Origin of the sequence: Streptococcus pseudopneumoniae (genome assembly GCF_001074565.1) — a bacterium.
In the GTDB taxonomy this organism is placed as follows: domain Bacteria; phylum Bacillota; class Bacilli; order Lactobacillales; family Streptococcaceae; genus Streptococcus; species Streptococcus pseudopneumoniae_J.
Genome location: NZ_JUQX01000001.1, coordinates 57,672 through 107,626, shown reverse-complemented (window position 1 = coordinate 107,626; position 49,955 = coordinate 57,672). Strand labels below are relative to the sequence as shown.

53 protein-coding genes, 1 pseudogene and 1 other annotated feature (1 of these 55 only partly in view) are annotated in these 49,955 nt (G+C 41.6%); of the genes and pseudogenes, 51 read left to right on the top strand and 3 right to left on the bottom strand.

Features of this window, described 5'->3' with window-relative positions:
- Positions 1-96 precede the first annotated feature (96 nt).
- The 9 genes from yabA to ADI74_RS00480 all read left to right on the top strand — a co-directional run bounded on the left by yabA (position 97) and on the right by ADI74_RS00480 (position 7,051).
- Entirely contained in the window at positions 97-414 is a 318-nt protein-coding gene (gene yabA, locus ADI74_RS00520) for a DNA replication initiation control protein YabA (protein WP_049536330.1), read from the top strand.
- A gap of 2 nt (positions 415-416) precedes the next feature.
- Positions 417-1,286 carry a 16S rRNA (cytidine(1402)-2'-O)-methyltransferase gene (rsmI, locus tag ADI74_RS00515; protein ID WP_049536328.1) on the top strand — a complete coding sequence of 290 codons (870 nt, stop codon included), beginning with the start codon at positions 417-419 and terminating at the stop codon, positions 1,284-1,286.
- A gap of 234 nt (positions 1,287-1,520) precedes the next feature.
- The gene (gene trmFO, locus ADI74_RS00510) at positions 1,521-2,855 is read left to right on the top strand and encodes a methylenetetrahydrofolate--tRNA-(uracil(54)-C(5))-methyltransferase (FADH(2)-oxidizing) TrmFO (protein WP_049536326.1); all 1,335 of its coding nucleotides are present in this window, start codon (positions 1,521-1,523) and stop codon (positions 2,853-2,855) included.
- Between the two features lie 83 nt (positions 2,856-2,938).
- A complete protein-coding gene (pyrH, locus tag ADI74_RS00505; protein ID WP_000002996.1) occupies positions 2,939-3,676 on the top strand; it encodes a UMP kinase in 738 nt (245 codons plus the stop codon).
- A gap of 7 nt (positions 3,677-3,683) precedes the next feature.
- Positions 3,684-4,241 carry a ribosome recycling factor gene (frr, locus tag ADI74_RS00500; protein WP_001262233.1) on the top strand — a complete coding sequence of 186 codons (558 nt, stop codon included), beginning with the start codon at positions 3,684-3,686 and terminating at the stop codon, positions 4,239-4,241.
- A gap of 59 nt (positions 4,242-4,300) precedes the next feature.
- Complete coding sequence (gene cvfB, locus ADI74_RS00495) at positions 4,301-5,155, top strand: RNA-binding virulence regulatory protein CvfB (protein ID WP_049536323.1); 855 nt, start codon at positions 4,301-4,303, stop codon at positions 5,153-5,155.
- Between the two features lie 11 nt (positions 5,156-5,166).
- On the top strand, positions 5,167-5,757 hold the full coding sequence (locus ADI74_RS00490; RefSeq protein WP_049536320.1) for a GrpB family protein: 591 nt from the start codon (positions 5,167-5,169) through the stop codon (positions 5,755-5,757).
- 12 nt (positions 5,758-5,769) lie between these two features.
- The gene (locus ADI74_RS00485) at positions 5,770-5,985 is read left to right on the top strand and encodes a YozE family protein (protein WP_001232084.1); all 216 of its coding nucleotides are present in this window, start codon (positions 5,770-5,772) and stop codon (positions 5,983-5,985) included.
- Positions 5,986-6,064: 79 nt separating this feature from the next.
- Positions 6,065-7,051: a PhoH family protein gene (locus ADI74_RS00480; protein ID WP_049536318.1), complete on the top strand. Its 987-nt coding sequence runs from the start codon at positions 6,065-6,067 to the stop codon at positions 7,049-7,051.
- 50 nt (positions 7,052-7,101) lie between these two features.
- On the opposite strand, the gene ald is transcribed toward ADI74_RS00480, so the two are convergent.
- On the bottom strand, positions 7,102-8,214 hold the full coding sequence (ald, locus tag ADI74_RS00475; RefSeq protein WP_049536316.1) for an alanine dehydrogenase: 1,113 nt from the start codon (positions 8,212-8,214) through the stop codon (positions 7,102-7,104).
- Between the two features lie 179 nt (positions 8,215-8,393).
- Between ald and ADI74_RS00470 the strand changes: the two genes are divergently transcribed.
- The 26 genes and pseudogenes from ADI74_RS00470 to ADI74_RS00345 all read left to right on the top strand — a co-directional run bounded on the left by ADI74_RS00470 (position 8,394) and on the right by ADI74_RS00345 (position 33,686).
- Complete coding sequence (locus tag ADI74_RS00470; RefSeq protein ID WP_049536314.1) at positions 8,394-8,963, top strand: GNAT family N-acetyltransferase; 570 nt, start codon at positions 8,394-8,396, stop codon at positions 8,961-8,963.
- Positions 8,964-9,029: 66 nt separating this feature from the next.
- On the top strand, positions 9,030-9,689 hold the full coding sequence (locus tag ADI74_RS00465; protein ID WP_049536312.1) for a helix-hairpin-helix domain-containing protein: 660 nt from the start codon (positions 9,030-9,032) through the stop codon (positions 9,687-9,689).
- Positions 9,673-11,913: a DNA internalization-related competence protein ComEC/Rec2 gene (locus ADI74_RS00460; RefSeq protein ID WP_049536310.1), complete on the top strand. Its 2,241-nt coding sequence runs from the start codon at positions 9,673-9,675 to the stop codon at positions 11,911-11,913. Before ADI74_RS00465 ends, ADI74_RS00460 begins: the two co-directional genes overlap by 17 nt.
- Before the next feature lie 113 nt (positions 11,914-12,026).
- Positions 12,027-12,275, top strand: a complete 249-nt coding sequence (locus tag ADI74_RS00455) for a hypothetical protein (RefSeq protein ID WP_049536309.1) — start codon at positions 12,027-12,029, stop codon at positions 12,273-12,275.
- Positions 12,276-12,322: 47 nt separating this feature from the next.
- Entirely contained in the window at positions 12,323-12,916 is a 594-nt protein-coding gene (locus ADI74_RS00450) for an ATP-binding cassette domain-containing protein (RefSeq protein WP_049536308.1), read from the top strand.
- On the top strand, positions 12,913-14,097 hold the full coding sequence (locus ADI74_RS00445; protein WP_049536307.1) for a hypothetical protein: 1,185 nt from the start codon (positions 12,913-12,915) through the stop codon (positions 14,095-14,097). The genes ADI74_RS00450 and ADI74_RS00445 overlap by 4 nt, the downstream gene beginning before the upstream one ends.
- A 157-nt stretch (positions 14,098-14,254) precedes the next feature.
- Positions 14,255-14,386 (top strand) — a sequence feature (ribosomal protein L20 leader region).
- A 15-nt stretch (positions 14,387-14,401) separates the two neighbouring features.
- Positions 14,402-14,932, top strand: a complete 531-nt coding sequence (gene infC / locus ADI74_RS00440) for a translation initiation factor IF-3 (protein ID WP_007521573.1) — start codon at positions 14,402-14,404, stop codon at positions 14,930-14,932.
- Positions 14,933-14,964: 32 nt separating this feature from the next.
- The gene (rpmI, locus tag ADI74_RS00435) at positions 14,965-15,165 is read left to right on the top strand and encodes a 50S ribosomal protein L35 (RefSeq protein WP_001125942.1); all 201 of its coding nucleotides are present in this window, start codon (positions 14,965-14,967) and stop codon (positions 15,163-15,165) included.
- A 51-nt stretch (positions 15,166-15,216) separates the two neighbouring features.
- Positions 15,217-15,576: a 50S ribosomal protein L20 gene (rplT, locus tag ADI74_RS00430; RefSeq protein WP_000124834.1), complete on the top strand. Its 360-nt coding sequence runs from the start codon at positions 15,217-15,219 to the stop codon at positions 15,574-15,576.
- A 173-nt stretch (positions 15,577-15,749) separates the two neighbouring features.
- Entirely contained in the window at positions 15,750-17,414 is a 1,665-nt protein-coding gene (locus ADI74_RS00425; RefSeq protein WP_049536304.1) for a molecular chaperone HscC, read from the top strand.
- Positions 17,415-17,427: 13 nt separating this feature from the next.
- The gene (locus ADI74_RS00420; protein WP_049536303.1) at positions 17,428-20,040 is read left to right on the top strand and encodes a J domain-containing protein; all 2,613 of its coding nucleotides are present in this window, start codon (positions 17,428-17,430) and stop codon (positions 20,038-20,040) included.
- A 97-nt stretch (positions 20,041-20,137) separates the two neighbouring features.
- Positions 20,138-20,518 (top strand): VOC family protein, encoded by a 381-nt coding sequence (locus ADI74_RS00415; RefSeq protein ID WP_007521580.1) that lies wholly within the window; start codon positions 20,138-20,140, stop codon positions 20,516-20,518.
- Positions 20,519-20,764: 246 nt separating this feature from the next.
- Positions 20,765-21,565 (top strand): dihydroorotate dehydrogenase electron transfer subunit, encoded by an 801-nt coding sequence (locus ADI74_RS00410; RefSeq protein WP_007521582.1) that lies wholly within the window; start codon positions 20,765-20,767, stop codon positions 21,563-21,565.
- Positions 21,528-22,514, top strand: coding sequence for a dihydroorotate dehydrogenase (locus tag ADI74_RS00405; RefSeq protein ID WP_192833021.1), 987 nt, complete (start codon positions 21,528-21,530; stop codon positions 22,512-22,514). Before ADI74_RS00410 ends, ADI74_RS00405 begins: the two co-directional genes overlap by 38 nt.
- 110 nt (positions 22,515-22,624) lie before the next feature.
- Positions 22,625-24,877: a glucosaminidase domain-containing protein gene (locus ADI74_RS00400; protein WP_080980317.1), complete on the top strand. Its 2,253-nt coding sequence runs from the start codon at positions 22,625-22,627 to the stop codon at positions 24,875-24,877.
- A gap of 140 nt (positions 24,878-25,017) precedes the next feature.
- Complete coding sequence (locus ADI74_RS00395; protein WP_000665422.1) at positions 25,018-25,338, top strand: PadR family transcriptional regulator; 321 nt, start codon at positions 25,018-25,020, stop codon at positions 25,336-25,338.
- A 3-nt stretch (positions 25,339-25,341) separates the two neighbouring features.
- Positions 25,342-26,157, top strand: coding sequence for a hypothetical protein (locus ADI74_RS00390; protein ID WP_049536297.1), 816 nt, complete (start codon positions 25,342-25,344; stop codon positions 26,155-26,157).
- A 69-nt stretch (positions 26,158-26,226) separates the two neighbouring features.
- Positions 26,227-26,463 carry a DUF2829 domain-containing protein gene (locus ADI74_RS00385; RefSeq protein WP_000141913.1) on the top strand — a complete coding sequence of 79 codons (237 nt, stop codon included), beginning with the start codon at positions 26,227-26,229 and terminating at the stop codon, positions 26,461-26,463.
- Positions 26,456-27,154: a 3-oxoacyl-ACP reductase gene (locus ADI74_RS00380; protein ID WP_049536295.1), complete on the top strand. Its 699-nt coding sequence runs from the start codon at positions 26,456-26,458 to the stop codon at positions 27,152-27,154. The genes ADI74_RS00385 and ADI74_RS00380 overlap by 8 nt, the downstream gene beginning before the upstream one ends.
- A 10-nt stretch (positions 27,155-27,164) precedes the next feature.
- A pseudogene (locus tag ADI74_RS00375) lies at positions 27,165-27,407 on the top strand (NUDIX domain-containing protein); the annotation flags it as partial.
- 1 nt (position 27,408) lies between these two features.
- Positions 27,409-27,945 carry a GNAT family N-acetyltransferase gene (locus ADI74_RS00370; RefSeq protein ID WP_414717539.1) on the top strand — a complete coding sequence of 179 codons (537 nt, stop codon included), beginning with the start codon at positions 27,409-27,411 and terminating at the stop codon, positions 27,943-27,945.
- Positions 27,946-27,972: 27 nt separating this feature from the next.
- On the top strand, positions 27,973-28,470 hold the full coding sequence (locus tag ADI74_RS00365) for an NUDIX hydrolase (protein ID WP_049536292.1): 498 nt from the start codon (positions 27,973-27,975) through the stop codon (positions 28,468-28,470).
- Positions 28,467-28,907, top strand: coding sequence for an ASCH domain-containing protein (locus ADI74_RS00360; RefSeq protein ID WP_049536291.1), 441 nt, complete (start codon positions 28,467-28,469; stop codon positions 28,905-28,907). The genes ADI74_RS00365 and ADI74_RS00360 overlap by 4 nt, the downstream gene beginning before the upstream one ends.
- Positions 28,908-29,027: 120 nt before the next feature.
- The gene (locus ADI74_RS00355) at positions 29,028-31,574 is read left to right on the top strand and encodes a M1 family metallopeptidase (RefSeq protein WP_049536289.1); all 2,547 of its coding nucleotides are present in this window, start codon (positions 29,028-29,030) and stop codon (positions 31,572-31,574) included.
- Between the two features lie 110 nt (positions 31,575-31,684).
- The gene (gene ciaR, locus ADI74_RS00350; RefSeq protein ID WP_000590635.1) at positions 31,685-32,359 is read left to right on the top strand and encodes a two-component system response regulator CiaR; all 675 of its coding nucleotides are present in this window, start codon (positions 31,685-31,687) and stop codon (positions 32,357-32,359) included.
- A complete protein-coding gene (locus tag ADI74_RS00345) occupies positions 32,349-33,686 on the top strand; it encodes a sensor histidine kinase (RefSeq protein WP_049536288.1) in 1,338 nt (445 codons plus the stop codon). Before ciaR ends, ADI74_RS00345 begins: the two co-directional genes overlap by 11 nt.
- 64 nt (positions 33,687-33,750) lie before the next feature.
- Here ADI74_RS00345 and ADI74_RS00340 read toward each other — a convergent pair whose 3' ends face one another.
- The gene (locus ADI74_RS00340) at positions 33,751-34,035 is read right to left on the bottom strand and encodes a DUF3270 domain-containing protein (RefSeq protein ID WP_049536286.1); all 285 of its coding nucleotides are present in this window, start codon (positions 34,033-34,035) and stop codon (positions 33,751-33,753) included.
- A 383-nt stretch (positions 34,036-34,418) separates the two neighbouring features.
- On the opposite strand from ADI74_RS00340, the gene ADI74_RS00335 reads away from it, so the two are divergent.
- The 10 genes from ADI74_RS00335 (at position 34,419) to ADI74_RS00290 (ending at position 43,778) form a co-directional block, all read left to right on the top strand.
- Complete coding sequence (locus ADI74_RS00335; protein ID WP_049536284.1) at positions 34,419-35,474, top strand: ABC transporter permease; 1,056 nt, start codon at positions 34,419-34,421, stop codon at positions 35,472-35,474.
- 13 nt (positions 35,475-35,487) lie between these two features.
- Complete coding sequence (locus ADI74_RS00330; RefSeq protein WP_000125743.1) at positions 35,488-36,168, top strand: ABC transporter ATP-binding protein; 681 nt, start codon at positions 35,488-35,490, stop codon at positions 36,166-36,168.
- 124 nt (positions 36,169-36,292) lie between these two features.
- Entirely contained in the window at positions 36,293-37,222 is a 930-nt protein-coding gene (locus tag ADI74_RS00325; RefSeq protein WP_049536283.1) for a peptidase U32 family protein, read from the top strand.
- A gap of 105 nt (positions 37,223-37,327) precedes the next feature.
- Positions 37,328-38,011, top strand: a complete 684-nt coding sequence (gene rpiA / locus ADI74_RS00320) for a ribose-5-phosphate isomerase RpiA (protein WP_049536281.1) — start codon at positions 37,328-37,330, stop codon at positions 38,009-38,011.
- A 23-nt stretch (positions 38,012-38,034) separates the two neighbouring features.
- Complete coding sequence (locus ADI74_RS00315; RefSeq protein ID WP_049536280.1) at positions 38,035-39,246, top strand: phosphopentomutase; 1,212 nt, start codon at positions 38,035-38,037, stop codon at positions 39,244-39,246.
- 1 nt (position 39,247) lies between these two features.
- Positions 39,248-39,808 (top strand): DUF1697 domain-containing protein, encoded by a 561-nt coding sequence (locus ADI74_RS00310; protein WP_049536278.1) that lies wholly within the window; start codon positions 39,248-39,250, stop codon positions 39,806-39,808.
- Positions 39,805-40,614, top strand: a complete 810-nt coding sequence (locus ADI74_RS00305) for a purine-nucleoside phosphorylase (RefSeq protein ID WP_049536277.1) — start codon at positions 39,805-39,807, stop codon at positions 40,612-40,614. Before ADI74_RS00310 ends, ADI74_RS00305 begins: the two co-directional genes overlap by 4 nt.
- A 2-nt stretch (positions 40,615-40,616) precedes the next feature.
- The gene (locus ADI74_RS00300; RefSeq protein ID WP_049536276.1) at positions 40,617-41,900 is read left to right on the top strand and encodes a chloride channel protein; all 1,284 of its coding nucleotides are present in this window, start codon (positions 40,617-40,619) and stop codon (positions 41,898-41,900) included.
- 291 nt (positions 41,901-42,191) lie between these two features.
- Positions 42,192-42,902, top strand: a complete 711-nt coding sequence (gene deoD / locus ADI74_RS00295) for a purine-nucleoside phosphorylase (RefSeq protein ID WP_000022080.1) — start codon at positions 42,192-42,194, stop codon at positions 42,900-42,902.
- Between the two features lie 144 nt (positions 42,903-43,046).
- Entirely contained in the window at positions 43,047-43,778 is a 732-nt protein-coding gene (locus tag ADI74_RS00290; RefSeq protein ID WP_049536275.1) for an NAD-dependent protein deacylase, read from the top strand.
- Between the two features lie 199 nt (positions 43,779-43,977).
- On the opposite strand, the gene pavA is transcribed toward ADI74_RS00290, so the two are convergent.
- Positions 43,978-45,633, bottom strand: coding sequence for an Rqc2 family fibronectin-binding protein PavA (pavA, locus tag ADI74_RS00285; protein ID WP_049536273.1), 1,656 nt, complete (start codon positions 45,631-45,633; stop codon positions 43,978-43,980).
- 104 nt (positions 45,634-45,737) lie between these two features.
- On the opposite strand from pavA, the gene ybeY reads away from it, so the two are divergent.
- The 6 genes in view from ybeY to ADI74_RS00255 are tightly spaced (at most 48 nt apart) and all read left to right on the top strand, a layout consistent with a single transcriptional unit that may run on beyond the window.
- Positions 45,738-46,235, top strand: a complete 498-nt coding sequence (gene ybeY, locus ADI74_RS00280; RefSeq protein WP_000275172.1) for an rRNA maturation RNase YbeY — start codon at positions 45,738-45,740, stop codon at positions 46,233-46,235.
- A complete protein-coding gene (locus ADI74_RS00275) occupies positions 46,216-46,611 on the top strand; it encodes a diacylglycerol kinase family protein (RefSeq protein WP_049536271.1) in 396 nt (131 codons plus the stop codon). The genes ybeY and ADI74_RS00275 overlap by 20 nt, the downstream gene beginning before the upstream one ends.
- A gap of 16 nt (positions 46,612-46,627) precedes the next feature.
- Positions 46,628-47,527 carry a GTPase Era gene (era, locus tag ADI74_RS00270; RefSeq protein WP_049536269.1) on the top strand — a complete coding sequence of 300 codons (900 nt, stop codon included), beginning with the start codon at positions 46,628-46,630 and terminating at the stop codon, positions 47,525-47,527.
- A gap of 48 nt (positions 47,528-47,575) precedes the next feature.
- Positions 47,576-48,400: a DNA-formamidopyrimidine glycosylase gene (mutM, locus tag ADI74_RS00265; protein ID WP_049536267.1), complete on the top strand. Its 825-nt coding sequence runs from the start codon at positions 47,576-47,578 to the stop codon at positions 48,398-48,400.
- Positions 48,400-49,005 (top strand): dephospho-CoA kinase, encoded by a 606-nt coding sequence (coaE, locus tag ADI74_RS00260; protein ID WP_049536264.1) that lies wholly within the window; start codon positions 48,400-48,402, stop codon positions 49,003-49,005. Before mutM ends, coaE begins: the two co-directional genes overlap by 1 nt.
- Positions 48,992-49,955, top strand: partial view of a multidrug efflux MFS transporter gene (locus ADI74_RS00255; protein WP_049536263.1) — the 5' portion only. Its footprint extends 245 nt past the window's final position; only the first 964 of its 1,209 coding nucleotides appear in the window; it begins with the start codon at positions 48,992-48,994; its stop codon lies beyond the right edge, outside the window. Before coaE ends, ADI74_RS00255 begins: the two co-directional genes overlap by 14 nt.

Below are 49,955 nucleotides of genomic sequence, written 5' to 3'. Positions count from 1 at the left end.
CGTACTCAAGTACAGCCTGCGGCTAGTTTCCTAGTTTGCTCTTTGATTTTCATTGAGTATTAAAAATGAACGATATAGAAAGGAAAGGGCTGGTTTATGGATAAAAAAGAATTATTTGATGCGCTGGACGATTTTTCCCAACAGTTATTGATGACCTTGGCCGATGTGGAAGCCATCAAGAAAAATCTCAAGAGCCTGGTAGAGGAAAATACAGCTCTTCGCTTGGAAAATAGTAAGTTGCGCGAACGCTTGGGCGAGGTGGAAGCAGATGCTCCCGTCAAAGCCAAGCATGTTCGTGAAAGCGTCCGTCGAATCTATAAGGACGGTTTTCACGTATGTAATGATTTTTATGGACAACGCCGCGAGCAGGATGAGGAATGTATGTTCTGTGACGAGTTGTTATACAGGGAGTAGGCATGCAGATTCAAAAAAGTTTTAAGGGGCAAACTCCCTATGGCAAGCTTTACTTAGTAGCAACACCGATTGGCAATCTAGATGACATGACCTTTCGTGCCATCCAGACCTTGAAAGAGGTGGACTGGATTGCTGCTGAGGACACGCGCAATACAGGGCTTTTGCTCAAGCATTTTGACATTTCGACCAAACAGATCAGTTTTCATGAGCACAATGCCAAGGAAAAGATTCCTGATTTGATTGGTTTTCTGAAAGCAGGAAAAAGTATTGCTCAGGTCTCCGATGCGGGTCTGCCTAGCATCTCGGACCCTGGTCATGATTTAGTCAAGGCAGCGATCGAGGAAGAGATTGCAGTTGTCACAGTTCCAGGAGCCTCTGCAGGGATTTCTGCCTTGATTGCCAGTGGTTTGGCGCCACAGCCACATATCTTTTATGGCTTTTTACCAAGAAAATCAGGCCAGCAAAAGCAATTTTTCGACTCAAAAAAAGACTATCCAGAAACTCAGATTTTCTATGAATCGCCCCATCGTGTGGCAGATACATTGGAAAATATGCTAGAAGTCTACGGCGACCGCTCGGTGGTCTTGGTTAGAGAATTAACCAAAATCTATGAAGAATACCAACGAGGAAAGATCTCTGAATTGCTAGAAAGCACCGCTGGAACACCGCTCAAGGGCGAATGCCTTCTCATCGTTGAGGGTGCCAGTCTGGATGTGGAGGAAAAGGACGAGGAGGACTTGTTTTCAGAAATCCAAGCTCGTATCCAGCAAGGAATGAAGAAAAATCAAGCCATTAAGGAAGTTGCGAAACTCTACCAGTGGAATAAAAGCCAACTCTACAGTGCCTACCACGACTGGGAAGAAAATGACTAAACAGGGAAGTTTGCCTTCTTCCCTTTTTTTGTTATACTAGTAAAAGAAAAATTAGAAAGATTTGTGGGAGTGAAAAAGTCCGAGGGACTTTTTCAGCCTGAACCAAGAAATTCAAGAGCGAAGTAAGTCCTGTGGACTTTTTCAGTCTGAGCCTAGAAACTCGTAATCTCGTAAGTTTAGTTGGCTTTTTCAATGTGAATCTTGTCTTCACACTCCCAAAGAGGTATTAGTGTCGTGTCTCAATCTTATATCAATGTTATCGGAGCAGGTTTAGCGGGGTCTGAAGCTGCCTACCAAATCGCAGAACGTGGTATTCCAGTTAAACTCTATGAAATGCGTGGTGTCAAGTCAACACCTCAGCACAAAACAGACAATTTTGCGGAGTTGGTTTGTTCCAATTCTCTTCGTGGCGATGCTCTGACAAATGCAGTAGGTCTCCTCAAGGAAGAAATGCGTCGCTTGGGTTCGGTCATCTTGGAATCTGCCGAGGCTACACGTGTTCCAGCAGGTGGAGCGCTTGCGGTGGACCGAGATGGTTTCTCTCAGATGGTGACTGAGAAAGTAGCCAACCATCCCTTGATTGAGGTGGTGCGTGATGAGATTACAGAATTGCCGACAGATGCTATTACAGTTGTAGCGACTGGTCCTTTGACCAGCGACGCCCTAGCTGAAAAGATTCATGCCCTCAATGACGGTGCTGGTTTCTATTTCTATGACGCGGCAGCGCCTATTATTGATGTCAACACCATCGATATGAGCAAGGTCTATCTCAAATCTCGTTATGACAAGGGAGAGGCGGCCTACCTCAATGCCCCTATGACCAAGCAAGAGTTTATGGATTTCCATGAAGCCTTGGTCAATGCGGAAGAAGCTCCTCTCAATTCCTTTGAAAAAGAAAAGTACTTTGAAGGTTGTATGCCGATTGAAGTCATAGCAAAACGTGGCATTAAAACCATGCTTTATGGTCCTATGAAACCAGTTGGTCTGGAGTATCCAGATGACTACACAGGCCCTCGTGATGGAGAATTTAGAACACCTTATGCGGTTGTCCAGCTCCGTCAGGATAATGCGGCTGGTAGCCTCTACAATATCGTCGGTTTCCAAACCCACCTCAAATGGGGAGAACAAAAGCGTGTCTTCCAAATGATTCCGGGTCTTGAAAATGCTGAGTTTGTCCGTTATGGGGTCATGCACCGCAATTCTTATATGGATTCACCAAATCTTCTTGAACAGACTTACCGTTCTAAGAAACAACCAAACCTTTTCTTTGCTGGTCAGATGACGGGTGTGGAAGGTTATGTTGAGTCAGCAGCGTCAGGCTTAGTTGCTGGAATAAATGCCGCTCGTCTCTTCGAAGGAGAAAGCGAGGCTATTTTCCCAGAGACAACAGCGATTGGCAGTCTAGCTCATTACATCACCCATGCGGACAGCAAACATTTCCAACCAATGAACGTCAATTTCGGGATTATCAAGGAGTTAGAAGGCGAGCGTATCCGTGATAAGAAGGCTCGTTATGAAAAAATTGCAGAGCATGCTCTTGCTGACTTAGAAGAATTTTTAACTGTCTAATTTTTTTGAAAGAATTGCTCATGATACTATAAAAATCTTAGAAATTGTGATAAAATAGGTAGGATAAAAAAAGGAGAGTAAAAATGGCGAATCCCAAGTATAAACGTATTTTAATCAAGTTATCAGGTGAAGCCCTTGCCGGTGAACGTGGCGTAGGGATTGATATCCAAACAGTTCAAACAATCGCAAAAGAGATTCAAGAAGTTCATAGCTTAGGTATCGAAATTGCCCTTGTTATTGGTGGAGGAAATCTCTGGCGTGGAGAACCTGCTGCAGAAGCAGGAATGGACCGTGTTCAGGCAGATTACACTGGAATGCTTGGGACTGTTATGAATGCTCTTGTGATGGCAGATTCATTGCAGCAAGTTGGCGTAGATACGCGTGTGCAAACTGCCATTGCTATGCAACAAGTGGCAGAACCTTATGTACGTGGACGTGCCCTTCGCCACCTTGAAAAAGGTCGTATCGTTATCTTTGGTGCCGGAATTGGTTCACCTTACTTCTCAACAGATACAACAGCGGCTCTTCGTGCAGCTGAAATCGAAGCAGATGCCATTCTGATGGCTAAAAATGGCGTAGATGGTGTTTACAATGCCGATCCTAAGAAAGATAAGACAGCCGTTAAGTTTGAAGAATTGACTCACCGTGATGTTATCAACAAAGGTCTTCGTATCATGGACTCAACTGCTTCAACCCTCTCAATGGATAACGACATTGACTTGGTCGTCTTCAATATGAACCAACCAGGCAACATCAAACGTGTCGTATTTGGTGAAAATATCGGAACAACAGTTTCAAACAATATCGAAGAAAAGGAATAAGAAAATTATGGCTAACGCAATTGTAGAAAAAGCTAAAGAGAGAATGACCCAGTCTCACCAATCACTTGCTCGTGAATTTGGTGGTATCCGTGCAGGTCGTGCTAACGCAAGCCTGCTAGACCGTATCCACGTAGAATACTATGGAGTCGAAACTCCTCTTAACCAAATCGCTTCAATCACTATTCCCGAAGCGCGTGTTTTGTTGGTAACGCCATTTGACAAGTCTTCATTGAAAGACATCGAACGTGCCTTGAACGCTTCTGATCTTGGTATTACACCAGCTAATGACGGCTCTGTGATCCGTTTGGTTATCCCAGCTCTTACAGAGGAAACTCGTCGTGACCTTGCTAAAGAAGTGAAGAAGGTCGGTGAGAATGCTAAAGTGGCTATTCGTAACATCCGTCGTGATGCTATGGACGAAGCTAAGAAACAAGAAAAAGCAAAAGAAATCACTGAAGACGAATTGAAGACTCTTGAAAAAGATATTCAAAAAGTAACAGACGATGCTGTCAAACACATCGACGATATGACTGCCAATAAAGAAAAAGAAATCTTGGAAGTCTAAAAATAAACAGAAAAACTCAGTTGGCATTGCTGGCTGAGTTTTATTCGAAAGAAGGAAATATGAATACAAATCTTGCAAGTTTTATTGTTGGACTCATCATCGATGAAAATGACCATTTTTACTTTGTGCAAAAGGATGGTCAGACCTATGCACTTGCCAAGGAAGAAGGTCAACATACAGTAGGGGATACAGTCAAAGGTTTTGCCTACACGGATATGAAGCAAAAACTACGTCTGACAACCTTAGAAGTGACTGCCACTCAGGACCAATTTGGTTGGGGAACCGTAACAGAAGTTCGTAAAGACCTGGGTGTCTTTGTGGATACAGGTCTACCCGATAAGGAAGTCGTAGTATCGCTTGATACTCTTCCTGAGCTCAAGGAACTCTGGCCTAAGAAGGGCGACAAACTCTACATCCGTCTTGAAGTGGACAAGAAAGATCGAATCTGGGGACTCTTGGCTTATCAGGAAGACTTCCAACGTCTGGCTCGTCCTGCTTACAACAACATGCAGAACCAAAACTGGCCAGCCATTGTTTACCGTCTCAAGCTGTCAGGAACCTTTGTCTATCTGCCAGAGAATAACATGCTTGGTTTTATCCATCCTAGTGAGCGCTATGCAGAGCCCCGTTTGGGGCAAGTTTTAGATGCGCGTGTCATTGGTTTCCGTGAAGTGGACCGCACCTTGAACCTCTCCCTCAAACCACGTTCTTTTGAGATGTTGGAAAATGATGCCCAGATGATTTTGACATACTTGGAAAGCAATGGTGGCTTCATGACCTTGAATGACAAGTCGTCCCCTGAGGACATCAAGGCAACCTTTGGCATTTCTAAAGGTCAGTTCAAGAAAGCACTCGGAGGCTTGATGAAAGCTGGCAAAATCAAGCAGGACCAGTTTGGGACAGAGTTGATTTAGGTCTTATAGACATGATAAAGAAACTTGAAGAAATGAGTTTAGAGGAACTCTGGCAACTTTTTCCTATTTTTCTAGTAGAGCACAAGTCAGAGTGGAAAGACTGGTATGAATCGGAAAAATCAAATCTGAAAAAAATATTGGGTGCAAATGTTATTAAAAGAATAGAACATATCGGTAGCACTGCTATCCCTAATATTTGGGCCAAAAATATCGTTGATATTCTGCTAGAAGTAGGTAGAATAGAGGATTTAGCAAGAATCAGGGATTTATTGGTGAAGAATGGTTGGCTAGTGATGTCGGAGAGTCCTAACAGGATTTCGCTAAATAAAGGCTATACAGAGCAGGGATTTGCTGAGAAAGTTTTTCATTTACATTTGCGAATGACGGGAGATCATGACGAGATTTATTTTAGAGATTATCTCTGCCAGCATCCAGATATTGCCCAAGCGTATCAGGAATTAAAACTCAGTTTGTGGAAACAATTTGAACACAATCGAGACGCCTATACTGATGCGAAAACGGATTTTATAAACCACTACGTTTCAGAGGCTAAGTCCAGTAATTTTCAAGAATCAGAAAAGTGTCATCAAAAAAAGTCTTGATAGGAGAAAGAATTGAGAAAATCATTTTACACTTGGCTCATGACCGAGCGCAATCCTAAAAGTAACAGTCCCAAAGCCATCTTGGCAGACCTCGCTTTTGAAGAGTCAGCCTTCCCAAAACACACGGATGATTTTGATGAGGTGAGTCGCTTTTTGGAGGAACATGCCAGTTTCTCTTTCAACCTAGGAGACTTTGACGCCATCTGGCAAGAATACTTAGAACACTAGAGATAATGAGATTTGGCTAGTATTTTATTGTTCTCTTTGCTATAATAAAAAGAAAAAAAGGATTAGAGAGGTTCTTTATTTGAAGGAACATTCAATAGACATTCAACTGAGTCATCCAGATGACCTGTTTCATCTTTTTGGATCCAATGAGCGCCATCTTCGTTTGATGGAAGAAGAGCTTGATGTTGTGATTCATGCTCGTACGGAGATTGTGCAGGTTTTGGGAGAAGAAGCTGCATGTGAAGAAACCCGTCAGGTTATCCAAGCCTTGATGGTTTTGGTGAATCGTGGAATGACGGTTGGGACGCCAGATGTGGTGACTGCGATTAGCATGGTCAAAAACGATGAAATCGACAAGTTTGTCGCCCTTTACGAAGAAGAAATTATCAAGGACAATACTGGGAAACCTATCCGTGTCAAAACCTTGGGTCAAAAACTTTATGTGGACAGTGTCAAACAGCATGATGTGACCTTTGGAATCGGACCTGCAGGGACTGGGAAGACCTTTCTTGCAGTGACCTTGGCAGTGACAGCCCTTAAACGTGGGCAGGTCAAGCGGATTATCCTGACTCGTCCCGCAGTGGAAGCTGGTGAGAGTCTTGGATTTCTTCCGGGTGATCTCAAGGAGAAGGTGGATCCTTATCTTCGACCTGTTTACGATGCCTTGTATCAGATTCTGGGGAAAGACCAAACGACTCGTCTCATGGAGCGTGAAATTATCGAAATCGCGCCCCTCGCCTACATGCGTGGACGGACCTTGGATGATGCCTTTGTCATTTTAGATGAGGCACAAAATACGACTATCATGCAGATGAAGATGTTCTTGACGCGTTTAGGTTTTAATTCTAAGATGATTGTCAATGGAGATATCAGTCAGATTGACCTACCACGTAATGTCAAGTCCGGTTTGATTGATGCCCAAGAAAAGCTTAAGAACATTCACCAAATTGACTTTATTCATTTTTCAGCCAAGGATGTGGTTCGTCATCCTGTTGTTGCTCAGATTATCCGAGCTTATGAACCAGCTCCAGTTAAGGTTGAAGAAAAGAACCAAGAAACAGAATAGAAAAAAAGCAGTTCAGATGTGAACTGCTCTTTTTTAATGAGTGTCTAGCTTTAAACAAGTTCGTCGATAGACGTATAATCTTTATCGAGTCCTTGAGCAACTGGTAGGCTAGTTAAGTAACCTTGATAAGTGGTCACACCTTGACGCAAGCCCTCATCTTCAGAGATTGCTTGTGCGAATCCTTTGCCGGCCAAAGCTTCGATATAAGGAAGAGTGACATTGGTTAGGGCGATAGTAGAGGTACGAGCAACTGCACCAGGGATATTGGCAACGGCATAGTGGAGAACACCGTGTTTTTCATAGACGGGTTCATCGTGCGTTGTCACACGGTCAGCTGTCTCGATAACGCCACCTTGGTCAACGGCTACGTCAACGATGACAGAGCCTGGACGCATTTGCTTGACCATCTCATCTGTCACCAATTTCGGTGCTTTAGCACCAGGGATAAGAACCGCTCCAATTACCACATCAGCATCTCTCACACTTGCTTCAATGTTGAAAGAATTTGACATAAGAGTTTGGATTTGATTCCCAAAGACTTCTTCTAGAACTGAGAGTCGTTTGGCACTGATATCTAAAATAGTCACTTGAGCACCGAGTCCAAGAGCGATGCGGGCAGCATGTGTACCGACGACACCACCACCGATGATGGTTACTTTTCCTTTTGGAACACCCGGCACACCACCTAGTAGGACACCAGAGCCACCAGCTTGTTTGGTAAGGAAGTGAGCTCCGATTTGAACCGCCATACGACCTGCAACCTCACTCATAGGAACGAGGAGTGGTAGTTGTCCTTGATTATCACGAACAGTTTCATAGGCAATTCCTGTTGTTTTTGCTGCTAACATAGCATCTGCTAATTCTGGAGCAGCGGCCATGTGCAAGTAGGTGAAGAGGAGAAGGTCGTCGCGCAAATAACCGTATTCAGAAGCTAGTGGTTCTTTTACTTTCACGACTAATTCGGCAGCCCAGGCTTCAGCAGCAGTAGCGACAATCTCAGCTCCTTGCTTTTGATAGTCAGCATCAGTAAATCCTGAACCGAGACCAGCATTTGTTTCGATGAGGACACGATGTCCACGAGAAACTAAGCTATGGACACCAGCAGGTGTGAGGGCGACACGGTTTTCGTTATTTTTAATTTCTTTTGGAATTCCGATTAACATAAAGGTTGTCTCCTTATTCTATATCTGGATTCTAATCATAACAATCACAGAGAGAACCAGATTATTTATTGTGATGTACTAATTTTATATAAAAGATGGATAAAAATCAAGAAAAACCGATTTCTAGGGCCTTTATTTTTTGCTAAAATGGTTGAAAAACCTTTCTAAGGAGGGAAAGTATGGAATCAATCTTTTTAAAACTAGCCCAATATCCAATAGTGGAAACAGAACGTTTAGTGCTTAGACCAGTAACCTTGGATGATGCGGAAGCTATGTTTGAGTATGCCTCAGACAGAGAAAATACGCGCTACACTTTTCCAACCAATCAAAGCTTAGAAGAAACTAAGAATAACATTGCTCAGTTTTACTTGGCCAATCCCTTGGGACGATGGGGGATAGAACTAAAAAGCAATGGTCAGTTTATCGGTACCATTGATTTGCACAAGATTGATACTGTTCTTAAGAAGGCAGCTATTGGTTACATTATCAATAAAAAGTATTGGAATCAAGGATTGACAACAGAAGCCAATCGAGCCGTGATTGAGCTAGCTTTTGAGAAGATTGGAATGAACAAGTTAGTTGCTTTACATGATAAGGATAATCCCGCGTCAGGAAAGGTCATGCAGAAATCAGGCATGCGTTTTTCCCATGCAGAACCATACGCTTGTATGGACCAGCATGAAAAAGGACGAATCGTTACAAGAGTTCATTATGTCTTGACCAAGGAAGACTATTTTGCAAATAAATAAGCAGTTGAAAAGATTTTTCAGCTGTTTTTTTCTTTCTCTTGCGAATAACTTAAGAGAGGAGAAAATATGGAAGCAATTATCGAGAAAATCAAAGAGTATAAAATCATTGTCATCTGTGCTGGTTTGGGTTTGGCCTTGGGCGCATTTTTCCTACTAAAGCCAACTTCACAAACATCTGTGAAAGAAACAAATTTGCAGGCTGAAGTTGCCGCTGTTTCAAAGGAGACATCTACCGAAAAAGAAGTGAAAAAGGAAGAAAAGGAAGAAAAGGAAGAGTCCCCTGAACAAGATCTAATAACAGTAGATGTCAAAGGTGCTGTCAAATCACCAGGGATTTATGACTTGCCAGTAGGAAGTCGGGTCCATGATGCCGTTCAAAAGGCTGGTGGCTTGACAGAGCAAGCAGATAGCAAGTCGCTCAATCTAGCTCAGAAAGTTAGTGACGAGGCTCTGGTCTACGTCCCGAGTAAGGGGGAAGAAGCAGCTAGTCAGCGGGCTGCCTCTGGAACGACTCCTTCGTCAAGTAAAGAAAAGAAGATCAACCTAAATAAAGCTAGTCTGGAAGAGCTCAAGCAGGTCAAGGGACTGGGTGGTAAACGAGCCCAGGATATTATCGACCATCGTGAGGCAAATGGTAAATTTAAGTCAGTAGATGAACTCAAGAAAGTCTCTGGTATTGGGGCTAAGACCATAGAAAAGCTAAAAGATTATGTCACAGTGGATTAAGAATTTCCCTATCCCCCTAATCTATCTGAGTTTTCTGTTACTCTGGCTTTACTATGCCATTTTTGGAGCGTCCTATCTCGCACTGCTAGGTTTTGTTTTTTTGCTCGTCTGTCTCTTTTTCCAATTTCCTTGGAAATCGGCTAGTAGAGTTCTAGCGATTTGTGGACTCTTTGGCTTTTGGTTTCTGTTTCAAAACTGGCACCAGAGTCAAGCTAGTCAAAATCTTGCGGATTCTGTTGAAAGGGTACGGATTCTGCCTGACACTATTAAGGTCAATGGAGATAGCCTGTCCTTTCGGGGCAAGGCCGAAGGACGCACCTTCCAAGTTTACTATAAACTCCAGTCCGAGGAGGAGAAAGAGCACTTTCAGGCCTTAACAGATCTTTATGAGATTGAACTAGAAGGAAAACTTTCCGAGCCAGAAGGTCAGAGGAATTTTGGTGGCTTTGACTACCAAGCCTATCTGAAAACTCAGGGGATTTACCAAACTTTGACTATCAAGAGCATCCAGTCAATGAAAAAGGTTAGCAGTTGGGATATAGGTGAAAACCTATCGAGTCTACGTAGAAAGGCTATTGTTTGGATCAAGACGCACTTTCCCGACCCTATGCGCAACTATATGACAGGGCTGTTGCTAGGACATTTGGATACTGACTTCGAGGAGATGAATGAGCTCTATTCCAGTCTTGGAATTATCCATCTCTTTGCCTTGTCGGGTATGCAGGTGGGCTTTTTCATGGATGCCTTTAAGAAACTCCTCTTACGATTGGGATTTACCCAAGAAAAGTTGAAGTGGTTGACCTATCCCTTTTCCCTTATCTATGCAGGTTTGACAGGATTCTCAGCTTCGGTCATTCGAAGTCTCTTACAAAAGTTACTATCCCAACATGGTGTTAAGGGCTTGGACAATTTTGCCTTGACTGTTCTTGTCCTCTTTATCATCATGCCTAACTTTTTCCTAACGGCAGGAGGTGTCTTGTCCTGCGCCTACGCCTTTATCTTGACCATGACTAGTAAAGAAGGCGAGGGGCTCAAGGCTGTTGCCAGAGAAAGTCTGGTCATTTCCTTGGGAATACTGCCCATTCTTTCCTTTTATTTTGCAGAATTTCAGCCTTGGTCTATCCTTTTAACCTTTGTCTTTTCCTTTCTTTTTGACTTGGTTTTCTTACCACTTTTGTCTATCTTATTCATTCTGTCTTTTGTTTATCCAATCACCCAGCTTAACCTTATTTTTGAGTGGTTGGAGGGCATCATTCGCTTGGTTTCGCAGATGGCAAGTAGGCCCTTGGTCTTTGGACAACCAAACGCATGGCTTTTGATTCTCCTCTTAGCTTCATTGGCCTTGGTCTATGATTTTAGGAAAAACATCAAAAGAGTAGCAGGGTTCAGCCTCTTTATCGTGGGACTCTTTTTCATAACCAAACACCCGCTGGAAAATGAAATCACCATGCTGGATGTTGGGCAGGGAGAAAGCATTTTTCTACGGGATATGACTGGTAAAACTATCTTGATAGATGTAGGAGGTAAGGCAGAATCCGACAAAAAAATCCAAGCTTGGCAGCAAAAGTCTACAACCAGCAATGCCCAGAGGACCTTGATTCCCTATCTTAAAAGTCGAGGAGTAGATAAGATTGATCAGCTGATTTTGACCAATACAGACAAGGAGCATGTTGGAGATTTGCTGGAGGTGACCAAGGCTTTCCATGTAGGGGAGATTTTAGTATCAAAAGGAAGTTTGACACAGAAAGAATTTGTGGCAGAATTAGAAGCGACTCAAACCAAGGTACGCAGTGTGACAGCAGGGGAGAATTTTCCGATTTTTGGCAGTTACTTAGAAGTCCTATCTCCAGGGAAGATTGGAGATGGGAATCGTGATGATTCTCTCCTTCTTTATGGAAAACTCATGGATAAGTACTTTCTCTTTACTGGAAACTTGAAGGAGAAGGGAGAAAAGGATCTTCTAAAGCAATACCCTACCTTAGAGGTGGATGTCTTAAAAGTCGGTCAACATGGTGCTAAAACCTCATCAAATCCAGCTTTTCTAGAAAAACTCAAACCAGAGATTACTCTCATTTCAGTGGGTAAGAACAATCGTGCAAAACTCCCCCATCAGGAAACCTTGACACGACTGGAAAGTATCAAGAGTAAGGTTTACCGAACTGACCAGAACGGAGCTACTCGCTTTAAAGGTTGGAAAAGTTGGCGAATTGAAAGCGTTCGATAGGAAGAAAAATGTTATATATTAATGAAATGGACTAAAAATCTGTTGCATAATACAGGGAAAAACGATATAATGAAAGCGTCTTCAATACTAATGATACAAATTCAATGATAACCATGAAAAAATCAGCAAAAGTTGTTTTATTAGCTAGTTTGTTATCTATTGGTCTTTTTCAGTCTAGTGTATCTGCTAAGACCGTTCTTAAAAATTATCGCTATGACTGGAATGCCTTCTATGAGTCTAGAATGAATTACCATGCATATAGATATAAGGTCATTCCGGAATGGTCTCGTTATTACAGCTATTCTGAGTATAAAGTTGGCGGAGGCTGGAACTACGCTCGTTATGAGGTCATTAACTACTAGACAGGAAACTATCAATCGTTAAAGAGTGAAAAAAAGGAGGGCTGTATATGATAACTCTTACTCATGTTACCTTAAAAACACGACAAGTCATCTTACAAGATGTTGATTTCACATTTGAAAAGGGCAGGATTTATGGCCTTCTTGCTATCAATGGCTCGGGAAAGACGACCCTGTTCCGAGCCATGAGCAAGCTACTTCCCCTTAGTAGTGGAAATATCGCAGTCCCTCCTTCTTTATTTTATTATGAGAGTATTGAATGGCTGGATGGAAACTTAAGTGGGATGGACTACCTTCGTCTCATAAAAAATATCTGGAAGTCAGACCTAAACTTGGGGGACGAAATCGCCTATTGGGAAATGTCTGACTATATCAACCTTCCTATTCGTAAGTATTCCTTAGGGATGAAGCAACGCTTGGTGATTGCTATGTATTTCCTCAGTCAGGCGAAATGCTGGCTCATGGATGAGATAACAAATGGCTTAGATGAGTATTATCGACAGAAGTTTTTTGATAGGCTGGCACAAATCGATAGAAAAGAACAGCTGGTTCTTTTGAGTTCCCACTACAAAGAGGAGTTAATGGAGATTTGCGATAGCATCGTAACTATTCGTCAGGGGCAGATAGAAGAGGTTCCGTTATGAAAGATATTAGCCTATTTTTATTAAAGAAAGTTTTCAAAAGTCGCTTAAACTGGATTATCTTAGCTTTATTTGCATCTGTTCTCGGTGTTACCTTTTATTTCAATAGTCGGACTGCAAACTCAGTCAGCTTTGAGAATCGGTTGGAAACTCGTATTGCAGCTAACGAGAGAGCTATCAATGAAAATGAAGAGAAACTCTCCCAAATGTCTGATACCAGCTCAGAGGAATACCAATTTGCTAAAGAAAATTTAGACATACAAAAAAATCTTTTGACGCAAAAGAAAGAAATTCTGACTTTATTAAAAGAAGGGCGCTGGAAAGAAGCCTACTATTTGCAGTGGCAAGCTGAAGAAAAGAGTTATGAAATTGTATCGAAGGAACCGACTTCTAGCTCTGACTTAAAAATGGCGGTTGACCGCGAACGAAAGATTTACCAAGCACTATATCCCTTGAACATAAAAGCCCACAATTTAGACTATCCGACCCACGGGATTGATCAGATTGTCTGGATTTTAGAGGTTATCATCCCAAGCTTGTTTGTGATTGGTATTATTTTTATGCTAACACAACTGTTCGCAGAAAGATATCAAAATAATCTCGATACAGCTCAGTTATATCCTTTTTCAAAAGCGACATTTGCCATGTCCTCTCTTGGAGTTGGGGTGAGTTATGTAACCGTGCTGTTTATCGGAATCTGTGGATTTTCTTTTCTAGTGGGAAGTCTGATAAGTGGTTTTGGACAGTTAGATTATCCCTACCCGTTCTATAGCTTAACGAATCAAGAGGTAACTATTGGGAAGATACAAGATGTGTTATTTCCTAGCTTGCTCTTAACTTTCTTAGCCTTTATCGTCATTGTGGAAATCGTGTACTTGATTGCATACTTTTTCAAGCAAAAAATGCCTGTCCTCTTTCTTTCCCTCATTGGGATTGTTGGCTTATTGTTTGGTATCCAAACGATCCAGCCTCTCCAAAAGATTGCACATCTGATTCCCTTTACTTACTTGCGTTCAGTGGAGATTTTATCTGGAAGATTACCTAAGCAAATTGATAATGTCAATCTAAATTGGAGCATGGGGATGGTCTTACTTCCTTGCCTGCTTATCCTTTTGTTAGTGGGGATTCTATTTATCGAAAGATGGGGAAGTTCACGTAAAAAGGAAGTTGTTAATAGGTCTTAGCATTCCTATACGGAAAGTGAGGAAAAAACTAACAGAGGGAGGGAACCAACTAGGTTCTCTCTTTTTGATGCGGATATCAAGAAGAAAACAGAAAGTTTTTTTAAAAAATAACTTTTTATCTTGACAAGGGATAGAAAACTTGGTATCATATAAAAGTTGAGAAAAGCAGAAGTGAGAGCTTCTCGCCTTGTGACATCAAGTTGCCTGGCCCTACGGATGAAAAGTTTCTAAGAAACGCTATCATAACGTGCGGGCTTGTATCATTACGAGTCCGCTATTGTTTTTCTCTAATAATAAAAAAGAGGTGAAAACCATAGCAAAGCAAGACTTATTCATCAATGATGAAATTCGTGTACGTGAAGTTCGCTTGATCGGTCTTGAGGGAGAACAGCTAGGTATCAAGCCACTCAGCGAAGCGCAAGCATTGGCTGATAGTGCAAATGTTGACTTAGTATTGATTCAACCCCAAGCAAAACCACCTGTTGCTAAAATTATGGACTACGGTAAGTTCAAATTTGAGTACCAGAAGAAACAAAAAGAGCAACGCAAAAAACAAAGCGTTGTGACCGTGAAAGAAGTTCGTTTGAGCCCAGTTATCGATAAGGGTGATTTCGAAACGAAACTTCGCAATGCTCGCAAGTTCCTTGAAAAAGGGAACAAAGTTAAGGTATCCATTCGCTTTAAAGGGCGTATGATCACCCATAAAGAGATTGGTGCAAAAGTTTTAGCCGAGTTTGCTGAAGCAACACAAGATATTGCAATCATCGAACAACGTGCTAAAATGGATGGACGCCAAATGTTCATGCAGTTGGCGCCAGCAACTGACAAAAAATAATTGTCAGAAAGTTAAATAAAGGAGAAAAAATCATGCCAAAACAAAAAACACACCGCGCATCAGCTAAACGTTTCAAACGTACAGGTTCTGGTGGACTTAAACGTTTCCGTGCTTACACTTCTCACCGTTTCCACGGAAAAACTAAGAAACAACGTCGTCATCTTCGTAAAGCATCTATGGTGCATTCAGGAGATTTCAAACGTATCAAAGCAATGCTTACTCGCTTGAAATAATAGCCTAACAGTAAGTAAACAATTCTAGGAAATATTTGGAGGAAATAAAACATGGCACGTGTTAAAGGTGGCGTTGTATCACGCAAACGTCGTAAACGTATTCTTAAATTAGCAAAAGGTTACTATGGAGCTAAACACATCTTGTTCCGTACTGCAAAAGAACAAGTAATGAACTCTTACTACTATGCATACCGTGACCGTCGTCAAAAGAAACGTGACTTCCGCAAATTGTGGATCACTCGTATTAACGCGGCAGCTCGTATGAACGGACTTTCATACTCACAATTGATGCATGGTTTGAAATTGGCTGAGATCGAAGTAAACCGTAAAATGCTTGCTGACTTGGCTGTTAACGATGCAGCAGCTTTCACAGCTCTTGCAGATGCAGCAAAAGCAAAACTTGGTAAATAATAACAAACTGTTTCATTCTTACTCTCGTGGTTTTTACCGCTGGTGTAGGGTGAAACTTTTTTATTTACCTTAAATGATTTTCTATTTTAGAGAGTAAACCACAGATTTTTTCAAAGAAAATAGGATATTTCTTGTATAATAGGAATATCTAAAAGATTTGGAGTTAGAAGAAGATGATAGTAGGTATTGATTTAGGAACGACAAATTCTTTGGTAGGGGTTTATCAAGATGGTCAGGTTAAGCTGATTCCCAATGCTTTTGGTGAATATTTGACGCCTTCTGTTGTGGCTTTGGATGACAATGATGAGATTATAGTTGGAAAAATTGCCAAGGAACGCTTGGTGACCCACCCGGACAAGACGGTTTCACAGTTCAAGCGTTTTATGGGGACTAAACATGAGTTGTCCCTAGGAAATCGAGCATATAAGGCTGAAGAATTAAGCTCTTTTATCATTCGAAAGTTGGTAGACGATGCAGAGACCTATCTTGGAGAAAAGGTCGAGGAAGTGATTGTCAGTGTTCCAGCCTATTTCAACGACGCTCAACGCTATGCGACCAAACTAGCAGGGAAATTTGCAGGCGTTCAGATTGATCGGATTATCAATGAACCCTCCGCAGCAGCTCTTGCTAAAAGGTCTATGGTAAACCAAGAAGATCAATCTTTTATTGTAGTCGATTTTGGTGGTGGCACTCTGGATATTTCAGTTGTAGAGCTATTTGATAACATCGTTGAAATCGTGTCAATCGCAGGAGACAATCGCTTGGGAGGAGAAGATTTTACTGCAGCTATTGCTGAGGAATTTTTAGTCTCCAATCAATTAACCAAGGATACGATTTCCCGAGAATTTTATAGCAAAATTCTGGTACAGGCTGAAAAGACAAAGCTAGAACTCAATGATAAAGAAGAAGTGAAGATGACAGTGATGGACCAAGATCAGGAATACTCTTTAGACTTGAGCTACCAGCGTTTTTATGAGCTTTGTCAACCGCTGCTGGCTCGTGTTAAGGCTGTTTTGGACCGTGCCTTGATGGATGCACGCTATAGCTATGTATCATCAGATAACTTTGTTCTTGTTGGTGGGACTTCAAAACTCCGCTTGGTTCAGGACTTTTTGTCCTACTGTATCAATCAAATGGTTCAGGTATCTGATGATCCTGATCGAATGATTGCGAGAGGTTGTGCCCTTCTAGCAGGAATAAAAGAACGCAAGGGTGAGATACGAGATTTGCTGCTGTCTGATATTTGTCCTTTTACACTGGGGATTGAGATAGTTGGAGACCGTTTTTCGCCGATTATCGAACGAAATTCCACCCTACCTGCTTCACGCATTGAGCAGTATTATACTGCTGAATTGGGACAGAGCCAAGTCAAGATAAAGGTCTATCAAGGTGAGATGATGAAGGCTTCACAAAACCTGTTCTTAGGTGAATTAGAAGTTCCCGTACCTGTGAATACTCGCGAAAAAGAAAGTTTAACAGTTCGTTTTACCTATGATTTAAATGGAATTTTGGATGTCGAAGTGAAAATTGATTCAACACAGGAAGTCTTTAGTCATGTTATTCTCCAAGATAGCATTACCCTGACAGAAAAGGAAATCAAGGTTAAGCAAGCAGAATTGTCTCGCTATAAGATTAATGCTCAAGAAACAGAGGTTTACCGATTCTTGATGGAGAAAGCAAATCGTCTTTACAGTATGCTTTTAGGAAGAAGAAGGGAAGAATTGATGGCATCAACTAGACAATTTGAAGAAGAAGTGAACCAAGCTTCTATGTACCACTTACCTAAACTCTATCAATCATTTTCAAACTACCTAGAGTTCCTAGAGCGAGGACTGTAGAAAAGGAGACGATATGAATATATGGGAAACTTTAGGGATAGAGCCAACAACTGACGTCAAGCTTATTAGAAGACGTTATGCTGAACTGGTCCGGCTCTATCACCCAGAAGACCAACCAGAAATTTATCAAGAAATTGTTGAAGCTTACCAAAAAGCCTTGACTTATGCGAGGTCTAGAAAAACGAGTGACTCTCAAGAAGCTACTGAACTTGAAGAAGAGGCGAATGGAAAGCCTAACTCTAGTCTCAACTTTGAAAACTTGACTGAAGAAACGAGAATTGAGAACGAAGAATTTGAAACATCAAGTCTTGATTTCAGTGATTATCAGCAATCATCTGATAAAACCAGCGATTCCTTTAACTTTGAAACTTTTAAAGCAGAAGAGGATGAGCCAAAGTCCACCCTTGACTTTAGTAGTTATAATGAAGAAGCCTATTTAATTCGAAATGCGATTGAAAGTATTGTTGGGAATGATGACTATAACCTAGAGGAACAAGAACATCTATGGCGTCAGTTCTTTCATCAGTATCAGTTTGATATGGATATTGTTCAATCCGTTTTAGAGGAAATGGATGTTTATATTTTCAACAAATCGGAACAATTTTCTATCGTCATTCCTTTGCTGGAAGACTACATCACTGACTTTAAATACTGGGGATATTACTATAAACTGAAGTACTGGAAGGTCAAAAGAGATATAGCAGAAGAGGAAGGAAGTTCGCTTGAAAGCGCACAAGAAGCCACTGAGCAATTCTCTTATTCCTATCAACTTTGCCAAGAAATTCTTCAAGATTCTAACAAAGCAAATCAATTAAGTTCTTGGATAGAGTTTTTCAAGCACCCCTATTTGGCCTTTATAGTCTTGGATCAAGTAAATCAGTATCGTCAAATAATCAAAAGCGTTCCTGTTTTAACTTATATCCTTGAAAAAAACCGACAAGTCATGTATGAAGAGGATTATCCACTCTTGGATGACTTGGCTCATTACTTAGAGCAAGTAAAAGAGGAATTCGGGGAAAATGTTGACTTTAGTCACTACTCTCTAGATAATCCAGATGAAGTTGAGGCAGCCTTTTATGAGCTGATGCATGCTCGCTATCAAGACGAATACAAACTGTTACGTGATTGGCAATATCTTTTTGAAACAGTTAAAGATCATACTCTCCTACTTTATTTGTTAGAAAAAGTGGACGTCTATCCTTTAACCAATGCGAAAGTGTTAGCCCTTGTTTTCCAATTTGTGGAGCGTTACAGTGATGAGGAAACAAATCCATATCTGAAAAAGCTTCATTTCTGGAAGAGTGTCCAGTCTTATCCTTCAGTGGTAGAGGAGTACGCACTAGATAAAAAAGAAAATTTTGACTACTGGTACCATGAAGGTTATCTTTATATTGATAAGCTCACCAAGAGTGATGAAGATATCAATGATTGGGAGAAGTGGAGAAGCTACTTTAAAGGAAGATCACGCATTCTAACGGTTTTGCTTCAACAGATTTATAAGGAGTACCATCGATTCACAGATGGCGAGCTCCTGAGATATGTTTTAGCTCCTTTTCCGACTTCTAAAATGGCTCCCCAAATGATGACGGAAGAGACAGACCAGAAACTAGAAGAGATGACTGTCTATGCCTATGAACTTTGTCATCCAAAGGCTAAGTTATCTTATTCGGATTGGAAAAAAAGACAGGTCCTTAAAAATAAATTTCTTCAGGTTTTCTTTGGCCTCTTTACGATTGTAAGTTTGCTACTTAGTGTTCTAGAGCGACCGGGTTATAATTCATGGGTTCATGCGGGTATGTTTTCACTCTTTTACGTCTATATGCTAAAATTAAGGCAAACACCGATTGAGGAGGGAGTGACTGCTAGGGGGGAAAAACGGAAATTCTACTACAGCCCCCATCCATGGTTCCTATTAATCTTGTTATTGACCCTCGTCATTCCATCCTTACCGTTTGGTCTCATTGGTGCCCTTATGTTCATTACATTTTTCAGCTTCATCGATGGTTTCCAAGTGAGTCAGGGGCTGAAGTGGGATTATTCTTTGGATAAGCTGATTCCTATCGGTATCTTTCTTTCTGCTGGCTTTCTTTCTGCTTTGGTAAATCAAAGCCAGACTATTTCAGGAGTTGCCATAGCTTACTTCCATATTTTTGCAATCCTTGTGATTTGCTTATCTTTTACAAGATTTAGTCCTGGATTTCCACCATCTCTTAAGAAAATTTTCATACCAGCAATCTTGGGGCTCCTACTCTTTCAAACGTTGCCTTACATTCACAGCCGTTTAGATATCTTTGATCCAACTATTCTACGAAATGAAACTCTGGCTATAACTGTTATCCTCTTGTTAAATGGAGTTGCCTTGTCTTATTTTACAAAGGATCAAGGCTTCATGATTGGTGTGAAGAAGGTCTTTATGATTTATGGATTGCAGATCTTTATTTTCCTAAGAAGACTGTTCCGAATCCTATTCGCACCAAATTCAGTTTTCGGTAATAACTATCATTACAAAGACTTACTAATCATGAACAGCGAATTTGCTTTCTACTTCCTCGAGGGACTTTTTATCCTTATCATACTTTTCCTTATTGGCAATATACGCAAGGAAAATCGTAAAAGTGCTTCTTAGAATGAAAGCGTAGAGAAGAGGACTCTAGTTCAAGTTTCTAGTAAATTTTCCTGAATAAAGGTATAATAGAACTATTCAAATGAAAGAGGTAATGAAAATGGCTTCAAAAATGCTACACACTTGCTTACGAGTAGAAAACCTTGAAAAATCAATCGAATTCTATCAAGATGCTTTTGGTTTTAAAGAATTGCGTCGCAGAGATTTTCCAGACCATGCCTTCACGATTGTCTATCTAGGACTTGAGGGGGATGACTACGAGTTGGAGTTAACCTATAATTATGATCACGGTCCTTATGTGGTAGGAGATGGCTTCGCCCATATCGCCCTCAGTACACCTGACCTTGAGGCCTTACATCAAGAACATAGCGAGAAGGGCTATGAGGTGACAGCCCCTAATGGACTTCCAGGAACTCAACCAAACTATTACTTTGTCAAAGATCCTGACGGTTACAAGGTCGAAGTCATTCGTGAAAAATAATCCAGTAAGGTCAAGTAGAATGTTCGTTTTCTACTTGACTTTTTTTCTTTGAAAGAGTATACTAATACAAATTTAACCTTTAAGGGGAGTCCAGAGAGACTCACAAGGTGTCAGATAAAAGGGATAGGGGACTCTCTGTGGAGACTTTTTAAGTGTGCACATGAGTTCTGTCCTATCTCGACTGAGACCTTGCATTAGCAAGGTTTTTTCTTTATCTGATCCCCTTAAAATTTAAGGAGGAAAATCATGAATCCCACATGTAAGAAGCGTTTGGGTGCGATTCGTTTAGAAACCATGAAGGTGGTTGCACAGGAGGAAATTGCGCCAGCAATCTTTGAATTAGTCTTAGAAGGAGAAATGGTTGAAGCGATGCGAGCAGGCCAATTTCTACATTTGCGTGTGCCTGATGATGCCCATCTCTTGCGTCGTCCTATTTCAATTTCGTCTATCGATAAGGCAAACAAGCAGTGTCATCTCATTTATCGGATTGAGGGGGCTGGGACCACTATTTTTTCAACATTAAGTCAGGGAGATACTCTTGATGTGATGGGGCCTCAGGGAAATGGTTTTGACTTGTCTGATCTGGACGACCAGAACCAAGTTCTCCTCGTTGGTGGGGGGATTGGTGTTCCGCCCTTGCTCGAAGTAGCCAAGGAATTGCATGCGCGTGGGGTGAAAGTAGTAACAGTCCTCGGTTTTGCTAACAAGGATGCTGTTATCCTCGAAAAGGAATTGGCCCAATATGGTCAGGTCTTTGTTACGACAGATGATGGTTCGTATGGTATTAAGGGAAATGTGTCAGTTGTCATCAATGAATTAGAAAATCAGTTTGATGCTGTTTACTCATGTGGGGCTCCAGGAATGATGAAGTACATCAATCAAAGATTTTATGACCACCCAAGAGCCTATCTATCTCTAGAGTCTCGTATGGCTTGCGGGATGGGGGCCTGCTATGCCTGCGTTCTAAAAGTGCCAGATAGTGAGACGGTCAGCCAACGCGTCTGTGAAGATGGTCCTGTTTTCCGTACAGGAACAGTTGTATTATAAGGAGAAAGTCATGACTACAAATCGTTTACAAGTTTCTCTCCCGGGCTTGGACTTGAAAAATCCTATCATACCAGCATCTGGCTGTTTTGGTTTTGGACAGGAGTATGCCAAGTACTATGATTTAGACCTTTTAGGCTCCATTATGATCAAGGCGACGACACTAGAACCCCGTTTTGGAAATCCAACTCCCAGGGTGGCAGAAACACCTGCCGGTATGCTCAATGCAATCGGTCTGCAAAATCCTGGTTTAGAAGCTGTTTTAGCTGAGAAGTTGCCTTGGCTGGAAAGAGAGTATCCTACGCTTCCCATCATCGCAAATGTTGCAGGCTTTTCAAAACAAGAGTATGCAGCCGTTTCTCGTGGAATATCCAAGGCAGTCAATGTAAAAGCGATCGAGCTCAATATCTCTTGTCCGAATGTGGATCACGGCAATCATGGACTTTTGATTGGGCAAGATCCGGATCTAGCTTATGAAGTGGTAAAAGCAGCTGTGGAAGCCTCTGATGTACCAGTCTATGTCAAGTTAACCCCTAGTGTAACGGATGTTGTTACTATTGCTAAAGCCGCAGAAGATGCAGGAGCAAGTGGATTAACCATGATCAATACTCTTGTCGGTATGCGCTTTGACCTCAAAACTAGAAAACCAATCTTAGCCAATGGAACGGGTGGGATGTCAGGCCCAGCAGTTTTTCCAGTAGCCCTCAAACTCATACGCCAAGTCGCCCAAACAACTGACCTGCCCATCATTGGAATGGGGGGAGTGGATTCTGCTGACGCAGCGCTAGAAATGTATCTGGCTGGTGCCTCTGCCATTGGGGTTGGAACAGCCAACTTTACCAATCCTTACGCCTGTCCTGACATTATCGAAAATCTGCCAAAAGTCATGGACAAATATGGCATTAGCAGTTTGGAAGATATCCGTCAGGAAGTCAAAGCCAGTCTGAGATAAGCTAGGTCTTCCTTATCGTCAACAAGAAATAGAATCTTCATCAATTTGTAATATTTCCGTCGGTTAACTATGTTACAATAGGGTTTAGAAAACGTTATTGGAGCATTTAAATGAAACGATGGAAAGTGGCCCTAGTAAGTGCTGGCTTATTGGGGTGTTTTTTTACTGTAGTGGAGACAGCAAAAGCAGAAGAGGGAACGTGGCAAGGAAAGACCTACCTCAAAGCAGATGGGAAACCAGCAACCAAGCAATGGCTTTTTGACCAAACGCATCAGAAGTGGTTTTATCTTAAAGAAGATGGTCAACGTGCAGAAAACGGTTGGTTGACTGTTGCTGGCAAGGACTACTATTTTGATGCTAATGGAATTTTGGCTACAAATACTTGGGTCACCCAATATTATGTCAATTCTAGTGGGGCCAAGGCCAAGGACCAGTGGCTTTTTGACCAAGAAGGACAGAGTTGGCTTTACCTCAAGTCTAATGGTCAGAAAGCTCAAAACGAATGGATTCAACAAGGTCAGGAAAAATATTACCTTAAAGAAGACGGGAAAATGGCCAAAGATGAGTGGATCACTCAAGGGGAGAACCAATACTACATCAATTCACAAGGTAAAATGCTGAAAAATGCTTGGCTTGGCTCTTACTACCTATCTGATAAAGGGAATAAGGTCAAACAGTCTTGGATCTATGATGCCAACTACAGCAGTTGGTTCTATCTGAAAGCGGATGGCAACTACGCAGAAAACGGTTGGCAAACAGTTGAAGGGAAAGATTATTACTTTAAACAGGGTGGTTATCTGGCTACAAATACCTGGCTTGGAAAATCTTATGTAACTTCAAGTGGCCATAAGGCAAAAGCAAGCTGGATTTTCGATAAAAACTACGAATCATGGTTCTATCTCAATGCCGAAGGCGACTATGTAGAAAAAGGCTGGCAAACAATTGATGGAAAAGATTACCATTTCAAATCAGGTGGCTATCTTTCTACAGAAAGTTGGATTGAGCGTTTCTACGTTGCTAAGAGTGGTGCCAAGCTAAAATCAGAGTGGTTTTTTGATAAAAATTACCAGTCTTGGTTCTACCTGCAAGAGGACGGAACCTATGCTGAAAAAGGCTGGGAAACGATCAAAGGCAAGGATTACCATTTCAAATCCGGTGGCTACCTCTCTACGGAAACTTGGATTGACCGCAGTTATGTGACGAGCAGTGGAGCAAAAGCTGGCAAAGGGTGGCTCTTTGACAAGAATTATAACTCTTGGTTCTATATTAACTCTGATGGAAATTATGCCAATAAAGAATGGCTCTGGGATAATGGTTACTACTATCTCAAATCTGGCGGTTATATGGCTGCAAGTGAGTGGGTGTGGTACAAGAACAATTGGTTCTACCTCAAGTCAAACGGGAAGATGGCTGAGAAAGAGCTTATCTACGATTCATCCGACCAATCATGGTACTACCTTAAATCAGGCGGTTATATGGCAAAAAACGAGACTGTAGATGGTCATACCTTGGATGCTTCCGGTAAATGGCATGTTGCGGATAAAACCAAATATTACAAAGTTAAACCCATCACAGCCTATGTCTACAGTGCATCTGGAGAAATCTTGAGTTACATTAATCAAGGAAGTATTGTTTCACTGGATAGCTCAACGCGAAAAGGCGGCCGACTTGCAGTTTCGATTTCTGGCTTGTCTGGCTATATGAATCAAAGTGATTTGACAGCAGTGGATGAAGGAAGCGAGTTTATCCCTCATTATACTAGTGATGGGAAATTCCTCTACCATGAACTCTCTCCATATACGAGTATCAAAGTAGCTCCACACACCTCTGCAATGATTATTGGTAAGAAGTACTACTCAACTGATGGAGAGCATTTTGATGGCTTTACCATTAAAAATCCTTTCCTTTATAAAAACTTGAGAGAACCAAGTAATTATAGTGCAGCTGAGTTGAATAAACTGTATTCGATGATGAACTTGCAGGATAGTCCTCTAGCGGGTAAAGGAGCAACTTTCAAAGAGGCTGAGGAACGTTACGGTGTCAATGCCCTTTACTTGATGGCCCATAGTGCCCTTGAAAGTGCTTGGGGTCGAAGTCAAATTGCCAGAGATAAGAACAACTTCTTTGGTATTGCGGCTTATGATACGAGCCCATATCTCTCAGCCAAGAGCTTTGATAATGTGGACAAAGGAATTCTCGGTGCGGCCAAGTGGATTCGTGAGAATTACATTGACTACGGCAGAGACCACCTTGGAAACAAGGCAACTGGAATGAATGTTCGCTATGCTTCTGATCCATACTGGGGTGAGAAAATAGCCAGCATCATGATGACCATCAATAGTAGACTTGGTGGGAAAGACTAATCAAAAAAATCAACGGTAACTACTGCAAAGTGGTTATCGTTTTTTTCTTTAACTATTATGCTTTACAAACTAGTGTGAAAGTGGTATATTATAGATGAAGTTACTAGTATGTATTACAAAATAGATAGAAGGGGGAAGGAATGAAGGAAACTCAACTATTAAAAGGTGTTCTTGAAGGTTGTGTCTTGGATATGATAGGTCAAAAAGAGCGATATGGCTATGAGTTGGTTCAAACTTTGCGAGAGGCTGGATTTGACACCATTGTTCCAGGAACTATTTATCCGCTGTTACAAAAGTTAGAAAAAAACCAATGGATAAGAGGTGACATGCGACCGTCGCCAGATGGTCCAGATCGGAAGTATTTTTCGTTAACTAAAGAAGGTGAAGAGCGTGTCTCAGTCTTTTGGCAACAATGGGATGATTTGAGTCAAAAAGTAGAAGGGATTAAGAATGGGGGTTAAACCATGAAAAAAATGAAGTATTACGAAGAAACAAACACGTTGTTGCATGAGTTTTCTGATGAGAATCAGCAGTATTTTGAGAAGCTGTGGGATAGTTTTAATCTTGCTGGATTTCTCTATGATGAGGATTATCTCAGAGAGCAGATCTATTTGATAATGCTCGATTTCTCAGAAGCAGAACGAGACGGCATGAGTGCAGAGGATTATCTAGGGAAGAATCCTAAAAAAATAATGAAAGAAATACTCAAGGAAGCACCACGCAATTCTATCAAAGAGTTCCTTTTGTCGCCAATCCTTGTCCTAGCGGTATTACGTTACTATCAACTATTAGGTGATTTTTCTAAAGACCCTCTCTTAACAGTCAATTTGCTTACGTTTTTAGGGCAACTTCTTCTTTTTCTAGTCGGATTTGGGATTGTGGCTACAATCCTACGATGGAGTTTAGTCCAAGATTCTCCTAAAATGAAAATTGGCACTTATATTGTCGTTGGAAGTATTGTTCTGCTAGTCATTTTAGGATATGTAGGAATAGGAAGTTTCGTACAAGAAGGAGCCTTGTATCTTCTTGCTCCCTGGGATAGTTTATCTGTTTTTACGATTTCGCTAGTCATCAGTATTTGGAATTGGAAAGAACCGATTTTTCGTCCTTTTGTCAGTATGATTGCTGCCCATCTTGTTGTAGGTTTTCTGCTCCGTTACTATCAGTGGATGGGGATTTCAAATGTTTTTCTTACAAAAGTTATTCCTTTAGCTGTTCTCTTTATTGGAATTTTTCTATTGTTCCGTGGGTTTAAGAAGATAAAATGGAGTGAAATATAGTCAAAAAACCGTTGGAAAACGGTTTTTTGTTATAATTAAACTAAGAATGTAGCATTAAAGGAGAACAACATGACTTTTGAAGAAATCCTGCCTGGGTTAAAGGCCAAGAAAAAATATGTACGAACTGGTTGGGGCGGGGCTGAAAACTATGTGCAGCTTTTTGACACTATCGAGCAAAACGGGGTTGCACTTGAAGTGACGCCTTATTTTCTAATCAACGTGTCTGGAGAAGGAGAAGGTTTTTCCATGTGGAGTCCGACACCTTGTGATGTTTTGGCGACGGATTGGGTAGAAGTGCATGACTAGACGCGTATTGATTACGGGAGTGAGTTCAGGGATCGGTCTAGTTCAAGCTCGCCTCTTTTTAGAGAATGGCTATCAAGTTTATGGTGTTGATCAAGGCGAAAATCCACTCTTAGAGGGTGATTTCCACTTTTTACAGAGAGATTTGACCTTAGACTTGGAGCCTATTTTTGACTGGTGTCCTTATGTGGATGTTTTGTGCAATACTGCAGGAGTCTTGGATGATTATAAGCCGCTTTTGGAACAATCAGCCCAGGAAATTCAAGAGATTTTTGAAATCAACTACGTGACTCCTGTTGAGTTGACTCGTTATTATTTGACACAAATGCTAGAGAATAAAAAAGGGACCATTATCAATATGTGTTCCATCGCTTCGAGCCTAGCAGGTGGCGGTGGACACGCCTATACTTCTTCTAAGCATGCCTTGGCTGGTTTTACCAAGCAGTTGGCTCTAGACTATGCAAAAGCTGGGATTCAGGTCTTTGGTATCGCTCCGGGAGCGGTCAAGACAGCTATGACCGCTGCAGACTTTGAACCAGGTGGATTGGCTGACTGGGTGGCTAATGAAACTCCAATCAAGCGCTGGATTGAGCCAAGTGAAATTGCAGAAGTCAGTCTCTTTTTAACTAGCGGTCACGCATCTGCCATGCAAGGACAAATCTTGACAATAGATGGTGGCTGGTCTTTGAAGTAGGAGGAGTTGGATGGAAATTAAAAAACACTTTGGAGTCTATGCTGTTTGCTTTGAAAATGGGAAATTACTCTGCATTGAAAAAACTAGAGGCCCTTATCAACATCGTTATGATCTACCTGGTGGTAGTCAGCAACTTGGTGAAGGACTGACGGAAACGCTGATTAGAGAAGTTCTTGAAGAGACAGGATATTCTCTTAGCAGATACTCTAATCCTAGGATATATGATGTGATGGTTTTTAAAGAGGTAGAAGATGATTATTTTAAAAGAGTTGGAAGTTGATGATTATCTATCATGGTATCAAGGTTTTAATAATCGTTTAGATAAACAATTACCTTATGATGAAGGTAAATTGGATATGGAACCTTGTACAAAATCGTGGTTTGTAAAATTAGTAGAACATCACCAAACTTTACGAAAATGTGATGAACAGTATATCTATGGAATTTTTCGAAAGGAAGATGGAAAGCATTTAGGAATGATCTATCTTGCTAAATTAGTAAGAGACCGTACAAGTTGGGCTGAGATTGGCTACTTTATCCATAATCAGTATTTTCAAAAAGGTTATAGAAAAGCTGCTTTAAAATCACTTTTAAAAATTAATCGAGAAGAACTTCATTTCCATCGTCTAGAGGCACAGACATTCCCTGATAATGAACCATCGAAGCGATTGCTAGTAAGTTGTGGGTTCGTATTTGAGGGGCGACGCCAACAGATGAGATATGAAAACGGAGAGTGGCAACCACAAGATATTTATGTGTATCTTGAAGATGTTGATTTGAACGTGGAATAAATAAGTTTTGCTTAGAAAGAGTGGAAAATGGAAATCAAAAATCACTTTGGCGTCTACGGAGTCTGTCTTCAAGACGGGAAATTGTTCTGCATTGAAAAAACGAGAGGCCCTTATCAACATCGTTATGATCTACCTGGTGGTAGTCAAGAACCAGGTGAGGGACTGATTGAAACTCTCAAGAGGGAAGTTCTTGAAGAGACAGGATATTCTCTTAGCAGATACTCTAATCCTAGGATGTATGACGTGATGGTTCAAGAAGAGGGGCAAGACTTCGCCGTACACCATATCATGGCCTTTTATGATATAGCACTCAATTTCGAGAGCTCTCAGAAGTCGATTTCTCAGGAGGTTCATGATGAAAGCAATGATTCAGAAAACGTCATTTGGTTGAATTTGGAAGAAATTACCGAAGAAAATGCCTCACCCTTAGTATTGAAGGTGAAGGCAGAGTTACGAGGATTTCCAGATTTAGACATGACAAGCTATAAAAATTGGAAGGTAAAAGAAAAAAAGGAGCACTCATGACACCGCAAGAAATGTGGAAAGCATACAAGCAAATCAACCCCTCTATCGGCGATGAGATCGATGCTTGGGCTTTTGGAGTAGAAGCCGATCTCTTGGCAGATTTGGTTTTAAAAGGTGAAAAGATGGCAACCGCCTCAGCTTACGACCTTTACGCACTAGAGGATGAACCCCTTCCACAAGAAGGGACCTTTGATGTCATTTTAGATAGCCAAGATCGAGCTGTCTGCATTGTCGAAATTACTAAGGTTTCCGTTCAGCCTTTCAATCAAGTTTCTGCTGACCACGCCTACAAGGAAGGTGAGGGAGACAAATCTTTAGCCTATTGGCGTCAGGTTCATGAGGAATTCTTCACGGAGTGGCTGGAGGAAGCGGGCTTGACTTTTACACCTGACAGCAAGGTTGTTTTGGAAGAATTTCGCAAGGTCTACCCACTCTAGACTGCAGAAGGAAGAAAGTTTTGAAAATTACCGTCCAAACCTTTTTTCTTAAGCAAAACATGATATAATAAGTTTGTTTGAAGAAGAGTAAAACTCTTAAACTTAGAATAGGAGAAAACTATGCAAGCAGTTGAACATTTTATTACGCAATTTGTTCCTGAACATTATGATTTATTTTTAGACTTGAGTCGTGAGACCAAGACCTTTTCTGGGAAGGTGACCATTACTGGTCAAGCACAGAGTGACCGTATTTCCCTTCACCAAAAAGACTTGGAAATCGCTTCTGTAGAAGTTGCAGGTCAAGCTTGTTCATTTACAGTTGACCATGACAATGAAGCCCTTCATATCGAATTGGCTGAGGCTGGTCAAGTTGAATTGGTCATCGCTTTTTCAGGAAAAATCACAGACAACATGACAGGGATTTACCCTTCTTACTACACAGTGGATGGTATCAAGAAGGAAGTCTTGTCTACCCAGTTCGAGAGCCATTTTGCGCGTGAAGCCTTTCCGTGTGTGGATGAGCCAGAAGCCAAAGCAACCTTTGATCTCGCTCTCCGTTTTGACCAAGCAGAAGGTGAGTTAGCCTTGTCAAACATGCCTGAGATTGATGTTGAAAACCGCAAGGAGACAGGTATCTGGAAGTTTGCGACAACACCTCGCATGTCTTCCTACTTGTTGGCTTTTGTTGCTGGTGACTTGCAAGGTGTTACCGCTAAAACTAAAAACGGTACCCTCGTAGGAGTATATTCAACCAAAGCCCACCCACTATCTAACCTTGATTTCTCATTGGACATCGCCGTTCGTTCGATTGAGTTTTACGAAGATTACTACGGAGTTAAATACCCAATTCCTCAATCACTCCACATCGCTCTTCCTGACTTCTCAGCTGGTGCCATGGAAAACTGGGGTCTAGTGACCTACCGTGAAGTTTACTTGGTTGTGGATGAGAACTCAACCTTTGCTAGTCGACAACAAGTTGCCCTTGTTATCGCCCACGAGCTTGCCCATCAATGGTTTGGTAACCTCGTTACTATGAAATGGTGGGATGACCTCTGGCTCAATGAAAGCTTCGCTAACATGATGGAATATGTCTGTGTGGATGCCATCGAGCCAACTTGGAATATTTTTGAAGACTTCCAAACAGGTGGTGTGCCGGGAGCACTTAAACGTGATGCGACTGATGGCGTTCAGTCTGTCCACGTCGAAGTTAAACACCCAGACGAAATCAATACCCTCTTTGACGGAGCTATCGTCTATGCCAAAGGAAGTCGTCTCATGCACATGCTTCGTCGTTGGCTAGGTGATGCTGATTTTGCTAAAGGTTTGCATGCTTACTTTGAAAAGCACCAATATGGAAATACCATTGGTCGTGACCTATGGAATGCCCTTGGTCAAGCATCAGGTCGTGATGTTGCAGCCTTCATGGATTCTTGGTTGGAGCAACCTGGTTATCCAGTTCTCACTGTCAAAGTTGAAAATGATGTCTTGAAGATTTCGCAAAAACAATTCTTTATCGGTGAGCACGAAGACAAGAACCGCCTCTGGGTGGTGCCACTGAACAGCAACTGGAAAGGTTTGCCAGATACACTCGAAACTGAAAGCATCGAAATCCCTGGCTACGCCACTCTTCTTGCTGAAAATAAAGGAGCTCTCCGTCTCAACACTGAAAATACAGCCCACTACATTACCGACTATCAAGGAGACTTGTTAGAAGCTGTTCTTGCTGAGTTAGAGACACTTGATAACACAAGCAATCTGCAAATCGTTCAAGAACGTCGTTTGTTGGCTGAAGCAGGCCACATTTCTTATGCAGACTTGCTCCCAGTCCTTGATAAACTTGCTAAGGAAGAGTCTTACCTTGTGGTTTCAGCTGTTTCTCAAGTGATTGCTGCCCTTGAGCGCTTTATCGATGAAGGAACAGAAACTGAGAAAGCCTTTAACAGTCTGGTTGCTAAATTGGCTCGTCACAACTATGACCGTCTTGGTTTTGAAGCCAAAGATGGAGAATCAGATGAGGATGAATTGGTTCGTCAGTTGGCCGTTTCTATGATGATTCGCTCAAATGATGCAGAAGCTAGTCAAGTCGCTAGCCAAATCTTTGCAGCCCATAAGGAGAATCTTGCAGGACTTCCAGCAGCCATCCGCGCTCAAGTTCTCATCAATGAGATGAAACACCATGAGACCAAGGACTTGGTCGCAACTTATCTGGACCTCTACACTCATGCCACTGATGCTGTTTTCAAACGCCAGTTGGCAGCTGCTCTAGCATACAGTACAGATGCTGACAATATCCAAACCTTGATTCGTTCATGGAAAGATAAATTTGTGGTCAAACCACAAGACCTTTCTTCATGGTACCTCCAATTCCTCGGACACCAAGCTACCCAAGAAACTGTTTGGGTTTGGGCGCGTGAAAACTGGGATTGGATTAAGGCAGCCCTTGGTGGAGATATGAGCTTTGATAGCTTTGTCATCTTCCCATCGCATATCTTTAAAACAGAGCAACGCTTGGTAGAGTACAAGGAATTCTTTGAGCCACAACTCTCTGACCTTGCTCTTAGCCGTAACATTCGTATGGGTATCAAAGATATCGCAGCGCGTGTTGACTTGATTAAGCGTGAGAAAGCAGCAGTCGAAGCTGTTGTAGCCCAATATGCCAAAGCTTAATTCATTCGAAATGTAAATAAAAAACTCAACTTTCTATCTGAAAACAAGAGAGAGTTGAGTTTTTTTTAAGGCAATTTTGGTATAATAATCATAACAAGGAGGAGTTTCTGATGATAAAAATCTTATTAGTAGAAGATGACCTAGGCCTGTCAAACTCAGTATTTGACTTTTTAGATGATTTTGCAGATGTCATGCAGGTTTTTGATGGAGAAGAAGGTCTCTACGAAGCAGAAAGTGGCGTTTATGACTTGATTCTGCTTGACCTGATGTTGCCTGAAAAAAATGGTTTTCAAGTCTTGAAAGAGTTGCGAGAAAAAGGAATTACGACACCAGTCCTTATCATGACTGCTAAGGAAAGTTTGGATGACAAGGGACATGGTTTTGAGTTGGGAGCGGATGACTACCTCACCAAACCTTTCTACCTAGAAGAACTCAAAATGCGGATTCAAGCCCTTCTCAAGCGTTCAGGCAAGTTTAACGAAAATACCTTGACCTATGGGGATGTAGTCGTCAACCTTTCAACGAATGAAGTAAAAGTGGAAGATACTCCTGTGGAACTGCTCGGAAAAGAGTTTGAGTTATTGGTTTACTTCCTTCAAAATCAAAATGTCATTCTTCCCAAGACACAGATTTTTGATCGTTTATGGGGATTTGATAGCGATACGACGATTTCCGTTGTAGAAGTCTATGTTTCAAAAGTTCGTAAGAAACTGAAGGGTACAGCCTTTGCTGAAAATCTTCAAACCTTGCGTAGTGTCGGGTATATTTTAAAAGATGTTCAATAAACTAAAAAAAACATGGTATGCGGATGATTTCAGCTATTTCATTCGAAACTTTGGAGTGTTCACTCTGATCTTCTCTGCTATGACCTTGATTATCCTCCAGGTCATGCACTCGAGTCTCTATACTTCTGTAGATGAAAAACTCCAAGCTCTTAGTAGTAGTCCCCAAGCAGTTATCCAGTTAGCCCTGAATCGGGCAACTGAAGAAGTCAAGGATATTCAACCCGCAACTGCGGATGCCAGCAAGGCTGAAATCAAGCCCAATGTCAGCTCCAATACGGAAGTCTTGCTCTTTGACAAGGATTTTAATCAGCTCTTACTGGGCAATCGTTTTTTAGGTTTAGACAAGATCAAACTGGACAAGAAAGAATTGAATCACATTCGCCAAATCCAAGTTGTCAATAGCTACGGTCAGGAAGAAACCTACCGAATGATCTTGATGGAAACAAATTCGTCCACTGTTTCAAGCAATGTCAAATATGCGGCGGTTTTAATCAATACCAGCCAGCTTGAGCAAATCAGCCAAAACCACGAGCATTTAATTGTTGTAGTTATGGCTAGTTTCTGGCTCCTGTCTTTAATTGCCAGTGTTTACTTGGCACGTGTCAGTGTCAAACCCTTGCTGGAAAGCATGCAAAAGCAGAAGTCCTTTGTTGAAAATGCGAGCCACGAACTGAGAACACCTTTGGCCGTTTTACAAAATCGTTTAGAGAATCTTTTTCGAAAACCAGAAGCGACGATCATGGAATCCAGCGAAAGCATTGCTTCTAGCCTCGAAGAAGTTCGGAACATGCGCTTTCTCACGACCAATCTTCTCAACCTTGCACGTCGCGATGATGGAATCAAACCAGAAATAGCAGAAGCATCACCACAGTTCTTTAAGACTACCTTTGCTAACTATGAGTTGATTGCTTCTGAAAATGATCGTATTTTTGAGTATGAAAATCGGATTTATCGTCCCTTCATGACCGATCAGTTACTCCTAAAACAGCTCATGACCATCTTGTTTGACAATGCCATCAAGTATACCGAAGAAGATGGGAAAATTGAGTTTGTAGTTCATGCTACAGATCGCCACCTCTATCTAACAGTAACGGATAACGGAATTGGAATTTCAGCTGCTGACAAGAAGAAAATCTTTGACCGATTTTACCGTGTAGATAAGGCAAGAACCCGTCAGAAAGGTGGCTTTGGTCTTGGACTATCTTTGGCCAAGCAAATCGTAGATGCCTTGCGAGGAACGATTAGCGTAAAAGATAACAAACCTAGAGGAACGATTTTTGAAGTTAAGATTGCTATCCAATCTCCTCCAAAACGAAAGAATAAATAAAAAAGACAGTTTTATAACTGTCTTTTTAGATAACTAGAAAAGAGGTTGGTAGTAGTACCAACCTTTATTTTGAAAGTTTTCGTTTAATCATCTTTCGTTGAAGTTGTAAAAGTGCGAAGCTTGTTGCCATAGCAGCGATAAATGATAAAGCAGTATTTAATTTTAAGGCTAAAAAGATAAAGCTAAAAAGCACCATAAAAATACAAAAACAAGCAATATTTACAAAAAATAAAATCTCTTTTAGGTTAGGGCCGACTGGGGCTTCAGGTGTGTAATCTTGATAAAGCGGAGTTTGTTTCGATTCGGGAGCTTGTTCAAACTCATAAGCTTCTAGTTTTCTTGCGGACATGATTCTCTCCTTAACAGTACATAACTATTTTATCATTTTTTATGCAGAGAATTATTACAGAATTGTTACAAAACTACTAAAGTCTCTTATCAACTTCTAAGTCGCTCTTCTTGACACCTACTAGGGAAAATGGTAGCATGGATGTTACACTTAAAACAGATGACCTGACTTTCTCTTTTATAAATATACTGAGAAAGGTAAGGATAACTTATATAAATTGATAGCAAGCTGAGGCTTTTTCCTAAGATGATTTGTTAAGTTGCTACCTGATTTATTTTAAAAGTATAGGTAGGAGTTGTTTTGAATGGATGGAAGGACAGCGATTCTGTCTATTGGTCTGGGTGGCTTTTTGCTACCTCTGGGGAAAGTTAAAGGAGATAAGCATGTATCTTGCTATCAAAGAAATAGTACGAAATAAACTTCGATATAGTTTGATTCTAACTACCATTTTTCTTATCGCTTTCATGGTCTTTTTTATGACTAGTTTGGCTCTTGGTCTTGTGCGAAACAACCGAGCCGCTATTGATAACTGGCAAGCAACGGGTGTCGTTTTATCTGACTACGCAAATGATAATTTGACGGCATCTTTTATTCCTGAAAAGGACTACAAGGATAAGAGTTCTAAAGAGGCTGCTCAACTGGGTTATATGTTCGCTGTGACCAATCTAGTCGATGATAGTGAAAAGGTCAATGTTTCCATCTTTGCTCAAGAGTGGGACTCTTTTATCTCTCCGAGTTTGACTGAGGGCCGTTATCCTGAGGGAGATGATGAGGTTGTCGTGGATCAGTCCTTTGAGAATTATGGGATTAGGCTAGGTGATGCCATTCAGCTCAATGGAAGCGAGACAAGTTACAAGATTGTAGGCCTGACTCAAGGAAATAAATTTTTCACCGAGCCTGTTATCTTTACGAGTCTGACGACTTATTGGACATTACAAGGAACCTTGGAAGCCAATCGTTCCATCTCTGCCTTGGTATTGAAAAATGATATAGAAGTGGCTGGCGATGGACTGAAACAGATTTCTATTCCAAAAATGATATCGAAAATTCCTGGTTACACACCTCAGGTTAATGTATTTTCAGGGATGATTCTCGCTATGATTGTCATCTCAGGCTTGATTGTAGGTATTTTTGTTTATATCATTACCATCCAAAAACTAGGACTTTATGGAATAATGCGGGCTCAGGGAATACAGATTAAAACCATTGTATGGTCTCTTTTCTGTCAAATCTTCCTACTAGCCGGTATGGGAATTGCTTTAGCCTTGCTGGCTATTGGTGGAGTGATTTTAGTCTTACCAGCTACCTTCTTTTTCTACCCAAGTTGGATAGCCTACTCTGTCCTAAGTTTGGTGATTTGCTTGATGGCCCTTCTAGGTGGTGTCATTTCACTTCCACGCTTGCTAAAGGTGGACCCGATTACTGCGATTGCAGAGTGATAAGGAGAATAGTATGACAGCATTGATTGAAATGACTCAAGTGACAAAAACGTACGGGGAAGGAAAGATGAAAGTCGTGGCCCTGCATGAGACGAATTTTCAGCTAAATGCGGGAGAATTCGTTGCTATCGTTGGGCCTTCAGGCTCTGGCAAGACGACCTTTCTAACAACTCTTGGACAACTTCAGGAAGCTTCGAGTGGAAAGATTTTGGTAAAGGGGAAAGAAACAGGTAGTTTGACGGAGAAGGAGAAAACAGACCTCCGTTTTAGAGAGTTTGGCTTTATTCTTCAGGCTTCAAACTTAATTCCTTTTCTAACGGTCAAGGAACAGCTGGATTTGATTGACAGACTGGATAAGGGAAAAAATAGTAAAAGTGATCGAAAAGAGTTACTTGACTTGTTGGATTTGGAAAAGGTACAGGATCATTATCCCAAGGCTTTATCAGGTGGTGAACGTCAACGTGCTGCCATTGCTAGAGCGCTTTATAACAACCCAAGTATCGTGCTTGCAGATGAGCCAACGGCAAGTCTGGATACCCAGCGTGCCTACCAAGTAACGGAAATGTTGGCTGCCATTGCCCATGAACAAGGTAGAGGAGTTGTCATGATTACTCATGATACTCGCCTTCTTGATAAGGTTGACCGTATTTATGTCATGAATGATGGCCACCTAGTTGAAAAAACACATGCATAAAAAAGAGTGAATGGTACAAGTTACTGTTCACTTTTTGATTGGGAAAGATAGAAATAAGTTTAACTTTTTGTGAAACTCTCAGTACCCATAGCTGATTTTTGAGAAATGTGGTATAATTTTTCTTATGGAAAAGATTATCATTACAGCAACTGCTGAAAGTATTGAACAAGTTGAACAACTACTCGAAGCTGGCGTAGACCGTATCTATGTCGGTGAGAAAGATTTTGGCCTCCGTTTGCCAACGACCTTTAGTTATGAAGAGTTGCGAGAAATCGCTAAGCTCGTTCATGATGGGGGTAAGGAATTAATCGTTGCAGTCAACGCCCTCATGCACCAAGACATGATGGATCGTATTAAGCCCTTCTTAGACTTCTTGGAAGAAATCAAGACAGACTATATTACAGTAGGAGATGCAGGTGTCTTTTACGTAGTCAACCGTGATCGCTATTCCTTCAAGACTATTTACGATGCTTCAACCATGGTAACAAGTAGTCGTCAGATTAACTTCTGGGGCCAAAAGGCAGGTGCTTCTGAGGCGGTTTTGGCGCGTGAAATTCCATCTGCCGAACTCTTCAAGATGCCAGAGATTTTGGAAATTCCTGCTGAAGTATTGGTTTACGGGGCTAGTGTCATTCACCATTCTAAGCGTCCGCTCTTACAAAACTACTATAACTTTACGCATATTGATGATGAAAAGACACGTAAACGTGACCTCTTCTTGGCAGAACCAAGTGACCCAGAGAGCCATTATTCCATCTTTGAAGATAATCATGGTACCCATATCTTTGCTAACAATGACCTTGATTTGATGACCAAATTGACAGAATTGGTAGAGCATGGTTTCACTCACTGGAAGCTAGAGGGGCTCTATACACCTGGTCAGAATTTTGTAGAAATTGCCAAACTCTTTATTCAAGCGCGTGGCTTGATCCAAGAGAGCAACTTTAGCCATGACCAAGCCTTCTTGTTAGATGAGGAAGTGCGCAAGTTACACCCTAAAAACCGTTTTCTCGATACTGGATTCTATGATTACGATCCTGATATGGTTAAATAGGACACCCAAACCCGAAATAAAAATGTTCGGGTTTTTCCAGTGTATCCATGAAATAAAAACGGATACATGTTATAATAAAAATAGCTCTTTAATGGAGGTGTTTGAGTGGAAAATCTGAAGAAAATGGCAGGTATCAAGGCTGCTGAGTTTGTCAAGGATGGCATGGTAGTTGGACTCGGTACGGGATCAACTGCCTACTATTTCGTAGAAGAAATCGGTCGTCGGATTAAGGAAGAAGGTTTGCAGATTACTGCTGTGACAACTTCCAGTGTGACTAGTAAACAGGCTGAAGGTCTTAACATCCCGCTCAAGTCAATTGATCAAGTGGATTTTGTCGATGTGATGGTTGACGGGGCGGATGAAGTAGATAGTCAGTTTAACGGAATCAAAGGTGGTGGTGGTGCCCTTCTGATGGAGAAGGTTGTCGCAACGCCCTCAAAAGAATACATTTGGGTAGTTGACGAAAGCAAACTGGTAGAGAAACTAGGTGCTTTTAAATTGCCAGTAGAAGTGGTTCAGTATGGCGCAGAACAGGTCTTTCGTCGGTTTGAGCGAGCTGGCTACAAACCAAGTTTCCGTGAAAAAGACGGCCAACGTTTTGTGACTGATATGCAGAACTTTATCATAGACCTAGCCTTGGATGTCATCGAGAATCCAATTGCCTTCGGGCAAGAATTGGACCATGTCGTTGGTGTCGTTGAGCATGGCTTGTTCAACCAAATGGTGGATAAGGTCATCGTTGCTGGACGAGACGGGGTTCAGATTTTAACTTCAACAAAAGCAAGATAACTAAAATAATAAGGAGACAGACTATGTCAAAATTTAATCGTATTCACTTGGTGGTACTGGATTCTGTGGGAATCGGTGCTGCGCCAGATGCCAATAACTTTGTCAATGCAGGGGTTCCAGACGGAGCTTCTGACACACTGGGACACATTTCAAAAACAGTTGGTTTGAATGTGCCAAACATGGCCAAAATCGGTCTAGGAAATATTCCTCGCGAAACGCCGCTTAAGACTGTACCAGCTGAAAGCAATCCAACAGGTTATGCAACAAAATTGGAAGAAGTTTCCCTTGGTAAGGATACCATGACTGGTCACTGGGAAATCATGGGACTCAACATTACGGAACCTTTCGATACTTTCTGGAACGGATTCCCAGAAGAAATCCTGACAAAAATCGAAGAATTTTCAGGACGTAAGGTCATTCGTGAAGCCAACAAACCTTACTCAGGTACGGCTGTTATCGATGATTTCGGACCACGTCAAATGGAAACTGGAGAGTTGATTATCTATACTTCAGCTGACCCTGTTTTGCAGATTGCTGCCCACGAAGACATCATTCCTTTGGATGAATTGTACCGTATCTGTGAATACGCTCGTTCAATTACACTTGAACGTCCTGCCCTTCTAGGCCGTATCATTGCTCGTCCGTATGTTGGTGAACCAGGTAACTTCACTCGTACGGCAAATCGTCGAGACTTAGCTGTTTCTCCATTTGCCCCAACTGTTTTGGATAAATTGAACGAAGCTGGCATCGATACGTACGCTGTTGGTAAAATCAACGATATCTTTAACGGTGCGGGTATCAACCATGATATGGGACACAATAAGTCAAATAGCCACGGAATTGATACACTGTTGAAGACCATGGGCCTTGCTGAGTTTGAAAAAGGATTCTCCTTCACAAACTTGGTTGACTTTGATGCCCTTTATGGACACCGTCGCAATGCTCATGGCTACCGTGATTGCTTGCATGAGTTTGATGAACGCTTGCCTGAAATTATCGCAGCCATGAGAGAGAATGATCTTTTTTTGATTACTGCTGACCATGGAAATGACCCAACCTATGCAGGAACAGACCACACTCGTGAATATATTCCACTTTTAGCTTACAGTCCTGCCTTTAAAGGAAACGGTTTGATTCCAGTTGGACATTTTGCAGATATCTCAGCGACAGTTGCGGATAACTTTGGTGTGGAAACTGCCATGATTGGGGAAAGTTTCTTAGATAAATTGGTATAAGATGACGCGATATGCTTTACTTGTTCGGGGCATTAATGTAGGTGGGAAAAATAAAGTTGTCATGGCGCAACTTCGTCAAGAACTGACAGAGTTGGGATTGGAGAAGGTTGAGACCTACATCAACAGTGGCAATATTTTCTTTACTTCGACAGACTCCAAAGCCCGATTGGTTGAAAAGTTAGAGGCTTTCTTTGAAGTCCATTATCCATTTATTCAGAGCTTTTCCTTGTTGAGTCTTGAGGACTTTGAAGAGGAACTTGAAAATCTGCCTGAATGGTGGACCAAAGATTTGGCACGAAAGGATGTGCTCTTCTACACGGAGAGCTTGGATGTGGATCAAGTGATCGAGAAAGTGAACAGTTTAGAACTGGAAGATGAAGTCGTTTATTTTGGAAGACTTGGGATTTTCTGGGGGAAATTCACTGAGGAATCCTATTATGCAACAGCCTATCATAAATACTTACTCAAGATGCCTTTTTATCGCAACATCACCATTCGCAATGGAAAAACTTTTGACAAAATCGGTCAAATGCTAAAAAATAATAAAGGAGACAGACAATGACATTTTTAGATAAGATCCAAGAAACAGCTGCTTTTCTGAAAGATAAAGGAATCCAAGCGCCTGAGTTCGGTTTAATCCTTGGATCAGGACTTGGAGAATTGGCAGAAGAAATCGAAAATCCAGTTGTAGTAGACTATGCAGATATTCCAAACTGGGGCCGCTCTACAGTAGTTGGTCACGCTGGGAAATTGGTATATGGAGAACTTGCAGGTCGCAAGGTCTTGGCTCTTCAAGGTCGTTTCCATTTCTACGAGGGAAATCCTCTTGAAGTCGTGACTTTCCCAGTACGTGTGATGAAAGTTCTCGGATGTGAAGGTGTCATTGTAACCAATGCAGCTGGCGGTATTGGCTATGGTCCTGGTACTTTGATGGCTATTTCAGACCATATCAATATGACGGGGCAGAACCCATTGATGGGTGAAAACTTGGATGATTTTGGTCCACGTTTCCCGGATATGTCTAAAGCCTACACACCAGAATACCGTGCTACTGCCCATGAAGAAGCTAAAAAACTCGGTATCAAGCTTGATGAAGGTGTCTATATCGGTGTAACCGGTCCGACTTATGAAACACCTGCAGAAATTCGTGCTTATAAGACATTGGGAGCAGATGCAGTTGGTATGTCCACTGTTCCTGAAGTTATTGTGGCAGCCCACTCTGGCTTGAAAGTTCTCGGTATTTCATGTATTACTAACCATGCAGCTGGTTTCCAAGAAGAACTCAACCACGAGGAAGTTGTAGAAGTGACTGAACGTGTCAAAGGCGACTTCAAAGGTTTGGTTAAAGCGATTCTTGCTGAATTGTAATCATGTTAATAGAATTGAGGAGTATTTTTCGAAAAATCCCTTATAATTTTAGATTATTCATAGCAGTAATTCTGCAAGGAATAGTTTCGGGTTTATCTGGTATATTTCTCCATTATCTTTTAGAGATGGCGGAGGGGCTAGCTTTTGGTCATTCAGAGCATTATAATGGATTTTTGACAGATGGAGTTTCCTCCTCACGGATAGGACTAAGTTTAATAATCGTGGGTCTTAGCTCGTCCTTAGTCTGGTACTTCTTGCAAAAAAGGTCGAAGATTTATTCCATCAAAGCTCAGATGAAGGATGAGACTTCACAATACAAGCTTCATTTTTTAAAACAGCTATTTCATTCAATTTGGCAGATTATTGCAGTTGGAGGGGGAGCACCTATTGGCAAAGAAGCTGCACCACGAGAGATTGGAGCCCTATTTGCAGGTCCAATTGGAAAAATATGTATACTGTCTATGAAGGATCGAATCTTTCTCCTTGCTTGTGGTGCTGGTGCTGGTTTAGCAGCTGTCTATCAGGTTTCATTAACAAGTGTTTTCTTCGTTTTTGAGACTCTAGGAATTACTTTATCTATCAAGCGATTTGTCTTAGTCGGTTTGACTACCTATGTGTCTACCTATATAGCAGGCTTGGTTATTTCAGATCATGCTCTTTACCAGCTTCCAGCTATCACATGGTCATTAAAGGAAGTGTGGATTGTCCCTTTATTACTTCTTTTCTTAACTCTCCTAGCTTGGCTTTTTGGTCGCTTAAGTAAAAAAGTGTCTTCAAACAAGATAAAAGATCAACGAATACTTCTCACTTTGCCCTCAGCTTTTCTGTTTCTTGTTGGTCTGGCAAGTTACTTTCCACATCTACTTGGCAATGGACGCATGATAGCTCAGGAAATTTTAAATGGTAGCGATGGTAAAACAGTGCTTCTCATGTTTTTCCTAAAAGCAGTGGTCGTTCTTATTATCCTTTGGGCAGGGGCCTATGGTGGTACTCTTACGCCATCTTTTGCCTTGGGGATGGCTGGAGCTGCTCTCTTAGCCATGATTCTAGGTTTGGACAGCCAGTCAAGCATTTTGCTTTTGGGATCGGTTTGCTTTTTATCAGTGACCTTGAGGGCTCCCTGGTCTGCAACTGGATTAGTAATTGGTTTCACTGGGTTAGGTTTAGATTCTCTTCCGTATCTCTTAGTAACGGCTTTCCTAGCTTATGGTTTTGCAAAAGTGTTAGACCGCTTTCCTTGGGCTAGTATACTGTGTAAGATGTCAAAGAATAAAGTAGTTAGGTAGGAAATACCCGTTTCTTCTAATCAAGGATTTATCTTAAAGGATTAAAAAACTATTGTCAGTTTATCAATAACTGTTTGAAATAAAAATGAACTAGGCTCGTCGGAGTCATGATTGAATACGATTTTTCCTAGCTATGAAATATAAAAATAAATAAAGAAAGGTAGAGCAAGGTGTTCTAATTTGAACACGAGCGGAAAACTTGGAAAATAGATAATCTGACTGAGAAATCAGGATTTCTCGTTAGATTCCTAATTTTCAGTCGTTTTCTTCTCGCTCTTTGTATCATAAATTATGTCTATCCATATTGCTGCTAAGCAGGGTGAAATTGCTGATAAAATTCTTCTTCCGGGGGATCCTCTTCGTGCTAAGTTTATTGCGGAAAATTTCCTTGAAGATGCTGTTTGTTTTAACGAAGTGCGTAACATGTTTGGTTACACTGGTACTTATAAGGGTCACCGTGTATCTGTCATGGGAACTGGGATGGGGATGCCGTCCATTTCAATTTATGCGCGTGAGTTGATTGTGGACTACGGTGTGAAAAAATTGATCCGTGTCGGAACTGCTGGTTCCTTGAATGAGGATGTTCACGTTCGTGAATTGGTCTTGGCGCAAGCAGCTGCGACTAACTCAAACATCATCCGAAACGACTGGCCACAGTATGATTTTCCACAAATCGCTAGCTTTGATTTACTAGATAAGGCCTACCATATCGCCAAAGAACTCGGTATGACTACCCACGTTGGGAACGTTTTGTCGTCAGATGTCTTTTACTCAAACTACTTTGAAAAGAACATCGAGCTTGGTAAATGGGGAGTTAAGGCTGTGGAAATGGAAGCAGCAGCTCTTTACTATCTTGCTGCCCAACACCACGTTGATGCACTTGCTATCATGACCATTTCTGATAGCTTGGTCAATCCAGATGAAGACACTACTGCAGAAGAACGCCAAAATACCTTCACCGATATGATGAAGGTTGGATTGGAAACCTTGATTGCAGAGTAATCTGAGAATAGATTTTCAATTACATTAGTTACAAGAACTGTTGTAAGTGATTTATTTTCAATATCTTAGAAATGATAAAGAAAGAGTTGAAAATCCAACTATTGATTTTCAACTTTTTTAGAACACAGCTTAAGGAGAAATGTGATGGATAAAATTGAACAATTACAAGATTTGATAGATCAAAGCCAACGGATTGTTTTCTTTGGAGGGGCAGGAGTGTCAACCGAGTCTAATATCCCAGATTTTCGTAGTTCAGATGGTGTTTATAGTCATCAGTTAGGCCGTCATTTTACGGCAGAGCAACTCGTTTCGCGGACCATGTTTGAGCGCTATCCAGAAGATTTTTTTGACTTTTATAAGAAATACCTGATTTATCCAGAAGCCAAGCCTAATGCTGCTCATACTTATCTAGCTGCTTTGGAAAAAACAGGCAAGCTAAAGGCTGTTGTGACACAAAATATTGATAGTCTTCATGAAATGGCTGGCTCCCAAAAGGTCTTTAAATTGCATGGGAGCGCGGACCGAAATTACTGCCTAGGTTGTCAACGTTTCTATGACTTAACTGCTTTTCTGGCCCTTGAGGGACTTGTTCCCCACTGCTTAGACTGTGGCAAGGTGGTCAAGCCTGACGTGACCTTGTATGAAGAATCACTTGACATGGATGTTTTTAGTCAAGCTGCACAAGCTATTCGGCAAGCAGACTTGCTGATTATTGGTGGGACTTCCTTAGTTGTTTATCCTGCAGCTAGCCTAGTAAACTATTTTTCTGGGACAAATCTGGTCGTTATCAATAAAACCAGTACTCCACAAGACAGCCAAGCTACATTGGTCATTGAAGGCAAGATAGGAGAAGTATTTTCGAAATTGAGACAATAAAAGAATTTTAGAAGATAGCAACAAAACCTTGTTACTTGAAAGAGAAAACTATCTCATTTATTGACCACAATCTCGCTCTTTAAGAGTTACTAAAAACTGGCTGAGAAAATCAAAACACATTCACTGATATGATGAAGGTTAGCTTGGAAACCTTGATAGCAGAGTAAAATGTAAAAGAAAATCCTGATTTCAAGTGGAATCAGGATTTTTTCATAGATGCGATTTTTTCTGGGTCTGGTGTAACTCGGAGGGTCTTTTGTCCTGTGTAGGTTACAAAACCGGGTTTGCCACCAGTTGGTTTGTTGAGTTTTTTGACTTCTATCATATCAACCTGCACCAGATTTGACAGACGTCCCTTGGAGAAGTAGGCAGCTAGCTCCGCTGCATCTGTCTTAACTTCGTCAGAAGGATTGAGATTGCCTGAGATGACGACGTGGCTTCCTGGAATGTCTTTGGCATGAAACCAAAGTTCTTCCTTGCGAGCCATTTTAAAGGTTAGTTCTTCATTTTGCAAGTTGTTTCGTCCGACATAGATGATGGTCTTGCCATCGCTCGCCAGATACTGTTCTGGTTTTTTGCGTTTCTGGATTTTTTCGCGTTGGCGTCTTCTAATAAAGCCAGTTTGGATCAATTCTTCACGGATTTCAGCGATTTCTTCCAGTCCAGCTTGGTTGAGGACGGTCTCGACACTTTCTAGATAAAGAATAGTTGCCTTGGTTTCTTCAATCAGCTCAGTCAGGTATTTGACAGCTTCTTTGAGTTTCTGGTAACGTTTAAAGTAGCGTTGGGCATTCTGACTGGGAGTCAAGGCCTTATCAAGAGCAATGGTGATAGGTTGATTGGTGTAGTAGTTTTCTAGGATAACCTGGTCTTGGTCATTCGGAACTTGGTGGAGGAAGGTCGTCAACAATTCTCCTTTTTGGCGAAATTCCTCAGCATTGTCTGTCGCCAGTAATTCTTTTTCTTGTTTTTTCAGCTTGTGACGATTTTTCTGAAGTTCATTTTCAACACGACGAATCAGTTCGCTAGCTTGCTGTTTGACACGGTCCCGTTCAGCCTTGTCCTTATAGTAGGTGTCCAGCAAGTCAGAAAGACTGGTAAAAGGCTCTCCCACCTGATTTGCAAAAGGAACTGGACTGAAGGAAGTCTCAGTCAAGAATGGCTTGGTTTCTTGACCGAAAAAGTTACGGAAAGTGGATAGTTTGTCACTAACCAATAAACTTTCCAGTTCGTTTGCCGTATCTCGTCCTAGACCTTGAAAGAGACTTTGAAGATTTTTGGCTGTTAGCTCTTGGGTCTGCAGGATTTCAAAGAGCTTTTCATCCTTGACAGTAAAAGGATTGAGCGATTCTGTACTTGGTGGAGCGATATAGGTCGACCCAGGAAGCAGGGTGCGGTAGCTATTTTGTGAAAAGCCAACGTGTTTGATAACTTCGAGGATTTTATGTCTACTTTTATCCACGAGGAGAATATTGCTGTGTTTGCCCATAATCTCGATAATCAGTGTAGCCTGGATATGATCTCCAATTTCGTTTTTATTGGAAACCGTGATTTCCACAATACGGTCATTTTCGACTTGCTCAATCGACTCAATCAGAGCACCCTGCAAATACTTTCTCAAAACCATGATAAAAGTAGAAGGTTGGGCTGGATTTTCAAAGGTTGTTTGGGTCAGCTGGATGCGACCAAAAACGGGATGAGCAGAAAGGAGCAGGCGATGACTTTGGCGATTGCTGCGGATTTGCAAGATCAACTCTTGTTCAAAAGGCTGATTGATTTTCTGAATGCGACCGTTCACTAACTCGCTTCGCAATTCCTCAACCATGTGGTGTAAAAAAAATCCGTCAAATGACATCGTTCTCTCCTTGTGTTTGTATTCCATAGTATTATATCAAAAAGGTAGAATAAAATCATGGAAATATGGTATAATAAAGCCAAGTAAAGAGAATCGAGAAGTACATGTATATTGAAATGGTAGATGAAACTGGTCAAGTTTCACAAGAAATCTTGCAACAAACCCAAGAAATCTTGGAATTTGCGGCCCAAAAAATAGGAAAAGAAGACAAGGAGATGGCAGTTACTTTTGTGACCAATGAGCGTAGCCACGAACTCAACCTTGAGTACCGTGATACGGATCGTCCGACAGATGTCATTAGCCTTGAATATAAACCGGAATTGGACATCTCCTTTGATGAGGAAGATCTGCTTGAAAACCCTGAATTAGCAGAGATGATGTCTGAGTTTGATGCCTATATTGGGGAACTGTTCATCTCTATCGATAAGGCTCATGAGCAGGCTGAGGAATACGGTCATAGCTTTGAGCGTGAGATGGGCTTCTTGGCAGTACACGGCTTTTTACATATCAACGGCTACGATCACTACACTCCGGAAGAAGAAGCGGAGATGTTCGGTTTACAAGAAGAAATTTTAACAGCCTATGGACTCACAAGACAATAAACGAAAATGGAAAAATCGTGACCTGATATCCAGTTTAGAATTTGCCCTGACAGGCATTCTGACTGCCATCAAGGAAGAACGCAATATGCGAAAACATGCAGTGACGGCTCTAGTGGTTATCCTTGCAGGTTTTGTTTTTCAGGTGTCACGGATTGAATGGCTCTTTCTCCTGATGAGCATTTTCTTGGTAGTAGCTTTTGAGATTATTAACTCTGCTATCGAAAATGTGGTGGATTTAGCCAGTCATTATCACTTTTCTATGTTGGCAAAGAAAGCCAAGGACATGGCAGCTGGTGCCGTGCTTGTGGTCTCACTTTTTGCCGCTTTGACAGGTGCGCTTATCTTTCTCCCACGCATTTGGGATATACTATTTTAAACACTAAGAGGAAATTATGACATTTAAATCAGGCTTTGTAGCCATTTTAGGACGTCCCAATGTTGGGAAGTCGACTTTTTTGAATCATGTCATGGGGCAAAAGATTGCCATTATGAGTGACAAGGCGCAAACAACGCGCAATAAAATCATGGGGATTTACACCACGGATAAGGAACAAATCGTTTTTATCGACACACCTGGAATTCACAAGCCTAAGACAGCCCTTGGAGATTTCATGGTGGAATCAGCCTACAGCACCCTTCGTGAAGTAGATACTGTACTCTTCATGGTGCCAGCTGATGAGCCACGTGGTAAGGGTGACGACATGATTATTGAGCGTCTGAAAGCTGCCAAGGTTCCTGTGATTCTGGTGGTGAATAAGATTGACAAGGTTCATCCAGACCAGCTTTTGGCTCAGATTGATGACTTCCGTAACCAGATGGACTTCAAGGAAATCGTTCCTATCTCAGCTCTTCAGGGAAATAACGTTTCTCGACTAATCGATATTTTGAGTGAAAATCTAGAGGAAGGTTTCCAGTATTTCCCAGCTGATCAAATCACAGATCATCCTGAGCGTTTCTTGGTTTCAGAGATGATTCGTGAGAAAGTCTTGCACCTAACGCGTGAAGAAATCCCTCACTCAGTTGCCGTAGTGGTTGACTCTATGAAGCGTGATGAAGAGACAGACAAGGTCCATATCCGAGCAACCATCATGGTCGAGCGCGATAGCCAAAAAGGGATTGTCATCGGAAAAGGTGGCGCTATGCTCAAGAAAATTGGGACCATGGCCCGTCGTGATATCGAACTCATGCTAGGGGATAAGGTTTTCCTAGAAACTTGGGTCAAGGTCAAGAAAAACTGGCGTGATAAAAAGCTAGATTTGGCAGACTTTGGCTATAATGAAAAAGAATACTAAGTAGAGGTGGGCTCATGCCTGCTTCTTGTTTTTACAGAAGGAGGATTTATGCCTGAATTACCTGAGGTTGAAACCGTTCGACGTGGCTTAGAAAAATTGATTTTGGGAAAGAAGATTTCTAATATAGAGATTGCTTATCCTAAGATGATCAAGACAGATTTGGACGAGTTTCGAAAGGAAGTGCCTGGCCAAGTAATTGAGTCCATGGGGCGTCGTGGGAAATATCTACTTTTTTACCTGACAAACAAGGTCTTGATTTCCCATCTGCGGATGGAGGGCAAGTATTTTTACTATCCAGACCAGATCCCTGAACGCAAGCATGCCCATGTCTTCTTCCAGTTTGAAGATGGAGGTACGCTAGTTTATGAAGATGTACGCAAGTTTGGTACCATGGAACTGCTAGCGCCTGCCCTTTTGGACGCCTACTTTGTTTCTAAAAAACTAGGCCCTGAACCAATCGAGCAGGACTTTGATTTGCAGTCCTTCCAAGCTGCCCTAGCCAAATCTAAGAAGCCTATCAAATCCCACCTCCTAGACCAAACCTTGGTCGCTGGTCTTGGCAATATCTATGTGGATGAGGTTCTCTGGCGAGCTCAGGTCCATCCAGCTAGAGCTTCCCAAACTTTGACAGCAGAGGAAGCGTCAGCTATTCATGACCAGACCATTGCTGTTTTGGGTCAGGCTGTTGAAAAAGGGGGTTCAACTATTCGAACCTATACCAATGCATTTGGGGAAGATGGAACCATGCAGGACTTCCATCAGGTCTATGATAAGACTGGTCAAGCATGTTCATGCTGTGGCACCATCATTGAGAAATTCCAGCTCGGTGGAAGGGGAACTCATTTTTGTCCTCAGTGTCAAAGGAGGGACTGATGGGAAAAATCATTGGAATCACAGGAGGAATTGCCTCTGGGAAGTCAACTGTGACAAATTTCCTAAGAGAGCAAGGCTTTCAAGTGGTAGATGCTGACCGACTTGTCCACCAGCTACAAAGACATGGTGGGCGTCTATATCAGGTCTTAGTTCAGCATTTTGGACAGGAAATTATCTTAGAAAATGGAGAACTCAATCGCCCTCTCCTAGCTAGTCTCATCTTTTCAAACCCTGAAGAGCGGGAATGGTCTAAGCAAACCCAAGGAGAGATTATTCGTGAGGAACTGGCTGCACTAAGAGAACAGTTGGCTCAGACAGAAGCGATTTTTTTCATGGATATTCCTCTGCTTTTTGAGCAGAACTATGCCAACTGGTTTGATGAAACGTGGCTGGTCTATGTGGACCATGATATCCAATTAGAACGTTTTATGAAACGGGATCATCTTTCTAAGGAAGTAGCTGAGTCCCGTCTGGCAGCCCAGTGGTCTTTAGAAGAAAAGAAAAAATTGGCGAGTCATATATTAGATAATAATGGCAGTCGTGACCAGCTTGTGGGGCAAGTAGTGAAGTTACTTGAAGGAGGCGATAGCTGTGCAAGAGATTAGTTGGAAAGATAATCTTCGTGTCGCCTGGTTTGGTAGTTTTCTAACGGGAGCCAGTATTTCCTTAGTCGTCCCTTTTATGCCTATCTTTGTAGAGCAGTTGGGAATAGAGCGGGATCAAGTTGCTTTCTATGCTGGATTAGCCATCTCAGTTTCAGCTGTTTCCGCAGCTTTAGTTTCTCCGATCTGGGGCATTCTTGCCGACAAGTACGGTCGAAAACCCATGATGATTCGAGCAGGCCTTGCCATGACCATCACCATGGGAGGTTTGGCCTTCGTGCCGAATATCTATTGGCTAATCTTTCTTAGATTACTAAATGGTGTATTTACAGGTTTCGTTCCAAATGCGACGGCTTTAATAGCCAGTCAAGTTCCTAAGGATAAGTCTGGCTATGCTTTGGGGACTTTATCAACGGGAGTAGTAGCTGGAACCCTAACGGGCCCCTTTGTTGGGGGCTTAGTTGCTGAAATTTTTGGTATTCGAAATGTTTTTCTGTTGATTGGTGCCTTCTTGTTTTTAGCTGCACTCTTAACCATTTTCTTTATCAAGGAGGATTTTCAGCCAATAGCTAAGGAGAAAGCAATACCAACAAAAGAATTGCTCGGTTCAATCAAGCACTCTCATCTTTTGATTAGTTTATTTTTAACTACCTTTGTCATACAATTTTCAGCTCAATCCATTGGTCCCATTTTGGCTCTCTATGTACGGGACTTAGGGCAGACTGAAAATCTCCTCTTCGTTTCAGGCTTGATTGTATCTAGTATGGGATTTTCTAGTATGATGAGCGCTGGAGTGATGGGAAAGCTTGGTGATAAGCTAGGGAATCATCGACTTCTGATTCTGGCTCAGATGTATTCAGTAATCATCTACCTTCTTTGTGCCAGTGCGACCAGTCCTCTTGAACTCGGTTTGTATCGTTTTCTCTTTGGTTTAGGAACGGGCGCTCTGATAC

What these genes read in the sequence shown, in the direction of transcription:
- ADI74_RS00340 (WP_049536286.1), bottom strand. Translation starts at nt 34,035, where the DNA reads ATGTCCGCAAGAAAACTAGAAGCTTATGAGTTTGAACAAGCTCCCGAA.
- ADI74_RS00470 (WP_049536314.1), top strand. Translation starts at nt 8,394, where the DNA reads ATGGAATCAATCTTTTTAAAACTAGCCCAATATCCAATAGTGGAAACA.
- rsmI (WP_049536328.1), top strand. Translation starts at nt 417, where the DNA reads ATGCAGATTCAAAAAAGTTTTAAGGGGCAAACTCCCTATGGCAAGCTT.
- ADI74_RS00445 (WP_049536307.1), top strand. Translation starts at nt 12,913, where the DNA reads ATGAAAGATATTAGCCTATTTTTATTAAAGAAAGTTTTCAAAAGTCGC.
- ADI74_RS00360 (WP_049536291.1), top strand. Translation starts at nt 28,467, where the DNA reads ATGACACCGCAAGAAATGTGGAAAGCATACAAGCAAATCAACCCCTCT.
- ADI74_RS00490 (WP_049536320.1), top strand. Translation starts at nt 5,167, where the DNA reads ATGATAAAGAAACTTGAAGAAATGAGTTTAGAGGAACTCTGGCAACTT.
- yabA (WP_049536330.1), top strand. Translation starts at nt 97, where the DNA reads ATGGATAAAAAAGAATTATTTGATGCGCTGGACGATTTTTCCCAACAG.
- coaE (WP_049536264.1), top strand. Translation starts at nt 48,400, where the DNA reads ATGGGAAAAATCATTGGAATCACAGGAGGAATTGCCTCTGGGAAGTCA.
- ADI74_RS00425 (WP_049536304.1), top strand. Translation starts at nt 15,750, where the DNA reads ATGATAGTAGGTATTGATTTAGGAACGACAAATTCTTTGGTAGGGGTT.
- ADI74_RS00385 (WP_000141913.1), top strand. Translation starts at nt 26,227, where the DNA reads ATGACTTTTGAAGAAATCCTGCCTGGGTTAAAGGCCAAGAAAAAATAT.
- ADI74_RS00455 (WP_049536309.1), top strand. Translation starts at nt 12,027, where the DNA reads ATGAAAAAATCAGCAAAAGTTGTTTTATTAGCTAGTTTGTTATCTATT.
- ADI74_RS00405 (WP_192833021.1), top strand. Translation starts at nt 21,528, where the DNA reads ATGGTCCTGTTTTCCGTACAGGAACAGTTGTATTATAAGGAGAAAGTC.
- ADI74_RS00290 (WP_049536275.1), top strand. Translation starts at nt 43,047, where the DNA reads ATGGATAAAATTGAACAATTACAAGATTTGATAGATCAAAGCCAACGG.
- pyrH (WP_000002996.1), top strand. Translation starts at nt 2,939, where the DNA reads ATGGCGAATCCCAAGTATAAACGTATTTTAATCAAGTTATCAGGTGAA.
- ADI74_RS00390 (WP_049536297.1), top strand. Translation starts at nt 25,342, where the DNA reads ATGAAAAAAATGAAGTATTACGAAGAAACAAACACGTTGTTGCATGAG.
- ADI74_RS00465 (WP_049536312.1), top strand. Translation starts at nt 9,030, where the DNA reads ATGGAAGCAATTATCGAGAAAATCAAAGAGTATAAAATCATTGTCATC.
- frr (WP_001262233.1), top strand. Translation starts at nt 3,684, where the DNA reads ATGGCTAACGCAATTGTAGAAAAAGCTAAAGAGAGAATGACCCAGTCT.
- ciaR (WP_000590635.1), top strand. Translation starts at nt 31,685, where the DNA reads ATGATAAAAATCTTATTAGTAGAAGATGACCTAGGCCTGTCAAACTCA.
- ADI74_RS00365 (WP_049536292.1), top strand. Translation starts at nt 27,973, where the DNA reads ATGGAAATCAAAAATCACTTTGGCGTCTACGGAGTCTGTCTTCAAGAC.
- ADI74_RS00400 (WP_080980317.1), top strand. Translation starts at nt 22,625, where the DNA reads ATGAAACGATGGAAAGTGGCCCTAGTAAGTGCTGGCTTATTGGGGTGT.
- ADI74_RS00305 (WP_049536277.1), top strand. Translation starts at nt 39,805, where the DNA reads ATGACATTTTTAGATAAGATCCAAGAAACAGCTGCTTTTCTGAAAGAT.
- ADI74_RS00330 (WP_000125743.1), top strand. Translation starts at nt 35,488, where the DNA reads ATGACAGCATTGATTGAAATGACTCAAGTGACAAAAACGTACGGGGAA.
- ADI74_RS00300 (WP_049536276.1), top strand. Translation starts at nt 40,617, where the DNA reads ATGTTAATAGAATTGAGGAGTATTTTTCGAAAAATCCCTTATAATTTT.
- rpmI (WP_001125942.1), top strand. Translation starts at nt 14,965, where the DNA reads ATGCCAAAACAAAAAACACACCGCGCATCAGCTAAACGTTTCAAACGT.
- ADI74_RS00415 (WP_007521580.1), top strand. Translation starts at nt 20,138, where the DNA reads ATGGCTTCAAAAATGCTACACACTTGCTTACGAGTAGAAAACCTTGAA.
- ald (WP_049536316.1), bottom strand. Translation starts at nt 8,214, where the DNA reads ATGTTAATCGGAATTCCAAAAGAAATTAAAAATAACGAAAACCGTGTC.
- ADI74_RS00325 (WP_049536283.1), top strand. Translation starts at nt 36,293, where the DNA reads ATGGAAAAGATTATCATTACAGCAACTGCTGAAAGTATTGAACAAGTT.
- ADI74_RS00450 (WP_049536308.1), top strand. Translation starts at nt 12,323, where the DNA reads ATGATAACTCTTACTCATGTTACCTTAAAAACACGACAAGTCATCTTA.
- ADI74_RS00380 (WP_049536295.1), top strand. Translation starts at nt 26,456, where the DNA reads ATGACTAGACGCGTATTGATTACGGGAGTGAGTTCAGGGATCGGTCTA.
- ADI74_RS00460 (WP_049536310.1), top strand. Translation starts at nt 9,673, where the DNA reads ATGTCACAGTGGATTAAGAATTTCCCTATCCCCCTAATCTATCTGAGT.
- ADI74_RS00420 (WP_049536303.1), top strand. Translation starts at nt 17,428, where the DNA reads ATGAATATATGGGAAACTTTAGGGATAGAGCCAACAACTGACGTCAAG.
- ADI74_RS00395 (WP_000665422.1), top strand. Translation starts at nt 25,018, where the DNA reads ATGAAGGAAACTCAACTATTAAAAGGTGTTCTTGAAGGTTGTGTCTTG.
- pavA (WP_049536273.1), bottom strand. Translation starts at nt 45,633, where the DNA reads ATGTCATTTGACGGATTTTTTTTACACCACATGGTTGAGGAATTGCGA.
- ADI74_RS00355 (WP_049536289.1), top strand. Translation starts at nt 29,028, where the DNA reads ATGCAAGCAGTTGAACATTTTATTACGCAATTTGTTCCTGAACATTAT.
- mutM (WP_049536267.1), top strand. Translation starts at nt 47,576, where the DNA reads ATGCCTGAATTACCTGAGGTTGAAACCGTTCGACGTGGCTTAGAAAAA.
- rplT (WP_000124834.1), top strand. Translation starts at nt 15,217, where the DNA reads ATGGCACGTGTTAAAGGTGGCGTTGTATCACGCAAACGTCGTAAACGT.
- ADI74_RS00345 (WP_049536288.1), top strand. Translation starts at nt 32,349, where the DNA reads ATGTTCAATAAACTAAAAAAAACATGGTATGCGGATGATTTCAGCTAT.
- ybeY (WP_000275172.1), top strand. Translation starts at nt 45,738, where the DNA reads ATGTATATTGAAATGGTAGATGAAACTGGTCAAGTTTCACAAGAAATC.
- ADI74_RS00315 (WP_049536280.1), top strand. Translation starts at nt 38,035, where the DNA reads ATGTCAAAATTTAATCGTATTCACTTGGTGGTACTGGATTCTGTGGGA.
- ADI74_RS00310 (WP_049536278.1), top strand. Translation starts at nt 39,248, where the DNA reads ATGACGCGATATGCTTTACTTGTTCGGGGCATTAATGTAGGTGGGAAA.
- cvfB (WP_049536323.1), top strand. Translation starts at nt 4,301, where the DNA reads ATGAATACAAATCTTGCAAGTTTTATTGTTGGACTCATCATCGATGAA.
- era (WP_049536269.1), top strand. Translation starts at nt 46,628, where the DNA reads ATGACATTTAAATCAGGCTTTGTAGCCATTTTAGGACGTCCCAATGTT.
- ADI74_RS00335 (WP_049536284.1), top strand. Translation starts at nt 34,419, where the DNA reads ATGTATCTTGCTATCAAAGAAATAGTACGAAATAAACTTCGATATAGT.
- ADI74_RS00410 (WP_007521582.1), top strand. Translation starts at nt 20,765, where the DNA reads ATGAATCCCACATGTAAGAAGCGTTTGGGTGCGATTCGTTTAGAAACC.
- deoD (WP_000022080.1), top strand. Translation starts at nt 42,192, where the DNA reads ATGTCTATCCATATTGCTGCTAAGCAGGGTGAAATTGCTGATAAAATT.
- ADI74_RS00275 (WP_049536271.1), top strand. Translation starts at nt 46,216, where the DNA reads ATGGACTCACAAGACAATAAACGAAAATGGAAAAATCGTGACCTGATA.